Origin of the sequence: Kitasatospora sp. NPDC101176 (genome assembly GCF_044768035.1) — a bacterium.
GTDB lineage: Bacteria > Actinomycetota > Actinomycetes > Streptomycetales > Streptomycetaceae > Kitasatospora.
Window position 1 is genome coordinate 57,114 of record NZ_JBIWPA010000001.1, and the last position, 57,671, is coordinate 114,784.

46 protein-coding genes, 1 tRNA gene and 2 riboswitches (2 of these 49 cut by a window edge) are annotated in these 57,671 nt (G+C 73.7%); of the genes, 20 read left to right on the forward strand and 27 right to left on the reverse strand.

The genetic code is table 11. From position 1 onward, the window contains the following. Both fabG and ACIRS1_RS00245 read left to right on the forward strand, forming a co-directional pair. Positions 1-145: the final stretch of a 3-oxoacyl-ACP reductase FabG gene (gene fabG, locus ACIRS1_RS00240; RefSeq protein ID WP_360210732.1), read on the forward strand. Its footprint begins 623 nt before the window's first position; 145 of the gene's 768 nt are visible here — the last part of the coding sequence; its start codon lies beyond the left edge, outside the window; the stop codon is at positions 143-145. Positions 146-378: 233 nt separating this feature from the next. Then, the gene (locus ACIRS1_RS00245) at positions 379-1,200 is read left to right on the forward strand and encodes a phosphatase PAP2 family protein (protein WP_402835613.1); all 822 of its coding nucleotides are present in this window, start codon (positions 379-381) and stop codon (positions 1,198-1,200) included. Here the strand turns inward: ACIRS1_RS00245 and ACIRS1_RS00250 are convergent. Further along, on the reverse strand, positions 1,151-1,354 hold the full coding sequence (locus ACIRS1_RS00250) for an I78 family peptidase inhibitor (RefSeq protein WP_360210730.1): 204 nt from the start codon (positions 1,352-1,354) through the stop codon (positions 1,151-1,153). The two genes, ACIRS1_RS00245 and ACIRS1_RS00250, sit on opposite strands and share 50 nt — an antisense overlap. Positions 1,355-1,429: 75 nt before the next feature. On the opposite strand from ACIRS1_RS00250, the gene ACIRS1_RS00255 reads away from it, so the two are divergent. Further along, a complete protein-coding gene (locus tag ACIRS1_RS00255; protein ID WP_360210728.1) occupies positions 1,430-1,711 on the forward strand; it encodes a DUF6343 family protein in 282 nt (93 codons plus the stop codon). Between the two features lie 117 nt (positions 1,712-1,828). Here the strand turns inward: ACIRS1_RS00255 and ACIRS1_RS00260 are convergent, their stop codons facing one another. The 15 genes from ACIRS1_RS00260 to ACIRS1_RS00330 all read right to left on the reverse strand — a co-directional run bounded on the left by ACIRS1_RS00260 (position 1,829) and on the right by ACIRS1_RS00330 (position 19,518). After that, on the reverse strand, positions 1,829-3,244 hold the full coding sequence (locus ACIRS1_RS00260) for an aspartate aminotransferase family protein (RefSeq protein ID WP_387897401.1): 1,416 nt from the start codon (positions 3,242-3,244) through the stop codon (positions 1,829-1,831). Then, entirely contained in the window at positions 3,234-5,144 is a 1,911-nt protein-coding gene (dxs, locus tag ACIRS1_RS00265; RefSeq protein ID WP_402835616.1) for a 1-deoxy-D-xylulose-5-phosphate synthase, read from the reverse strand. Before dxs ends, ACIRS1_RS00260 begins: the two co-directional genes overlap by 11 nt. A gap of 116 nt (positions 5,145-5,260) precedes the next feature. Further along, a complete protein-coding gene (gene hpnH, locus ACIRS1_RS00270; RefSeq protein WP_360210722.1) occupies positions 5,261-6,289 on the reverse strand; it encodes an adenosyl-hopene transferase HpnH in 1,029 nt (342 codons plus the stop codon). Positions 6,290-6,291: 2 nt separating this feature from the next. Then, entirely contained in the window at positions 6,292-6,972 is a 681-nt protein-coding gene (locus ACIRS1_RS00275; RefSeq protein WP_360210720.1) for a 1-hydroxy-2-methyl-2-butenyl 4-diphosphate reductase, read from the reverse strand. Beyond that, positions 6,969-9,053, reverse strand: a complete 2,085-nt coding sequence (gene shc / locus ACIRS1_RS00280) for a squalene--hopene cyclase (protein WP_360210718.1) — start codon at positions 9,051-9,053, stop codon at positions 6,969-6,971. Before shc ends, ACIRS1_RS00275 begins: the two co-directional genes overlap by 4 nt. 7 nt (positions 9,054-9,060) lie before the next feature. After that, positions 9,061-10,149: a polyprenyl synthetase family protein gene (locus tag ACIRS1_RS00285; protein WP_387897395.1), complete on the reverse strand. Its 1,089-nt coding sequence runs from the start codon at positions 10,147-10,149 to the stop codon at positions 9,061-9,063. Positions 10,150-10,346: 197 nt separating this feature from the next. Beyond that, positions 10,347-11,780, reverse strand: a complete 1,434-nt coding sequence (gene hpnE, locus ACIRS1_RS00290) for a hydroxysqualene dehydroxylase HpnE (protein WP_402835619.1) — start codon at positions 11,778-11,780, stop codon at positions 10,347-10,349. A gap of 127 nt (positions 11,781-11,907) precedes the next feature. Beyond that, complete coding sequence (gene hpnD / locus ACIRS1_RS00295; protein ID WP_402836272.1) at positions 11,908-12,765, reverse strand: presqualene diphosphate synthase HpnD; 858 nt, start codon at positions 12,763-12,765, stop codon at positions 11,908-11,910. A 41-nt stretch (positions 12,766-12,806) separates the two neighbouring features. Continuing rightward, positions 12,807-13,787 (reverse strand): squalene synthase HpnC, encoded by a 981-nt coding sequence (hpnC, locus tag ACIRS1_RS00300; RefSeq protein WP_402836273.1) that lies wholly within the window; start codon positions 13,785-13,787, stop codon positions 12,807-12,809. 257 nt (positions 13,788-14,044) lie between these two features. Then, positions 14,045-14,854 (reverse strand): ABC transporter ATP-binding protein, encoded by an 810-nt coding sequence (locus ACIRS1_RS00305; RefSeq protein ID WP_360210712.1) that lies wholly within the window; start codon positions 14,852-14,854, stop codon positions 14,045-14,047. Next, on the reverse strand, positions 14,847-15,788 hold the full coding sequence (locus tag ACIRS1_RS00310) for an ABC transporter permease (protein ID WP_360210710.1): 942 nt from the start codon (positions 15,786-15,788) through the stop codon (positions 14,847-14,849). The genes ACIRS1_RS00305 and ACIRS1_RS00310 overlap by 8 nt, the downstream gene beginning before the upstream one ends. Positions 15,789-15,925: 137 nt before the next feature. After that, positions 15,926-16,771: a glycosyltransferase family 2 protein gene (locus ACIRS1_RS00315; protein ID WP_402836275.1), complete on the reverse strand. Its 846-nt coding sequence runs from the start codon at positions 16,769-16,771 to the stop codon at positions 15,926-15,928. A 113-nt stretch (positions 16,772-16,884) separates the two neighbouring features. After that, positions 16,885-17,622 carry a CDP-alcohol phosphatidyltransferase family protein gene (locus ACIRS1_RS00320; RefSeq protein ID WP_360210780.1) on the reverse strand — a complete coding sequence of 246 codons (738 nt, stop codon included), beginning with the start codon at positions 17,620-17,622 and terminating at the stop codon, positions 16,885-16,887. Positions 17,623-17,713: 91 nt separating this feature from the next. Continuing rightward, positions 17,714-18,775 (reverse strand): iron-containing alcohol dehydrogenase family protein, encoded by a 1,062-nt coding sequence (locus tag ACIRS1_RS00325; RefSeq protein ID WP_360210708.1) that lies wholly within the window; start codon positions 18,773-18,775, stop codon positions 17,714-17,716. Further along, positions 18,763-19,518, reverse strand: a complete 756-nt coding sequence (locus ACIRS1_RS00330) for a phosphocholine cytidylyltransferase family protein (protein WP_360210706.1) — start codon at positions 19,516-19,518, stop codon at positions 18,763-18,765. Before ACIRS1_RS00330 ends, ACIRS1_RS00325 begins: the two co-directional genes overlap by 13 nt. 540 nt (positions 19,519-20,058) lie before the next feature. Between ACIRS1_RS00330 and idi the strand changes: the two genes are divergently transcribed. Then, the gene (idi, locus tag ACIRS1_RS00335; RefSeq protein ID WP_402836277.1) at positions 20,059-20,715 is read left to right on the forward strand and encodes an isopentenyl-diphosphate Delta-isomerase; all 657 of its coding nucleotides are present in this window, start codon (positions 20,059-20,061) and stop codon (positions 20,713-20,715) included. Positions 20,716-20,873: 158 nt separating this feature from the next. On the opposite strand, the gene ACIRS1_RS00340 is transcribed toward idi, so the two are convergent. Next, positions 20,874-21,368 carry an ATP-binding protein gene (locus ACIRS1_RS00340; protein ID WP_360210778.1) on the reverse strand — a complete coding sequence of 165 codons (495 nt, stop codon included), beginning with the start codon at positions 21,366-21,368 and terminating at the stop codon, positions 20,874-20,876. A gap of 394 nt (positions 21,369-21,762) precedes the next feature. Between ACIRS1_RS00340 and ACIRS1_RS00345 the strand changes: the two genes are divergently transcribed. Both ACIRS1_RS00345 and ACIRS1_RS00350 read left to right on the forward strand, forming a co-directional pair. Beyond that, positions 21,763-21,847 (forward strand) — tRNA-Leu (locus tag ACIRS1_RS00345). Between the two features lie 343 nt (positions 21,848-22,190). Beyond that, a complete protein-coding gene (locus ACIRS1_RS00350) occupies positions 22,191-23,879 on the forward strand; it encodes an APC family permease (protein WP_402835622.1) in 1,689 nt (562 codons plus the stop codon). Positions 23,880-24,162: 283 nt separating this feature from the next. Here the strand turns inward: ACIRS1_RS00350 and ACIRS1_RS00355 are convergent, their stop codons facing one another. Continuing rightward, the gene (locus tag ACIRS1_RS00355) at positions 24,163-25,152 is read right to left on the reverse strand and encodes a class I SAM-dependent methyltransferase (protein ID WP_360210700.1); all 990 of its coding nucleotides are present in this window, start codon (positions 25,150-25,152) and stop codon (positions 24,163-24,165) included. A gap of 610 nt (positions 25,153-25,762) precedes the next feature. On the opposite strand from ACIRS1_RS00355, the gene ACIRS1_RS00360 reads away from it, so the two are divergent. Then, on the forward strand, positions 25,763-27,208 hold the full coding sequence (locus ACIRS1_RS00360; protein WP_402835624.1) for an aldehyde dehydrogenase family protein: 1,446 nt from the start codon (positions 25,763-25,765) through the stop codon (positions 27,206-27,208). A 164-nt stretch (positions 27,209-27,372) separates the two neighbouring features. Here the strand turns inward: ACIRS1_RS00360 and ACIRS1_RS00365 are convergent, their stop codons facing one another. Next, entirely contained in the window at positions 27,373-28,842 is a 1,470-nt protein-coding gene (locus tag ACIRS1_RS00365; protein ID WP_360210696.1) for a glycine hydroxymethyltransferase, read from the reverse strand. Positions 28,843-28,862: 20 nt separating this feature from the next. Beyond that, positions 28,863-28,959: riboswitch (ZMP/ZTP riboswitch) on the reverse strand. Between the two features lie 295 nt (positions 28,960-29,254). On the opposite strand from ACIRS1_RS00365, the gene ACIRS1_RS00370 reads away from it, so the two are divergent. The 5 genes from ACIRS1_RS00370 (at position 29,255) to ACIRS1_RS00390 (ending at position 36,050) form a co-directional block, all read left to right on the forward strand. Next, a complete protein-coding gene (locus ACIRS1_RS00370; protein WP_402835626.1) occupies positions 29,255-30,220 on the forward strand; it encodes an ABC transporter permease in 966 nt (321 codons plus the stop codon). 251 nt (positions 30,221-30,471) lie between these two features. Continuing rightward, positions 30,472-32,223: an ABC transporter substrate-binding protein gene (locus tag ACIRS1_RS00375; protein ID WP_402835627.1), complete on the forward strand. Its 1,752-nt coding sequence runs from the start codon at positions 30,472-30,474 to the stop codon at positions 32,221-32,223. A gap of 239 nt (positions 32,224-32,462) precedes the next feature. Continuing rightward, positions 32,463-33,455: an ABC transporter permease gene (locus tag ACIRS1_RS00380; RefSeq protein ID WP_402835629.1), complete on the forward strand. Its 993-nt coding sequence runs from the start codon at positions 32,463-32,465 to the stop codon at positions 33,453-33,455. A 195-nt stretch (positions 33,456-33,650) separates the two neighbouring features. Continuing rightward, positions 33,651-35,327: a dipeptide ABC transporter ATP-binding protein gene (locus ACIRS1_RS00385; RefSeq protein WP_402835631.1), complete on the forward strand. Its 1,677-nt coding sequence runs from the start codon at positions 33,651-33,653 to the stop codon at positions 35,325-35,327. A gap of 159 nt (positions 35,328-35,486) precedes the next feature. Then, positions 35,487-36,050, forward strand: coding sequence for an EF-hand domain-containing protein (locus ACIRS1_RS00390; protein ID WP_402835633.1), 564 nt, complete (start codon positions 35,487-35,489; stop codon positions 36,048-36,050). Positions 36,051-36,207: 157 nt separating this feature from the next. Here the strand turns inward: ACIRS1_RS00390 and ACIRS1_RS00395 are convergent, their stop codons facing one another. Then, on the reverse strand, positions 36,208-36,843 hold the full coding sequence (locus ACIRS1_RS00395; RefSeq protein ID WP_402835635.1) for a TetR/AcrR family transcriptional regulator: 636 nt from the start codon (positions 36,841-36,843) through the stop codon (positions 36,208-36,210). A 225-nt stretch (positions 36,844-37,068) separates the two neighbouring features. Between ACIRS1_RS00395 and ACIRS1_RS00400 the strand changes: the two genes are divergently transcribed. Beyond that, entirely contained in the window at positions 37,069-37,662 is a 594-nt protein-coding gene (locus tag ACIRS1_RS00400; protein WP_402835637.1) for a dihydrofolate reductase family protein, read from the forward strand. Here ACIRS1_RS00400 and ACIRS1_RS00405 read toward each other — a convergent pair. Next, positions 37,628-38,677: an EamA family transporter gene (locus ACIRS1_RS00405; RefSeq protein ID WP_402835639.1), complete on the reverse strand. Its 1,050-nt coding sequence runs from the start codon at positions 38,675-38,677 to the stop codon at positions 37,628-37,630. The two genes, ACIRS1_RS00400 and ACIRS1_RS00405, sit on opposite strands and share 35 nt — an antisense overlap. 132 nt (positions 38,678-38,809) lie before the next feature. Between ACIRS1_RS00405 and ACIRS1_RS00410 the strand changes: the two genes are divergently transcribed. From ACIRS1_RS00410 to ACIRS1_RS00425, 4 genes are all read left to right on the forward strand, one after another. Continuing rightward, a complete protein-coding gene (locus tag ACIRS1_RS00410; RefSeq protein WP_402835641.1) occupies positions 38,810-39,331 on the forward strand; it encodes a gamma-glutamylcyclotransferase family protein in 522 nt (173 codons plus the stop codon). 250 nt (positions 39,332-39,581) lie between these two features. Beyond that, positions 39,582-40,820, forward strand: a complete 1,239-nt coding sequence (cbiE, locus tag ACIRS1_RS00415) for a precorrin-6y C5,15-methyltransferase (decarboxylating) subunit CbiE (protein ID WP_387897359.1) — start codon at positions 39,582-39,584, stop codon at positions 40,818-40,820. Next, positions 40,817-41,578, forward strand: a complete 762-nt coding sequence (gene cobM / locus ACIRS1_RS00420; RefSeq protein WP_402835643.1) for a precorrin-4 C(11)-methyltransferase — start codon at positions 40,817-40,819, stop codon at positions 41,576-41,578. Before cbiE ends, cobM begins: the two co-directional genes overlap by 4 nt. Continuing rightward, entirely contained in the window at positions 41,578-42,318 is a 741-nt protein-coding gene (locus ACIRS1_RS00425) for a cobalt-precorrin-6A reductase (protein ID WP_402835644.1), read from the forward strand. Before cobM ends, ACIRS1_RS00425 begins: the two co-directional genes overlap by 1 nt. A gap of 197 nt (positions 42,319-42,515) precedes the next feature. Here the strand turns inward: ACIRS1_RS00425 and ACIRS1_RS00430 are convergent, their stop codons facing one another. Together ACIRS1_RS00430 and ACIRS1_RS00435 are read right to left on the reverse strand one after the other, a co-directional pair. Beyond that, entirely contained in the window at positions 42,516-44,045 is a 1,530-nt protein-coding gene (locus tag ACIRS1_RS00430) for a UDP-N-acetylglucosamine 1-carboxyvinyltransferase (protein ID WP_360210670.1), read from the reverse strand. 137 nt (positions 44,046-44,182) lie between these two features. Beyond that, positions 44,183-45,433: a cobalt-precorrin-5B (C(1))-methyltransferase gene (locus ACIRS1_RS00435; RefSeq protein ID WP_402835646.1), complete on the reverse strand. Its 1,251-nt coding sequence runs from the start codon at positions 45,431-45,433 to the stop codon at positions 44,183-44,185. Positions 45,434-45,843: 410 nt separating this feature from the next. On the opposite strand from ACIRS1_RS00435, the gene ACIRS1_RS00440 reads away from it, so the two are divergent. After that, a complete protein-coding gene (locus ACIRS1_RS00440) occupies positions 45,844-47,583 on the forward strand; it encodes a TIGR03767 family metallophosphoesterase (RefSeq protein WP_402835647.1) in 1,740 nt (579 codons plus the stop codon). A gap of 188 nt (positions 47,584-47,771) precedes the next feature. On the opposite strand, the gene ACIRS1_RS00445 is transcribed toward ACIRS1_RS00440, so the two are convergent. Genes ACIRS1_RS00445 through ACIRS1_RS00455 form a run of 3 tightly spaced genes read right to left on the reverse strand, consistent with a single transcriptional unit; the run spans position 47,772 to position 51,327 of the window. Then, positions 47,772-49,373 carry a precorrin-2 C(20)-methyltransferase gene (locus ACIRS1_RS00445; RefSeq protein WP_402835649.1) on the reverse strand — a complete coding sequence of 534 codons (1,602 nt, stop codon included), beginning with the start codon at positions 49,371-49,373 and terminating at the stop codon, positions 47,772-47,774. Beyond that, positions 49,370-49,996, reverse strand: coding sequence for a precorrin-8X methylmutase (locus ACIRS1_RS00450; RefSeq protein ID WP_402835651.1), 627 nt, complete (start codon positions 49,994-49,996; stop codon positions 49,370-49,372). The genes ACIRS1_RS00445 and ACIRS1_RS00450 overlap by 4 nt, the downstream gene beginning before the upstream one ends. Continuing rightward, the gene (locus tag ACIRS1_RS00455) at positions 49,993-51,327 is read right to left on the reverse strand and encodes a hypothetical protein (protein ID WP_402835653.1); all 1,335 of its coding nucleotides are present in this window, start codon (positions 51,325-51,327) and stop codon (positions 49,993-49,995) included. The genes ACIRS1_RS00450 and ACIRS1_RS00455 overlap by 4 nt, the downstream gene beginning before the upstream one ends. A gap of 167 nt (positions 51,328-51,494) precedes the next feature. Further along, positions 51,495-51,580: riboswitch (cobalamin riboswitch) on the forward strand. Positions 51,581-51,983: 403 nt separating this feature from the next. Here ACIRS1_RS00455 and cobN point away from each other — a divergent pair. Together cobN and lnt are read left to right on the forward strand one after the other, a co-directional pair. After that, a complete protein-coding gene (cobN, locus tag ACIRS1_RS00460) occupies positions 51,984-55,598 on the forward strand; it encodes a cobaltochelatase subunit CobN (RefSeq protein WP_402835654.1) in 3,615 nt (1,204 codons plus the stop codon). 247 nt (positions 55,599-55,845) lie between these two features. Beyond that, complete coding sequence (gene lnt, locus ACIRS1_RS00465) at positions 55,846-57,432, forward strand: apolipoprotein N-acyltransferase (RefSeq protein WP_387897333.1); 1,587 nt, start codon at positions 55,846-55,848, stop codon at positions 57,430-57,432. A gap of 172 nt (positions 57,433-57,604) precedes the next feature. On the opposite strand, the gene ACIRS1_RS00470 is transcribed toward lnt, so the two are convergent. Then, a protein-coding gene (locus ACIRS1_RS00470; protein WP_402835657.1) for a VOC family protein crosses the window boundary here: on the reverse strand, positions 57,605-57,671 show its 3' portion. The gene runs 698 nt beyond the window's last position; 67 of the gene's 765 nt are visible here — the last part of the coding sequence; its start codon lies beyond the right edge, outside the window; the stop codon is at positions 57,605-57,607.

Genomic DNA, 57,671 nt, shown 5'->3' on the forward strand with positions numbered 1-57,671 from the left:
CAAGCGGGCCGCGGCCTCGCAGATCCCGGTCCAGCGGGTCGGTCTGCCTGAGGACGTGGCCCACACCATCTCGTTCCTGGCGAGCGAGGGCGCCGGCTTCGTCTCCGGCCAGGTCGTCTACGTCGCCGGCGGCCCCCTCGACTGAGCACTGAACCTACACAGGGTTACCACGGAGTGGGAAGCCGGACCGGCCGGCCTCCCGCTCCGCTTTTCTTTACCGGGGCTTTTGCTGAATCATTCGAACACCACACGGACATTCGATATGAGAATCATTGAAATCACTCCCCGGGTGCGATCGCGGACCTCCGATTGTCGATTTCTCGGGTAAATGACAATAACCCCCGGAATGGGCTCGGCCGGCTGGGTAAGGTCACCCCCGTGCAAGCCCCGAGTACCCCCGCGCCCCGTCCGGACCAGGGGCCGGAGCAGCTCACCACCCACCCGGACCTGCGCCGCCGGACGGACCGCGACGAGCCCGGCTGGCCGCCGATGGGCCGCCGGCAGGCCGCCCTCCTGGCCGCCACCTGCGGCGCCTACCTGCTGGTCCTGGCCGGTGTCCTGCTCAACACCGCCCTGGTCGACCTCGACTGGGACGTGCGCCTGTTCCGCCCCTACGCGCACTGGCCCAGCCTGGAACCGCTGCTCGACACCTGGGTGGTCGCCGGCCAGCGCGGCCCCTCCGCCGTCGCCGCCTTCGCCTGGCTCGCCTGGCGCGCCCACCGGCTGGGACGGCTGCGCCCGCTGCTGGTGATGGCCGTCGCCCTGCTCCTGCTGAACGTCACGGTCGGCGCGGTCAAGATCGTCACCGGCCGGCTGGGCCCGCACTACGCCCAGTACGTCGGCTCGCCCGAGCTGTTCTCCGGCGGCACCATCTTCCCGTCCGGTCACACCGCGAACGCCGTCGTCACCTGGGGCGTGCTCGCCTACCTCGCGGTCCGCTGGCGGCGCACCGGCGCCGTGCTCGCCGCGGCCACCGCCTGCTCGATCGGCCTGACCACGGTCTACCTCGGCACCCACTGGGTCACCGACGTCCTGGCCGGCTGGGCCGCCGGACTACTGGTGCTGCTCTCGCTGCCCCTGGCGGAACCCCTGGTGACCGCCGCCGAACGACGGCTGGCCCGGCGCCGGGGCGGCCGGCCCCACCCGGCGGTCAGCCTTCCCAGCTGCGCTCGACCAGACCGTCGCGCACCGCGAGGTTGAGCCGCCCCTCGCGGTGGTCCATGGTCGTCATCGCCCCGGGTTCGAGCACCCGGACCGACGCCCAGCCGTGCCGCCGGGCCAGTTCCCTGGCCCGCTCGATCCGCAGGCCCGCGTAGCCCTCGGCGTCCGTGCCCGCCGTGTCCGACCCCGTCATCACGCCTCCCCGTTCCCCCCTCGGACGTACGCTGGAATCGTAGCCCGCACCCACGCGGTCCGGAGGTGAAAGGGCATGCGCACCACCATCACCACGCCCCGGCGGCGCTGGCGCAGCGGCACCGAACCGTCCACCGCCCGCAGCGACCTCAAGCTCCGCTACCTGCTCTCGCTCACCTTCACTCCGCTGTTCGCGCTGGCCACGGTGGGCTTCGCGGTCTGGGCGGCGGCCTCCCCCGCCTACGGGGCCCCCAGCCGGGGGACGCTCACCGGCTTCGCCATCGCCTGCGGGCTGCTCACCCTGTTCGCCGCCGTCGATCTCGTGGTGGTCATCCGGCGACGCCGGACCGAGCTCTGACGCGGTGTCTCCCACGGAGTGGGAAGTCGGCCCGCCCGACTTCCCACTCCGCGTACTTCGCCCGCCGATCCCGGTGTCCCGTTCCGCGCACCTCGCTCGCCGGTCCAGGCGTCGTGCTCAGCGGTTGCCGACCGCCTGCTTGACCAGGGTCCGCCCGAAGTCCCACATCAGGCCGGTCCCCCGGTGCGCGTCGTCCATGACGTCGGTGAACGCGGCCACGAACCGGTCCACGTCCCGGTCGGTGATGATCAGCGGCGGGATCAGCTTGATCACCTCCAGGTGGTCGCCGGACACCTGGGTGAGGATCCGGTGGCGCTGGAGCAGCGGGACGACCACCATCTGGGCGAACAACCCCTTGCGCGCGGCCTGCAGGGCGGTCCACCCGGTGCGCAGCTTGAGCGACCTGGGCCGGCCGAACTCGATGCCGATCATCAGCCCGCGGCCGCGGACCTCGGCGAGCAGCTCGTACCGGTCGACCAGCTCGGCCAGCCGCTCCCGGAAGCGGTCGCCGACCTGGCGGGCGTTCTCCACCACCTTCTCCTCGCGCATCACCTCCAGGGTCGCCAGTCCGGCCGCCATCGCCTGGGCGTTGGCGCCGAAGCTGGCCGAGTGCACCAGCACCCGGTCCATCGAGGAGTACACCTTCTCGAAGATCCAGCCCTTGCCGAGCGTCGCGCCCACCGGCACGTACCCGCCGGACAGCGCCTTGGCCGCGCAGACCAGGTCGGGCAGCACGCCCTCCTCGTGCTGGTAGGCGAAGAACGCGCCGGTGCGGCCGATGCCGGTCTGCACCTCGTCGCAGATCAGCAGCGCCTTGTGCTCGTGCAGCAGGGCCTGCGCGGCGCCCAGCCAGCCGGGCGGCGGAGCCTGGACGCCCTTGCCCTGGATCGGTTCGACGATCAGCGCCGCGACGTCCCCGCGCTTCAGCTCCTTGGCCAGCGCGCCGAGGTCGCCGAGCGGGATGGCGGTGTCCGGCAGCAGCGGGTCGAAGCCCTTGCGGAACCCGCTCTCGCCGTTGACCGAGAGCGAACCGGCGGTCAGACCGTGGAAGGCGTGGTCAGCGTAGAGGATCCGGCGCCGGCCGGTGGCGTACCGGGCGAACTTGAGCGCGGTCTCCACCGCCTCGGTGCCGCTGTTCCCGAAGAACACCCGGTCCAGTCCGGGCGCGTGCGAGAGGAGCCGCTCGGCGAGCAGCCCGGGCAGCGGCGAGCAGTCGAACCGGACCAGGTCGGGCAGGTCGAGGTCCATCACCTGCTGCACCGCCGAGCGCACCACCGGGTGGTGGCGGCCGAGCGCGAAGATGCCGAAGCCGGCCAGCATGTCGAGGTACTCGTTGCCCTCGGCGTCGTAGAAGTACGGGCCCTCGGCGCGCTCGTAGTACTTGTCGAAGCCGATGGTGTGCAGCATCCGCGGCAGCTGCGGGTTGAGGTAGCGGCCGTGCAGCTCGTAGCGCTCGGCGCCGCGTTCGGCGATCAGGGCGGCGAGGTCGAAGGCGGGGCGGTCGAAGGCGGGGCGGTCGGGTTCAGCCGGCATGGCGCTGGTTCGCTCCTCGGTTCGGCAGCAGGGTCTTCGCGAAGACGGCGGTCTGGGCGGCGACCCCGGTGCCGGTCAGGCCGGCCTCCTCCAGGATCTCCCCGCGGGCGGCGTGGCCGAGGAACTCCTGCGGCAGGCCGAGCACCCGCACCGGCACGTCCACGTCGGCGTCGCGCAGCGCCTGGGCGGTGGCGGCCCCGACGCCGCCGGTGCGTCCGTTGTCCTCGACGGTGACGACCAGCCGGTGGGCGGCGGCGAGCCGCGCCAGTGCCGGGTCGACCGGCTTGACCCAGCGCGGGTCGACCACCGTCGCGGTGAACCCCTCGGCGAGCAGCAGCCGGGCGGCGTCCAGGCAGGCGGCGGCCGTGGTGCCGACGGCGACGAGCAGGATCTCCGGTGCCGGCCCGGTGCGCAGCAGGACGTCGACGCCGCCGATCCGCTCGACCGCGGGGACGCCGGGGCCGATGTTCCCCTTGGGGAAGCGGATGACCGTGGGGGCGTCGGCCACGTCGACGGCCTCGCGCAGCTGGGCGCGCAGCTGGTCGGCGTCGCGCGGGGCGGCCAGCCGCAGTCCGGGGACGACCTGCAGGACGGACATGTCCCACATGCCGTTGTGGGAGGCGCCGTCGCTGCCGGTGACCCCGGCCCGGTCCAGGACGAAGGTCACGCCGAGCCGGTGCAGGGCGACGTCCATCAGGACCTGGTCGAAGGCCCGGTTGAGGAAGGTCGCGTAGACCGCGACCACCGGGTGCAGGCCGCCGGTGGCCAGGCCGGCGGCGCTGGTGACGGCGTGCTGCTCGGCGATGCCGACGTCGAAGGTGCGCTCGGGGTGGGCCTTGGCGAAGCGCGCGAGGCCGACCGGCTGGAGCATCGCGGCGGTGATCGCGACGAGGTCCGGCCGCTCGGCGCCGAGCGCGACCAGCTCGTCGCCGAAGACCGAGGTCCAGGAGACGCCGCTGCTGGGGTTGATCGGCAGGCAGGTGTAGGGGTCGATCGGGTTGACGGCGTGGAAGCGGTCGGCCTCGTCCTGTTCGGCGGGCTGGTAGCCGCGCCCCTTGACGGTCAGGCAGTGCACGATGACGGGCCCGCCGAAGCCGCGCGCCTGGCGCAGCGCCTGTTCGACGGCGCCGACGTCGTGGCCGTCGATCGGGCCGAGGTACTTCAGCCCGAGGTCCTCGAACATGCCCTGCGGGGCGAAGGCGTCCTTGAAGCCCTTCTTGGCGCCGTGCAGGGCGTCGAAGATCGGCTGGCCGACCAGCGGGGTGCGCTGCAGCGCCCCCTTGCCGAGGGCGAGGAAGCGCTCGTAGCCCTGGGTGGTGCGCAGGGTGGCCAGGTGGTTGGCGAGGCCGCCGATGGTGCGGGCGTAGGAGCGTTCGTTGTCGTTGACGACGATGACCAGCGGCCGGTCCCTGGCCTCGGCGATGTTGTTGAGCGCCTCCCAGGCGAGCCCGCCGGTGAGCGCGCCGTCGCCGATCACCGCGACGGTGTGCCGGTCGTGCTGGCCGAGCAGTCGGGCGGCCTTGGCGAGGCCGTCGGCGTAGGACAGCGCGGTGGAGGCGTGCGAGTTCTCGACCAGGTCGTGTTCGGACTCGCGGCGCGAGGGGTAACCGGACAGGCCGCCCTTCATCCGCAGCCGGGAGAAGTCCTGGCGGCCGGTGAGCAGCTTGTGGACGTAGCTCTGGTGGCCGGTGTCGAAGACGATCCGGTCGTAGGGGGAGTCGAAGACCCGGTGCAGGGCGATGGTCAGCTCCACCACGCCGAGGTTGGGTCCGAGGTGTCCGCCGGTGCGGGTGACGGCGTCGATCAGGAAGGCGCGGATCTCGTCGGCGAGCAGCGGGAGTTCGGCCGCCGGAAGCTTCCGCAGCTCGGCCGGGGACGTGACGCTGGAGAGCAGTGACATGGGTACACCTCACGACTCGGAGTGGTGCGGTGGTGCCGCCGCCCGGCGGGGGCGGGGCCGGCCCGGGCGGCGGGCCCGGGCCGGGTGGCGGTCCGCGGGGTGCGCGGACCGCCCGTTCAGCGGCCTCGGTCGGCGCCGACGGTCTCGGTGATGGCGCGCAGCGACTCCTTGAGCGAGCCCATGGTGGCGAGGACGGCGGTCGGCTCGTAGCCGCAGTGCGCCATGCAGTTGGCGCAGCGCGGGTCCTTGCCGCGGCCGTACTTGGTCCAGTCGGTCTTCTCGACGAGTTCGCGGTAGGTGGGCACGTAGCCGTCGGCCATCAGGTAGCAGGGCCGCTGCCAGCCGAACAACGAGTAGTTGGGGATGCCCCAGGGAGTGCACTCGAAGTCGGCCTTGCCCTCCAGGAAGTCGAGGAAGAGCGGGCTGTGGTTGAGCCGCCAGCGGCGCCGGTTGCCGCCGGCGAAGGCCTTGCGGAAGAGGTCCCTGGTCTGGTCGACGCCGAGGAAGTGCTCCTGGTCGGGGGCCTTCTCGTAGGCGTAGGCCGGGGAGATCATCATCTCGTCGACCTTGAGCTCGTCGTTGAGGAAGTCCAGCACCTCGATGATGGTCTGCGGGGTGTCGGTGTTGAAGAAGGTGCTGTTGGTGGTGACCCGGAAGCCGCGCCGCTTGGCCTCCTTGATGGCCGCCACCGCCTCGTCGAAGGTGCCCTCCTTGGCGACCGACTCGTCGTGCCGCTCGCGCAGGCCGTCGATGTGCACGGCCCAGGTGAAATACGGCGAGGGCCGGAACTTGTCGATCTTCTTGCGCAGCAGCAGCGCATTGGTGCAGAGGAAGACGTACTTGCGGCGCTCCACCAGCTGTCGGACGATCTCGTCGATCTGCGGGTGCATCAGCGGCTCGCCGCCGGCGATCGAGACCATCGGCGCGCCCGACTCGAGGACCGCGCCGACGGCCTGGGCGACCGGCATCCGCTGCTTCAGGACGCCCGCCGGGTGCTGGATCTTGCCGCAGCCCTCGCAGGCGAGGTTGCAGGCGAACAGCGGCTCCAGCTCGACGATCAGCGGGAACTTCTCCCGCCGTTTGAGCAGCCTCTGCTGCATGAGGTAGGTGCCGACCCGCACGGTCTGGCGCAACGGCATGGCCATGGCTAGCTCGCCTCCTGGGGGAGCGTCGAGGATGTGGGGTGGTTCGGTTCGGCGGGGGCCGGCCGGGCCTCCTGCCGGTACCAGTCGACGAGGGCGGGGACGGTCGCCCGCAGGGTCCGCCAGGCGCGCGCCCCGGCCGGGAGGGTGCCGGGCCGCAGCAGCTCGCGCTCGGGGGTGTCCACCACGACCCGCAGGACGGCTGCGGGCAGGGCCGGCCGCCGCTCGCGCAGCGCGGCGAGCACCGCGGCCGCCTCCATGTCGACGGCGAGCGCGCCCTGCAGGTGCAGGGCCCGGCGTTCCAGGCCGCGGACCACGTGGTCGGCGGTGTGGTGCACCCCGGTGTGCACGGCCAGGCCCTGCTCCTTGAGGGCCCGGGCGAGCTCCGGACCGGAGTCGACCGGGTACAGGTGCCCCTCCGCGTCGCGCACGCCGTCGGCGACCACGACGTCCCCCGGCAGCACGCCGGGGCCGACCGCGGCGCCGAAGCCGGCCACCACGAGCGCGCCGTACCCGCCCGGGGCGGAGTCGAGCAGCCCGCGCACGGCGAGCGCGGCGCGGCGCCGGCCCATGCCGGTGCGCACCAGCACCGGCGGCCCGCCCGCCGCTCCGCGCCAGTCCCCGCCGCGCAGGGCCCAGACCTCGGGGCCCAGCGCGCAGAGGACCAGCAGGGGTGCGGTGGTCACCGCGTCGCCCCGATCGCCGGGGCCCCGCCGTCGCCCCGGCCGATCACCGGGTTGCCGTGCAGGTAGCGGCCGAGTGCGGTGACCGGGAAGACCAGTCGGTAGAGGTGGTAGTTGATGGAGAAGTCCCAGGGGAAGCCGGTGCCGGTGAACTGCGGTTCGTCCCAGGTGCCCTCGGGCAGCTGGGTGCGAACGAGCCAGTCCACGCCGCGCTCCACCGCCGGGTTGGCCCGGCCGTCCGGCCCCTCGCCGGCCGCGAGCAGCGCCATCAGCGCCCACGCGGTCTGCGAGGCGGTGGAGTCGCCGCGCCCGGCCCAGCGGGCCGGGTCCTCGTAGGAGCGCATGTCCTCGCCCCAGCCGCCGTCGGTGTTCTGCCGGTCCTCCAGCCAGCGGACGGCCCGGCGGACGGCGGGGTGCTCGTCCGGGACGCCGGCCGAGGCCAGCGCGGGCAGCACCGAGCCGGTGCCGTAGATGTAGTTGGTGCCCCAGCGGCCGAACCAGGAGCCGTCCGCCTCCTGGTTGCGCAGCAGCCACTCGACGCCGCGCCGGGTGCGGGGGTCGCGGGCCCGGCCCGTCTCGGCGAGCATCTCCACCACGTGGGCGGTGACGTCGGCCGAGGGCGGGTCGACCACCTCGCCGAAGTCGCAGAACGGCAGCTTGTTGGGCAGCGTGCTGGTGTTGTCGACGTCGAAGGCACCCCAGGCGCCGTTCTTGGACTGCATCCCGAGGTTCCACAGCACGCCGCGCTCCGCGGCGGCCTCGACCTTGGCCGGGTCGGGGTGGGCGACCCGGCGCAGCGCGAGGACCACCTCGGCGGTGTCGTCGATGTCGGGGTAGGTGTCGTTCTCGAACTCGAAGGCCCAGCCGCCGGGGGCCAGCGAGGGCCGCTGGACGGACCAGTCGCCGTTCTTGCGGATCTCCTCCTGGAGCATCCAGTCGACGGCCGAGACCAGCGCCGGGTGGTCGGCCGGCAGTCCGGCGTCGACCAGGGCGATGGTGGCCAGGCAGGTGTCCCAGACCGGGGACTGGCAGGCCTCCAGCCAGCGCCGGCCGTCCTCGGTGTGCACGGTGAAGCGGTCGAAGGAGGAGAGTCCGGCCTGCATCACCGGGTGTTCCAGCTCGTAGCCCTCGAGGTGCAGGGCGATCAGCGAGTAGACGGCGGGCGGCTGGATCCCGCCCCAGCAGCCGTCGGCCTCCTGCCGTTCGATGATCCAGCGGCAGGCCTGCGAGACGGCGAGCCGGCGCAGCGGGCGCACGGCCCGCCGGTGGTAGGCGTGCAGGACCTTGTCGAGGCGTTCGAAGAGGCCGTCCCAGCTGGTGGCGGGGGCGAGCGGCCGGTGGGGGTAAGGGTCGTCCGGGTCGGTGTGCAGCTCGGTCAGCGGGAAGGGCGCCGGTCGGACGGGGCGGTGGGCCGAGACGATGGTGAGCGGGACGATGGTCTGGCGGGCCCAGCAGCCGAAGGCGTAGATGTTCAGCGGCAGCCACCTGGGCAGGAAGATGATCTCGGGCGGCATCTCGGGCAGCCGTTCCCACGGCCACCAGCCGAAGAGCGCGAGCCAGATCCGGGTGAAGACCCGGGCGGCCGCGATGCCGCCGGCGGAGCGCACGTACCGCGCGGCGGCCTGCATGTGCGGGGCGCCCGGGTCGTCGCCGGCCAGTTTGAGGGCGACGTACGCCTCGACGGTGGTGGACAGTTCGGGCGGCCCGCCGTGGAAGGTGGCCCAGGTGCCGTCCTCCCGCTGCTGGGAACGGATCCACTCGGCGGTGGCCTTGGTCTGGTCCTCGGTCCGGATCCCGAGGAACTGCCGGAGCAGTAAGTCCTCGGCGTCCATGGTGACGTTGGTCTCCAGGTCCCCCTTCCACCAGCCCTCGGAGCTCTGCAGCGAGAGCAGGTGGGTGGTGGCGCGGGCCAGGGCCTCCCGCGCGTCGGCCGGTACGGGGCCGGCCCCGTCGGCCGGCCCGGATTGCTCGCCGTCCTCGGGCCGCCACCGCCCGGCGCCCGACAGCGCCGGGGGGCGGTCGCCCACCGCGACCGGCTCGGGATCGTACTCAGGGTCGAGCCGGCCGTCCGCGGTTGCTGTCAACGTAACGTCACCTCTCTCGTACCACCACGAATTCGGCGAGTGCGACGAAGTGCTCGCGCACCTCGTCGGACATGGGCACCTCGTCCAGGGCGGCGAGGGCAGTCGTGTGCTGGCGGCGGGCCTCCTCCTGGGTCCAGGCCCGGCCGCCGGCCTCCTCGATCAGGGCCGCCCGGGCGGCGAGCTCGGGCTCGCTCTCCTCACCGCGGCCCTTCGGATCGGCCAGCTGCCCGGCGAGCCGGCGCGAGGCGGCCCCGCCCTCGGCCAGCGCGGCGGCGACCGGCAGGGACTTCTTGCGCTGGCGCAGGTCCCCCCAGTGCGGCTTGCCGGTGACCTCGGTGGCGCCCCAGATGCCGAGCAGGTCGTCCACCGCCTGGAAGGCCAGGCCCAGGTGGTGGCCGTAGCGCTGGAGGGCGTCGGCGACCTTGTCGTCGGCGCCGGCGAGGACGGCGCCGATCGCCGAGGCGGCGGCCAGCAGGGCCGCGGTCTTGCCGCCCTCCATCTCCAGGCACTCGGCGACGGTCACGCTGTCGCGCTGTTCGAAGGCGACGTCCATGGCCTGGCCGTCGATCAGCCGGCGGGTCGCCGTGGTGAGCAGCCGGACGGCGCGCGCGGCGTCGGCGGGGCTCGCGCCACCGGTCACCGCGGCGTCGAGCAGCACCTCCGTGCCGAGCGTCGCCAGGGCGTCGCCGACCAGGATCGCCTGGGACGGGCCGAAGACCGTCCACGCGGTGGCCCGGTGCCGCCGGGTCTCGTCACCGTCCATCAGATCATCATGGAGCAGCGAGAAGTTGTGCACCAGTTCAACGGCTACGCCCCCCGGCACGCCGGCCTCGGCCGGGGCTCCGGTGGCCTGGGCGGACAGCAGGGCCAGGGCCGGGCGCACGGCCTTGCCGCCGTCCCCCTTGACGGCGGTGCCGTCGCGGTCGATCCAGCCGAAGTGGTAGGCCGCGACGGTGTCCATCGGTGCGGCCAAACGGGCGACGGCGGCCCGCAGCGGCGGGGTGCAGAGCGTACGGCTGCGGGCGAGCAGCTCCGGCACCGAGACCGGTTCGGCGTGCGCCGTGCCTCCGACGGCGATGCCGGTGCGTGACTCCACGTGCGTTCCCTCTCCCTCGTGGTGCCGGACCGCACGGGGCGGCCGGGTCTGTGCGCTGTCGGTGCGGGTGGTGTCGGTGGGGCCGGTGTCGGTGGGGCTGGTCCCAGTGTCGCCGTTGTCGCCACGGCCGGGGCGGCCGGTACCGCCGACGGTGGAGCGAACGGCTCTGGCGGGCTCTCCGGCGGCGGGGCCCGCCGTCACCGGGGCCACCTCCCGTCGCCCCGGTCGGCCGGGATCCGGCCGCCGGCCTCGGCGAGGGCGGCGTCGGCGGCGGCGTGGCCGCTGCGCACGGCGCCCTCCATGGTCGCGGGCCACCCGGTGGCGGTCCACGCACCGGCCAGCAGCACGCCGGGGACACCCGTCGCCGCCGACGGGCGCAGCGCCGCGCTCCCGGGTGCCGGGTCGAAGGTGGCGGTGCGCTCGCGGGTGACGAAGAAGTCCAGCACCCCGGCGCCCGCGGCGGCCGGGAGCAGCCGGCCCAGTTCCGGCAGGTAGCGGCGGCGCAGTTCGGCCACCGGCAGGTCGATCTCGTCCTGGACGGCGGACTGCGAGAGCGCCAGGTACTGGGCTCCGGGGTGGCTGCGCCCCAGCTCCGTGCCGGCCAGGCCGGAGTGGGTGGTGCGGTCGAAGACCCACTGCACCGGGGAGCCGAGCGCGGCGAAGAACGGCCGGCGCAGCACCTTGCGGTCGTAGACCACGTGCACGTTGAGGATCGGCGCGGTGCCGAACCCGTCCAGCCGGTCCTGGCCGGGGATCGCGTTCGGCGGCAGCAGGGCCGCCGCGGTGTCCTGGGCGCCGGCCAGCACCACCGTCTCGGCGGCCAGCGGCTCGCCGTCCTCCAGGAGGACGGCGTGCTGGGGCGCGGCCGGCTTGAGCCCGGCGACACGGGTGCGCAGCAGCACCTTCACGCCGGCGCGTTCCAGTTCGGCGAGCGCCCGGTCGTGGTGGATCACGCCGAGCGGAACGGCGGCCATGCCGATGTCGGAGGCGCCGGGGTCGGAGAGCAGGCCGGTCTTGAACACCATCGCCGCCAGCGCCAGCGAAACCTGGTCGGCGCGGGCGTTCAGGGTGGCCACCCCGACGAGGTCCCAGAGCGCGGCGAGGGTGGCGGTGTTCTGCCCGTTCCCGCGCAGCCACTCGCCGAAGGAGATCCGGTCCAGCGCGGGGTCGGCGAGGTCCAGGCCCTGCAGGGCGAGCGCGCCGCGGACGACCCGGGCGCGGTCGGCCGGCCCGAGGTGCGGGTATCGGGCGAGGCTGCCGGCCAGGTGCAGCGGCACGGGCAGGCCGGAGCGGCGCAGCCGGCCGAGGGTGCGCACCGGGGCCGACTCGGACCCGGAGACGGAGAGCACCGGGACGTCCAGCCTTTCCTGCAGGTGGACCAACCGGGTCGCCCCGAGCCGGTCCAGCAGGCCGCGGTAGGCGGTGCAGCAGCGCAGGTACACGTGCTGGCCGTTGTCGACGGTCAGCTCCCCGCGCTGGAAGGAGAAGGCGAGGCCGCCGAGCCGGGGGCGGCCCTCCGCGAGGGTGACCCGGTGACCGGCCTCGGCCAGCCGCAGCGCGGCGGTGATCCCGGCCAGGCCGCCGCCGACCACGACGGCGGCCGGGCGCGCGGCATCGGCTCGCCCGGTCATCGGCCCTCCCCCTCGACGTCGCTGGACCGCACCGCGGCGGTCACCGCGGCCGGCCAGGTCGCGGTCGACACGGCTCGGCCCGCATGTGATTCCCCGCTGACACAGCGTGACAGAACTGGGACGAGAATCAAGAACGCCCCCCGGCGAGCCCGGAAAGCGCCACGTACGCCTTCTCCCAGCCCGGCAGCGAGACCCGGCCGCGCAGCACCGACTCGGGGTCGGTGGCGATCCGGCCGAGCAGCCGGTGGTAGATCCCGGCCATCGCGGCGGTGCAGGCCCGGCTGCGGCGGTCGAGCAGGGGCAGCAGCCGCAGGCCCTCCTCGAAGGCGGCCTGGGCGCGGGCGGCCTCGAAGGCCACCAGACCGGCGAAGTCGGCGCCCGCGGCCGGCCGGGGCAGCGCGAAGCCGTCCTCGCAGCCGTACCGGGCGAGGTCCTCACTCGGCAGGTAGGTGCGGCCGTTCAGGGCGTCCTCGCGCAGGTCGCGCAGGATGTTGGTGAGCTGCAGGGCCAGGCCCAGGGTGTCCGCGTACTGCGCCCCGCGCTCGGGGTCCTCGCAGCCGTAGACGCCGAGGGAGAGCCGGCCGATCGCGCCGGCCACGCAGCGGCAGTAGACCTTCAGCTCCTCGTACGTCTGGTACTCGGCGCCCTTGAGGTCCATCTCGACGCCGTCGATCAGCTCGTCGAAGCCGCCCAGCGGGATCGGGAAGCGCCGGGCCGCGTCGGCCAGGGCGACCTTGATCGGGTCGGTGTCGTCGTCGGCCACCACCCCGGCGCGGACCTCGTCCACCAGCTCCCGGGTGCGCAGCAGCGCCTCCGCCTTGCGGTCGGCCGGCAGCTCCCCGTCGCCGATGTCGTCCACCCGGCGGGCCAGGGCGTACAGGGCCGACATGGCCAGCCGCTTGGACTCCGGCAGCAGCCGGATGCCGTAGCTGAAGTTGCGCGCCTGCAGTCCGGTGACTGCCTCGCAGTACCGGTACGCCGCCATGACCTGGGCCGACGCCAGTGGTGATGCCGCCACGCGGGCGTTCACCTTCCCTTCGCGAAGATGGCCGCCGCCTTCGCTGCGAGGCGGCGCTTGTCCGGCTTCGCCTGTCGCGCGAGCACGTCGTACCCGGCGTCCTCGACGGCCGCCAGGGCCGCGTAACCGCCGGCGGTGAATCCCGCCAGGAGCAGTCGAAGCCTCCCCCGAACCGTACCCACCAACGGCGCGCCGCGGTCGAGCAGGGTGCGGGCCCGGTGCACCTCGAAGGCGATCAGCTCGCGCACCGGGCCGGAGGCGGTGGGGGCGGCGAGGTCGGCCTCGGTGACGCCGAAGCGGTCGAGGTCCTCGGTCGGGAGGTAGATCCGGCCGCGGGCGAGGTCCTCGGCGACGTCCTGCAGGTGCTCGACCACCTGGAGGGCACTGCAGACCGCGTCGGAGAGCTCGATCCGCTCGGGGGTGGAGACGCCGGCGATGGCCAGCACCAGGCGGCCGACCGGGTCGGCGGACAGCGTGCAGTAGCCGATCAGGTCGTCGTAGCTCGCGTAGCGGGCGGTGGTCTGGTCCACCCGGTTGGCCTCGATCAGACGGCGGAACGGCTCCGGGGTGAGCCCGTGCCGGTCGACCAGCGGGACGAGGCCGCGCATCAGCGGGTGGCGGGGCCCGTCGGCCGTCCCCGGGTGGAGGGCCGTCTCGAACACCCGGTCGAGGTCGCGCTCCAGCCCGTCCAGCAGGGCGAGGCGGAAGGCGGTCTCCTGCGCGGTCGGCGGGCCGGACTGGTCCGAAGGGGTGGTGCCGGGCCCGCCGTCGACCCCGAGCAGGGCCGCGGTGGCCGTCGGATCGGCCAGGTCGCCGTCGCCGGCGTCGTCGACCAGCCGGGCGAAGCCGTAGACGGCCATCAGGTCGCCCCGCCACGCCGCGGGCAGGAAGAACGGCGCGACCGGGAAGTTCTCCGCGGCCGCCTTGTCCAGGGTCCGGCCCGCGGACCGGTTCACCGACGTATCTCTGGGCTGGGCCGAAGCCGACACTGCTGTCACTCCCCCGTTCTACACCGCTCGGCACCACCGGCCCGACTCGGACACGCGTCCGAGCAGGGGCGTCACGTCCGGCACACCGCCCCCGCGCCTACAGCCTGACACCACGGGCCGCGCCGGAGAAGGGCGCCCCGCCCGGCGCACGGGGCGCTCACCCCGCCGGCGGCGGGCCACCCGGGTTACCGGCGGCGGGCACGACGCGGGGGCCGGCCCCGGGAACCCCCGGAACCGGCCCCCCGGACCGTTCGGTGCTACGGGCGCTCGCCGCGCTCGTAGCGGCCCACGACCTCCTCGGTCGGGCCGTCCATCACCAGCTCGCCGTGCTCGATCCAGATCGTCCGCTCGCAGACCTCGCGGATCGAGCTGTTGTCGTGGCTGACCAGGAAGACCGTACCGGCCGACTGGCGCAGCTCCTCGATCCGCTTCTTGCTGCGCTGCTGGAACGCCTGGTCGCCGGTGGCCAGCGCCTCGTCGATCAGCAGCACGTCATGGGTCTTCGCGGCGGCGATGGAGAACCGCAGCCGGGCGCCCATGCCGGAGGAGTACGTGCGCATCGGCAGCGAGATGAAGTCGCCCTTCTCGTTGATGCCCGAGAAGTCGACGATGTCCTGGTAGCGGCGCCGGACCTCGGCCGGCGGCATGCCCATCGCCAGGCAGCCGAGGATGACGTTGCGCTCACCCGTGAGCTCGTTCATCAGCGCCGCGTTCACGCCCAGCAGCGAGGGCTGGCCGTTGGTGTAGATGCCGCCCTTCTCGGTCGGCAGCAGGCCGGCGATGGCCGCCAGCATCGTCGACTTGCCGGACCCGTTGGACCCGATCAGGCCGACCGCCTCGCCCTTGTAGGCGGTGAAGCTGATGCCGCGCACCGCGTGCACCTCGCGCACGCCCGAGCCGCGCTTGCGGCTGACGATGCGGCTGAGCGCCGAGGTGGCGCTGCCCTTGCCGGAACCGGCGCCGTGCACCCGGTAGACGATGTGCACGTCGTCGACGACGACGGTGGGCTCACGGGCGACGTCGGTGTCGCGGACGGTCGCCGTCTTGCTCAGGTCGATGTCAGCCACGGCCGTACTCCTCCTCGGCCTTCCAGAAGAAGACGTATCCGATCACGAACATCACGACCGCCCAGCCGATGCCGTAGGCCCACTGGTGCGGCGGGAGGTCCTGGTGCTGGGGCTGGTGCTTGTTGTAGATGATCGGCGCGAAGGCGTGCCGGAGCAGGTCCATGTAGACCGACGCCGGGTTCACCTGCATCAGCACCTGGATGGAGTGCGGCCAGGTGCTGATCTTGTCCTGGATGCTGAACATCACGCCGGACAGGAACATCCAGGCCCGCATCACGAACGGGATGAGCTGGGAGATGTCGCTGGTCTTGGCGCCGATCCGGGCCATCACCAGGGCGATGCCGGTGTTGAACATCATCTGCAGCAGCAGCGCCGGGACGATCAGCAGCCAGGTCCGGCCCGGCTCGATGCCGCTGATCAGCACGGTGGCGACCAGCACCACCATCGAGATCAGCAGCTGCTGGAGCTGGATCACCGTGAAGGCGATCGGCAGCGAGGCGCGCGGGAAGTGCAGCGCCCGGATCAGCCCGAGGTTGTCCGAGATCGCCCGGGTGCCGGACTGCACGGCGTTCTGGGTGAACTGGAAGACGAAGACGCCGATGCAGAGCCAGGCGATGTAGGTGTCCGGCGGGAAGTTGTCCTTGCTCGCCAGGATGACACCGAACACCAGGTAGAACACCGCGCAGTTCAGCAGCGGGGTCACGACCTGCCACAGCTGGCCCAGCTTGGCGTCGGTGTACTGCGCCACCAGGCGGGCGGTGGCGAAGGCCCAGATGAAGTGGCGCCGGGCCCAGAGCTGCTTGGTGTAGGCGATCAGGCCGGGCCGTCTGCCGCTGACCGACAGGCCGTACTTGTCCGCAAGCTGCTTGGGGGTCAGGCCCGCGTCCGCCCCCCTGGGGGCTGAGAGGCTGACGGGTTCACTCACTGTCGACACATTCGTCCTTCACGCGGGATCGGTCGGGGCGGCCGGTCGACGGGGGTCCGCCGGCCTTGCGCCGATGGGGATCCACTGGGATCACGGGGGAAGTCCGGCCGGTGTGTGACCACCGACCGCAGCGATCGATCATTCGATCAGATGACCGGTGGCCGGCCCAGCCTGGTCAGTCGCCAAACGGTACGCCATCGCATCGGCCGCCGCGGACCGCAGGGTTCGCGCCAGCCTGCCCGGAACCCGCCCCACCAGGCCTTCAGCGCCTCCGAGGAGGGGCGGCGGGCCAGGGTCAGCAGGAACCAGGTTCCCAGATAGAGAGGCACCAACAGGCCCGGAAGGTTCCGCCTCGCGAGCCAGACCCTGTTCCGGGCGATGTTGTGGAAGTAGGCGGCGTGCCGGGCGGGCGACGTCGCGGGGTGGTGCAGCACCACGTCGGCCCGGTAGTCGATGCCCCAGCCCGCGTCCGCCGCACGCCACGCGAGGTCGGTCTCCTCGTGCGCGTAGAAGAACTCCGCGGGCAGCTGCCCGGCCTGCTCGAACACCGTGCAGCGCACGGCGCTCGCGCCGCCCAGGAAGGTCGTCACCGGGGAGGAGCGCAGCGGGTCGCGCGCGCGCAGCCGGGGGACGTGACGGCGCTGGGTGACGCCGGTGTCGGGGTCGGCGATCCGGAAGGACACGATGCCCAGCCCCGGATCGGCCGTGAAGGCCTCCCGCAGCAGCCGGGCTGAGTCGGTGCGCGGCAGGTGCCCGTCGTCGTCCAAGAAGAGGACGGCGTCGACGTCCTTCCCGTCCCGGCCGAACAGCTCGATGCCGACGTTGCGCCCGCCCGGGATGCCCAGGTTCTCCGGCAGCTCCACGCTGCGCACGCCCTCGGGCAGCGGCGGCAGCTTGGCGCCCTGGCCCACCACCGCCAGCTCGACGGCCGGGCCCTCCTGGGCGCGGACCGACTCGATCAGGGCGGCCAGCTCCTCGGGGCGGTTGCCCATGGTGATGATCACGGCGCCGAGGCGGAACCCCTGGGCACCCGTCCCGGCGTTCACCCGGTCACCTCGTTCTGCACGCTCATGCGCCCCCTCCAGGACGGACTCGCCGGGCCCGCTCATCGCAGCCTGCTGGACAGGACGATGCTCAGCAGGTGCAGCACGGTCTGCAGCATGGCGATCGCGGCCAGCACCACGACCGCGACCCGGGTGAAGAACAGCCCCCCGTGGACGGCGTCGGCGACCCCGGCCGCGAGGATGAACAGCGAGGCCTCGACCGCGCCGACCAGGCGGTGGAACTTCAGGAAGGAGGCCGCCCGGCGGGCCCTGGCCACCGAGGACGAGCGCGGCACCGAGGCGCTGTCCTCGACCGCCGTCAGACCGCTGCGGGCCCGGGCCACGTCCACCAGGTCCGTCTCGGACTTGATCAGGATCGCGCCGAGCGCGGCCAGCGTGCCGAGGAACGCCCACTCCCAGTGCGAGCCGCCGCCCTCGCGGTGCAGCAGGTCGGTGGCGCGCAGGCCCAGACCGGTCAGCAGGGCCGCCTCGGACATGTAGTGGCCGACCCGGTCCAGGTAGACGCCGGTGAGCGAGGTCTGCCTGCGCCAGCGGGCCACCTCGCCGTCCACGCAGTCCAGCAGCAGGTAGACCTGGATCAGCAGGGCGCCCAGGACGGCGCCCACGATGCCCGGGACCACCAGCGCGGCACCGGCCAGGATGCCGGTGAACATCATCAGGTAGGTCAGGCCGTTGGGCGTGATCGCCGTCACCGTGGACAGCACGCGGGTGATCCGCAGCGAGATCTTCCGCATGTACAGGCGCCCGGCCCAGTGCTCGGCGCTGCGGCGCTGGAGCATGCCCTCCGGGTGGATCACCGCGCGCAGCTCCTCGATCGAGGGCCGGCGGCTCAGGTCCACCGGGGGCCGCTCGGCGCCCGCGGTGGAGGGGTCAGCTGTTGAGGGCTTGGACATAGTCGGCGTACGCGTCCCTGATTGCGGAAGGGGAGAGGTCGAGGTGCTCAAGGATGGTGAAGCGCCCCGGGCGGGTGTTCGGAGCGTAGTGCACCGCATCGGTGAACTCCGCCTCGGTGAAGCCGATCTGAGCCGCGGTCACCGGCAGTCCGTGCCGCGCCAGGCGCTCCACGATCAGACCGGTCAGCTCGCGCTCGCCCCGCAGGAAGCTGGCGAACGCGGCGCCGAGGCCGACCTGTTCGCCGTGCTGGGCGGAACGCTTGGGGTACAGCACGTCCAGGGCATGCGAGATCTCGTGGCAGGCGCCCGAGGAGGGCCGGGTGCTGCCAGCGATGTTCATCGCGATGCCGGACAGTACCAGGGCTTCCGCGAGGGCTGTCAGCAGGTCCTGATCCTGAATGTTTCCTGGGTGCCGCAGCAGGTTCTCGCCCGCCGAACGGGCCATCGCCACCGCCAGTCCGTCCACCGGCTCGCCGGTGACCGCGTGGGACAGCTCCCAGTCCGCGCAGGCCGAGATGTTGGAGACCACGTCGCCGATCCCGGCCGCCACGAAGCGCGGCGGCGCCTGCCGGATCACGTCCAGGTCGACGACGATGCCGATCGGGCTGGGCACCCCGTAGGAGCCGCGCCCGGCGTCGTTGTCGAGCGTGGACACAGGCGAGCAGATGCCGTCGTGCGCCAGGTTGGTGGCGACCGCGACCAGCGGCAGCCCGACCCGGGCGGCCGCGTACTTGGCAGCGTCGATGATCTTGCCGCCACCGAGCCCGACCATCGCGTCGTAGTGCCCGCCGCGCATCGCCTCGGCCAGCCGCACCGCGCTGTCAAGGCTGCCGTCGTCCACGTTGTACCAGTCGGCGCCGGGCAGGGCCGGCTCCAGGCGGCGGCGCATCGCGGCGCCCGAGCCGTTGCTGATCGCCACGGCGATCCGGCCCGAGGCCGACAGCCGCTGGTCGGCGAGGATGCCGCCGAGCGCGTCCAGCGCGCCCGGGCGGACCTCGACGAACAGCGGCGACGGGACCAGCCGGGTCAGTACTGGCACGCGATCTCCCGCGCCTTCGCCAGGTCCTCGTGGTTGTCGACCTCGACCCAGGACACCTCGCCGATCGGCTGCACGTCGATCCGCAGGCCCCGGTCGACCATCTCCTGGTAGCCGTCCTCGTAGTACAGCTGCGGGTCGCGCTCGTAGGTGGCGCGCAGCGCGTCGGTGAGGTCGGCGGCGGCGGCCGGGTTGATCACGGTCACGCCGATGTACTCGCCGGTGGCCTCGGCCGGGTCCATCAGCTTGGTGATGCGGCGCATCCCGGCGGCCGGGTCGACGACCACCTTCATCTCCTCGTCGGCGAGCTTCTTCACCGTGTCGAGGGCGAGCAGGATGCCGGGCTCCCGGCCGGCCTCGACGAGGCGGGCGTTGCCCTCCAGCATCGTGCGCTGGACCGAGGCCGGGTGCACGGTGTCGCCGTTGGCCAGCAGCAGGCCCTCGGTGAAGAGCTCGCGGGCGCACCAGAGCGAGTAGGCGTTGTTCCACTCCTCGGCCTTGTCGTTCTCGACCAGGTGGAGCTTGACGCCGTAACGGGACTCCAGGGCGTCCTTGCGGTCGTACACCGCCTCCTTGCGGTAGCCGACGACGATCGCCGCGTCACGCAGCCCGACCTCGGCGAAGTTCGCGAGGGTGAGGTCCAGCACGGTCCGCTCCCCGTCGACCGGCACCAGCGCCTTGGGGAGGGTGTCGGTGTACGGGCGCAGCCGCCGGCCGGCGCCGGCTGCCAGAACGAGGCCGATCATGCGGGGTCTCCTGATCCGTCGTGCGGTGCGCGGGCGTGCCGGGGCACCGGCTTGCGTCCGGGGCCCTCCGACCGGGACCGGCGCGCCGGTCCCGTCCGGCTCCCGGGCCCGTCCCCGTCCGGGTCTCCCCGTCCGGCCGGGCCGCGAGTCGGCGCGCCGGTGCCGTCGCAGATGCGGGCACCGTGTCGTTAGTGATGGTAGGCGACCGGGGCGACCAGCCCGAACGCGGCCGGGGGGCCGGCAGGTGACGGGAGGATGGCGGAGCGTCGATCGAACGCAATTCGAACGCTTACCGAACAGTCCTGCTATTCCAAGGCCCCCTCCGGGGCCGTCCCGTGCCCGTCTCCGCCCGGATTCGGCCTCCCTGCGGTCATGATCCGCCCGGTTGTGCGTGGGACCCCTACCGACCGCCACCCATACGGCAGACTGGAGCCCGACGCCGGCGCCGGTGCCCCCGCTGCGTCCGATGCAACCGGTGTACCGGACGCACCCGATGCCCCCGTTGCTCCCGCTCCCGAAAGAGGCCTCATGCCCCAGAGTCTGCCGACCGACCCGACCAACCCGACCCACTTCGACTCCGAGATCGACACCGGTCTGGACGTCGAGACCGACGTGGCGGTCGCCCGGGGGATCTCGGCCGGGACCGGCGAGGCCACCGGCACCGAGATCCTGCTGGAGCTCGTGGACGACGAGGGCAACACCATCGGCACCGCCGAGAAGCACTGGGCGCACCAGCAGCCGGGCCGGCTGCACCGCGCCTTCTCCGTCTTCCTCTTCGACCGCCAGGGGCGGCTGCTGCTCCAGCGGCGGGCACTCGGCAAGTACCACTCCCCCGGCGTCTGGTCGAACACCTGCTGCGGCCACCCCTACCCCGACGAACCGCCGTTCGTCGCCGCGGCCCGCCGCACCGCGGAGGAGCTCGGCGTCGCACCGGCGCTGCTCTGCGAGGCCGGGACCGTCCGCTACGACCTCCCGGACGAGGCCTCCGGGCTGATCGAGCGGGAGTGGAACCACCTGTTCGTGGGGCTGGTCACCGCTCCGGTCACGCCCAACCCGGACGAGGTCGAGGACTTCGCCTTCGTGACCGCGCAGGAGCTGCGGGAGCTGCGGGCCGAGCGGCCCTTCTCGGTCTGGTTCGACACCGTCCTCGAGGGGGCGCTGCCGGGGATCCGGGAGATCGCCGGTCGGGACTGGTAGCCGGTCGGGGCTGGTGGCCGGCCGGGACCCGCTCGTCGGGGCTCCGGTCCGTTGTGGGGGCGGGCCCCTGGTCCGTTGTGGGGCGGGTCCGGTGCGTCGTTGCGGGGCGGGTCCGGTCGGTTGCGGGGCGGGGCCCGGGGCCGGGCCGTCGCCTCGGTTCAGTCCTCGTCGAGCTCCGGGGGGATGGGCAGCGAGGCCCAGATGACCTTGCCGCCCTCCCCGGTCCGTTCCACGTCGCACACCCCGCCGGCCTGCAGCGTCACGCTCTTCACCAGCAGCAGGCCCCGGCCCCCGGTACGGCCGGTGTCGCTCTCCAGGGCCTTCGGCCGGTACGGGTCGCCGTCCTCGACCGACACCCGCACCCAGCCCCGGCGGACCGAGAGCTCCGTGGTCACCTCCGGGGACAGCTCGGCGGCGTGCGTCACCGCGTTGCCCACCAGCTCCGAGACGATCAGCAGCAGGTCGTCCACCAGCTCCTGGTAGCGCACCCCGGCCATCCCCTGCGCCAGCAGGCGGTCGCGCACCGCGTGCCGGGTGAGCGGCACCGAGGACTCGGCCGCCGGCACCGGGAAGCGCCACACGCCCTCCACGGGGGCCACCGGAGCGCGGCCCGGGGCGCCGCGTCTCGGACCTGCCTTCGCCGCCCCGCTCATCTGCTCCACGTCCAGCCGCCCTTCGTCCGCTACCCGGGGATGTCCGCGACCCGGGAATCAGGCGTTCCGCTCATGGCGCCCTCGGTCCACAGAGGCTAGGAGAGGCGTCGGCGGCACCACGGCACCGTCGACAACTTGCCCGTGTCGGACCGCTTCCGGCCGGATCCGACCGCGCCAGCCGCCGGGGTCGACCGTTTCCTTCGCGCTCGGCACCGAGTCGGCCGGGGTTCGCGCGCCCTGGCGACCCGTCCCAGCCAGTCGGACCTCCCGACCGGCCCGGGCGCCCCGGGCGCGCGACCGGCACCGGGGAAACGCAGGTGAGAAGCACTCCAGAACCCTGGTAATGTTCTCTCTGTCGCCGAGGGGGCGAGAAAAACCCCGAAGCACACACCCTGTCCGGGTGGCGGAATGGCAGACGCGCTAGCTTGAGGTGCTAGTGCCCTTTATCGGGCGTGGGGGTTCAAGTCCCCCCTCGGACACAGCCGAATTCCCTGTGGGATCCGAAAGGAACCCACAGGGAATTTTTGTTTTCCCCGGGGATCTTCGGGGCTGTTCGGGCTGCGTGGGCCGATGAGGCCTGGGCGGGCCGCTCGGGCCGCGTCGGCCGGTGGGGGCTGGGCGGGCCGGTTCGCAGAGCCTCCGAGGTGTCCGGCACAACCGAAAACCGGACACGAGATGGCAACGATCGGACGGTTTGAGCTTCCCCTGAGGTATTCGCCCGATTTCGGCCCATAGGCTGCTTTCCGTTTGTCCGGAATACCGAGGCAAAGCCGCACATACGCCGACACCACCCGATGAACCCCGAGCGAGAGGACCGATACGTTGAGTGAGCCAGAGTCGCCGACGGCATCACACCACAACTACCGCCGATCGCTCGGCACCATCAGCCTGACCGCCGTCGGGCTCGGGTCGATCATCGGATCCGGCTGGCTGTTCGGCGCCGAGCGCGCCGCCCGGCTGGCGGGCCCGGCGTCGATCCTGGCCTGGGTGATCGGGGCCGCGGTCGCGCTGACCATCGCCCTGACCTACAGCGAGCTGGGCTCGATGTTCCCCAAGGCCGGCGGCATGGTCCGGTACGGCCAGTACTCGCACGGCTCGCTCGCCGGGTACCTCGCCGCCTGGGCCAACTGGATCGCCATCGTCTCGGTCATCCCCGGCGAGGCCACCGCCTCCGTCCAGTACATGAGCTCCTGGCACTTCGGCTGGGCGAAGGGGCTGTACGACGGCAAGGAGCTCACCCTCAGCGGGGTGGCGCTGGCCAGCGTGCTGCTGGTGGGCTACTTCGTCCTGAACTGGTTCGCGATCACGCTGTTCGCCAAGACCAACACCGCGATCACCGTCTTCAAGGTCGTCGTGCCGACGCTGACCGCCGGCGCCCTGCTGTTCGCCCACTTCGACACCGCCCACTTCACCGACCACGGCGGGTTCGCGCCGAACGGCTGGAGTGCGGTGTTCACCGCCGTCGCGGTGTCCGGCATCGTCTGGGCCTTCAACGGCTTCCAGTCGCCGCTCAACCTCGCCGGCGAGGCCCGCGACCCCGGCAAGTCGCTGCCGAAGGCCGTCATCGGCTCGATCCTGATCGCGCTGGTGATCTACGTCGCGCTGCAGGTCGCCTTCCTCGGCGCCATCCCGGCCGCCGACCTCTCGAACGGCTGGAGCGGCCTCGGCTACACCTCGCCGCTGGCCGACCTCTCGATCGCCTGGGGCCTCAACTGGCTCGCCCTGCTGCTGTACGCGGACGCGTTCATCTCCCCCAGCGGCACCGGCATGATCTACGCCGCCACCACCTCGCGCATGATCCACGGCGTGCAGGAGAACGGCCACCTGCCGAAGGTCTTCGGCAAGGTCGACGCGCGCACCGGCATCCCGCGCCCCGCGCTGGTCCTCAACCTGGTGGTCGCGTTCCTCTTCCTCGCCGTCTTCCGCGGCTGGGGCTCGCTGGCCGAGATCGTCTCGGTGGCCACCGTGATCTCCTACATCACCGGCCCGGTCGCCGTGATGGCGCTGCGCCGCCTCGCCCCCGACCTGCCCCGGCCGGTCCGGCTGCGGGCCATGCCCGTCATCGCCCCGGTCGCGATGGTCTTCGGCTCGCTGGTCCTCTACTGGGCCCGCTGGCCGCTCACCGGCAAGGTCATCCTGCTGATGGCTGCCGGCCTGCCGATCTGGGCCTGGTACGAGCTGCGCAAGCCGTGGGCCGAGCTGCGGCCGAACCTGAAGGCGGGCGCCTGGATGGTCGCCTACCTGTTCGTGATGGCGGGCATCTCCTGGGCCGGCAGCACCGACTTCGGCGGCCAGGGCTACCTGCCCGAGGGCTGGGACCTCCTGGTCGTCGCCGCCATCGGCCTCGCCTTCTACTACTGGGGCGTCGCCAGCGCCTGGGCCAACCCGTCGCTGGACGCCGTCCTGCAGGAGCTGGACGCGGAGGCCGCGACCGCGGCCACCGCGGAGGGCACGGCCGGCACCGGCGCCGTGGAGCGCGCCGGAAGCGGCCGGGAGCCGTCGAAGGTCTGATCCCTGATCCCTGCAGGAGTCGAGGGGCCGGTCGGATTGTCCGACCGGCCCCTCGGCGTTGGCGGGGCCCGGGCTCGGGGGCGGCCTGGGAGGGTGGGGGCAGGGAGGTGGGGAGTAACAGATGACAGGTTTCAGCGAACAGATTTCAGATGACAGATTTCATATTCTGTTCGCTGACATCTGTCAGTTGAATTCTGTCAGCTGCCGGCTGTCGGCCGTCCACCATCGGCCGCCGTCGGCGCTCCGGGCGTTCCGGCTGCTCCGCTCGCCCTGACCGACGCGGTCAGCCCCGGCGGGCGCGGCGGATGGCCGAGGTGAGGACCGGGGGCAGCAGGTCCCGGGCGGCGCGCTTGGCGACGTTGGCGGGGCGGCGCTGGTCGGCGGCACGGGCGCGGCGGGCGGCGAGGTCGCGGGCCGCCTCCTCCTGCGCCTCCTGGACAGCGCGGCGGGACTCCTCGGCCTCGCGGCGGGCGGCCTCCGCGGCCAGCCGGTGCTGGTGCCGCGACGGACGGAAGGACTCGATGCCCTCCGAGCTGCCGGTCATCCGGAGCACCTGCTGCCCGTTCAGGGTCTCGGTGCTCAGGTAGCAGCCCGCGGCCAGGTCCACCCGGTCGAGCAGGTCCCGCTGGAACGGCTCCGGGTCCCCCCAGGTGCCGTAGAACTTGCACTCGGTGAGCATGATCGGCTTCAGCCCGTGGTTGAAGACCGCTCCCCAGGTGGCCGCGGCCACGCCCGGGGTGTGCTGCGAGCGGTAGTCGTCCAGCACCACGACGCCCTGGTCCTGCAGCGCGACGCGCGCGACCTGGAGGTCGCCGACGACGTGCTCGTACAGGTGCGAGGCGTCGATGTGGATGAACCGGAACGCGCCCGCGGGGATCCGTCCGCCGGCCAGGACCGAGGTCGGGGCCTGGATGATCTCCGGGAGCCGCTCGTGGAAGGAGAGGTAGTTGGACTCGAAGGCGGAGCGGGTCAGCGACTTGCGGTAGGAGATGTCCATCTCGGCGGCGTTCTCGTCGTCCGGCGCGTCCGAGTCGAAGAGGTCACAGACGGTGAACGTCTCACCGGGCTGGAGGTGCTCGCCGATCACGATCGCACTGCGGCCCAGGTACGCACCCATCTCCAGCAGGTCGCCGGTGACCCCGGCCTTCTCCTGCCGCGCCATGAACCAGTCGAACGAGTGCCGGTCGTGGTCCCAGAACCAGCCCGGGACGTCGTCCAGAACAGCCGGCTCGACAGGCCGCTGAGACTCGTCCTTCAACGCGGCATCGGTCACGGGATGCTCCTTATGCGGTACGGATGACCTGCGGATTTGAGCCAGACCTCAGCCCGGTGGCAGCATCCCGGCGGCTCCCCCGGACACGCGTGTCCCGGCCATGCACACCACTGCGAACCACTGGCAACAGTAGTGCCCCGTGGCTGAGTTCGCTGCAATCTACAGTGACGCCCGCCACCGTGAGGAGCTTTTCGCGCGATGAGTTTCGTGATCGGTCGCTTCGCTTCCGGAGGGTGAGCACGGAGCCTTCGGGAGGCTTCGGCCACCGCGCCACGCGACCCCTCCGGCCCCGTCCGCGCGGCGCGGTCCCGGCCGGTCGGCGCGGGCGCCGGGCCCCGGTCCGATCAGCCGGCGGTGCAGCAGCCCGCCCGTCAACTCCGTTCCGGGCCAGGGGCGGTGGGCCCGACGGCGGAGGGTCTGACCGCAGGCGACCGGGGCGGTCCCGCGATGGCGCGCCCCGGGCGCGGGGCGAGCCGTCCGGGGAGTGCAGCACGGGGTTCGCACCGAGGTAACCGGCTGGTCCACCGGACCGGATTGACTCTTGCGCGCGGCCGCTCCGGCCGCCTTGACTGGCCTACCTACTAGCACTGTTAGTTAATCGGCTGATCGGATGAGAGGACACTCGGTGCAGCAGTACGCGGAGTACCGCGACCAGTACATCGACGGCGCCTGGCGGCCCTGCGGGGACGGCGCCGGGACGATCACGGTGCTGAACCCGGCGACCGAGCAGGTGCTCGCCACCGTCCCGGCCGGCGGCACCGCCGACGTCGACGCCGCGGTCACCGCGGCCCGCCGGGCCGTCCCCGCCTGGGCGGCGACCACCCGCGAGGACCGGCTCGTCCTGCTCACCGCACTGCGGGACGGGATCGCCGCCGCCCAGGAGGAGATCACCGCGACGGTGGTCGCCGAGCTCGGTGCCCCGGTCGGCTTCGCCGCCGCCGTGCACGCCGGGCTGCCCCTGACCGTCGCGACCTCCTACCTGGCACTGCTCGCCGAGCACCCCTTCGAGGAGCGGATCGGCAACTCGCTGGTGCTCGCCGAACCCGCCGGGGTGGTCGCCGCGATCACGCCGTGGAACTACCCGCTGCACCAGATCGTCGCCAAGGTCGTCCCGGCGCTCGCGGCCGGCTGTCCGGTCGTCCTCAAGCCGGCCGAGGACACCCCGCTGGTGGCCCGGCTGTTCGCCCGCCTGGTGCACGAAGCGGGCCTGCCTGCAGGCGTGTTCAACCTGGTGACCGGTACCGGAGCGGTGGCCGGCGCGGCGCTCGCCGCCCACCCCGGAGTGGACGTGGTCTCGTTCACCGGTTCCACCGCCGTCGGCCGGCAGGTCGCCGAGACGGCCGGCCGGGGGCTCAAGAGGGTCGCCTTGGAGCTCGGCGGCAAGTCCGCCAACGTGGTGCTGCCCGGGGCGGACCTCGCCCGGGCGGTCAACGTGAACATCGCCAACGTCTTCGCCAACTCCGGCCAGACGTGCAGCGCGTGGACCCGTCTGCTGGTGCACCGGGACCACTACGAGGAGGCGGTCGCGACGGCCGCCAAGGCCGCCGCCAAGTACCTCCCGGGCGATCCGGCCGACCCGCGGACCCGGATCGGCCCGCTCGTCAGCGCCGCCCAGCTCGCCCGGGTGCGCCGCCACGTCGAGGGGGCGCTCTCCGAGGGCGCCCGGCTGGTCGCCGGCGGCGCGGAGCCCGTCCCCGGACTTCCCACCGGCTTCTACGTCCTGCCGACCGTACTCGCTGACGTCACACCGGACATGACGATCGCTCAGGAGGAGGTCTTCGGGCCCGTTCTGGTGATCCTGCCCTACCGGGACGAGGACCACGCGGTCGAACTCGCCAACGGTACCGAGTACGGCCTGGCCGGGGGTGTCTGGGCAGCGGACACCGCCACCGCCGCCGCGTTCGCCCGCCGCCTCGACACCGGCCAGGTCGACCTCAACGGCGGCCGGTTCAACCCGCTCGCCCCGTTCGGCGGCTACAAGAGCTCGGGGCTCGGCCGCGAGCTCGGCCGCCACGGCCTGGAGGAGTTCCTGCAGTACAAGTCGCTTCAGTTCTAGGCCGGACGGGCCCCCGGCGGGGATCCTCCCGGGCCCGCCCGCGGTTGCGCGGGCGGGCCCGGGAGCGGCTGCAGCTGCAGCTGCAGCTGCAGCTGCACGGACGGACTGGCGGGCCCGGGATCAGGCCTGGGTCCGGGCCTGGTCCCGGGCCCGCGGCGGTCCGGTCAGACCAGGTCGACGCCCGGGTAGAGGGGGAAGGGGGCGAGGAGGTCCGCGGCGCGCTTGGCGATCCCGTCGCGCACCGCGTCGTCGAGCCGGTACTGGGCCTTGGAGGCGGCGCCGCCGGCGCCGGTGGCCGGGGTGGTGGCACGCAGGACGGTGTCGATCAGCGCGGCGATCTCGTCCATCTCGGCGGTGCCGAGGCCGCGGGTGGTCAGTGCCGGGGTGCCCAGGCGCACGCCGGAGGTGTACCAGGCACCGTTCGGGTCCTGCGGGACGGAGTTGCGGTTGGTGACGACGCCCGAGTCCAGCAGCGCCGCCTCGGCCTGGCGGCCGGTCAGGCCGTAGCCCGTCACGTCGGCGAGCACGAGGTGGTTGTCGGTGCCGCCGGTGACCAGCTTGCCGCCGCGGCGCAGCAGGCCCTCGGCGAGCGCCCTGGCGTTGTCGACGACGGCCCGGGCGTAGGCCTGGAACTCCGGGCGGCGGGCCTCGGCGAAGGCGACGGCCTTGGCGGCCATGACGTGCGAGAGCGGGCCGCCGAGCACCAGCGGGCAGCCGCGGTCGACGTGCTCGGCCAGCTCGGCGGTGGAGAGCACCATGCCACCGCGCGGGCCGCGCAGCGACTTGTGGGTGGTGGTGGTGACGATGTGGGCGTGCCGGACGGGGTCGTGGTCGCCGGTCAGCACCTTGCCCGCGACCAGGCCGGCGAAGTGCGCCATGTCGACCATGAGGGTCGCGCCGACCTCGTCCGCGATCTCGCGCATCCGGCGGAAGTCGACCAGCCGCGGGTACGCGGAGTAGCCGGCCACCAGGATCAGCGGGCGGAACTCGCGGGCGGTCTCGCGCAGCGCGTCGTAGTCGATCAGGCCGGTCACCGGGTCGGTGCCGTAGCTGCGCTGGTCGAACATCTTGCCCGAGATGTTGGGGCGGAAGCCGTGGGTGAGGTGGCCGCCGGTGTCCAGGGACATGCCGAGCATCCGCTGGTTGCCGAGCGCCTGGCGCAGTTCGGCCCAGTCCTGCTCGGTGAGGTCGTTGACGTTGCGGACCTTCGCCCGCTCCAGCGCCGGGCTCTCGACGCGCTGGGAGAGGACCGCCCAGAAGGCGGTGAGGTTGGCGTCGATGCCGGAGTGCGGCTGGACGTAGGCGTGGTCGGCGCCGAACAGGGCGCGCGCGTGCTCGGCGGCGATGGTCTCGACGGTGTCGACGTTGCGGCAGCCCGCGTAGAAGCGGCGGCCGGCGGTGCCCTCGGCGTACTTGTCACTGAGCCAGTTGCCCATGGCGAGCAGGACGGCCGGGGAGGCGTAGTTCTCGCTGGCGATCAGCTTGAGCGAGGCGCGCTGGTCCTCGAGCTCCTGCCCGATCGCGGCGGCGATCCGGGGCTCGACGCCGGCGACGACGTCGAGGGCGCTGCGGAAGGCGGTGTCGGCCGCGGCGTCGGCGGTGGTGTGGGGGCGGGCTGCGTGCGGAGTGGCCAAGGCTGTCTCCTCAAGGGGATGCGGACGGCCCAGGCGCTCGGCAACTTGACGTGACACTCCACGGAGCCGCTTCCCGATGGTTGATTCCATCCCTACGCGCCAGTCGCAGCCCACCGGGATCGTATCAACATCGGACGGACTGTGGCGGAGGTCTCAGAATGCGGAACGGGCCGCCCGCTTTGGCAGGCTATGTCCTTTCTCGTGCAACGCCCGTGTTGCGGCGAAATGAAGCCGCCATATTTCCCGTAACAGTGCCCGGGAATTTCCGTCCGGGTGATTTGCGGAGCGCCCGCGGCATCCGATCTGATGTCTTTTCGAAGGCCGACGGGAAACCCCCGGAGGCCCCTTCGGAAATGCACACCAGCGCACCCTCACCCACAGGGCGGCGGAGAATTCGGGGAGTACGCCTCTCATGGCCGTGGTCGAAACACCCGCGGGGCCCCGCCCCGCACCCGCCGCGCCGGGGCTGCTCGGCCGCCTCCGCCGGGACCGGGTCGGCGCCGCCGCGCTCGCCGTCGTCCTGCTGTTCCTGCTGCTCGCGCTCGCCGCCCCGCTGATCGCCGCCCTCTACGGGAGGAACCCGGTCGAGCACTACGGCCAGAACACTCCTGGCCTGCTCAGCGACGGCGGCCTGCCGGTACTGCCGAACGGCGGCATCTCCGGCGACTTCTGGTTCGGCCTGGAGCCCGGCCTGGGCCGGGACGTGCTGACCCAGCTGCTCTACGGCATCCGCACCTCGCTCCTGATCGCCTTCGCCTCCGCCGCCGTGACCACCGCGCTCGGCGTCCTGGCCGGGGTCGCGGTCGGCTACCTGGGCGGGGCTGCCGACCGGATGTTCGGTTTCCTGGCCAATGTGCTGCTCGCTTTCCCGACCCTGCTCCTGCTACTCGCGCTCAGCCCGGTCATTCAGTCCCGACTGGTCGACCCGGGCTCCGCGGAACCGGAGTGGATGCAGTTCCTGGTCCTGATCCTGGTCTTCTCCGCGTTCGGCTGGATTCCGCTGGCACTTTCCCTCCGGGCCACCGTCCGTTCGCTCCGGGAAAGGGATTTCGTGCAGTCCGCACGGGCCCAGGGCGCGAGCCGCTTCCACGTCGTCGTCCACGAACTTCTGCCGAACGTCCGCTCGCAACTCCTGGTGCACGCCACCATGGCGGTGCCGGCCTTCGTCGCCTCCGAGGCGGTGCTGTCCTTCCTCGGCGTCGGCATCACCGAACCCGTTCCCGACTGGGGGCGGATGATCTCGCGCGGCTCCGAGGTCTTCCAGGCCGACCCGACCTACATGGTCTTCCCCGGTGTGGCGCTGCTGGTCTTCGTGCTCGCCTTCAACCTGCTCGGCGACGCCGTCCGCGACGCGCTGGACCCGCGCTCCGGGCGCTGAGTCCGGACGACCCACGGCGGGGCCGCGAGGCCACGAGGCCGCCCGGTCCGCCGGGTCCGCCGGGTCCGCCTGACCGGGCAGGTCCGCCAGGCCGGGCAGGTCGACACATCAGGCCACCGTCCTGCCGTCATTCCCTCAGCCCCTCGGCCCGCCTTCCCCTCAGCCCGCCTTCCCACCATCCCCCGTCGGACACCCGTGTCCGACGTCCACCCCGCGTCCACCCCCGGTCAGGGGGCAAGGAGAGATTCGCCATGCGCTGGACCAAACCGTCCCTCGCCGTCGTCGCCACCGCCCTGCTGGCGAGCGCCTGCTCGGCCGGTGCGGGCACCGGCCCGGCCCCCGCCGGCGCGGCCGCCAAGGAGACCGCCCCGCTGACCGCCGCCCTCGGCAGCGAGAAGGACAGCGCGGGCCCGGCCCCCGCCGTCTCCGGCGCCCGGGCCGGCGGCACCGTCAACGTCTACAACGCCACCGACTTCCGCCACCTCGACCCGCAGAAGGTCTACGCGGGCGCCGCCTACAACGCCTCGCTGCTCTGGGGCCGGCAGCTGACGCAGTACCAGGTCGTCGACGGAAAGGCCAAGCTGGTCGGCGACCTGGCCACCGACACCGGCACCTCTACCGACGGAGGCCGCACCTGGACGTACCGGCTCAAGCCGGGCGTGGCCTGGGAGGACGGTCAGCCGATCACCTCCCAGCAGGTCAAGTACGGCATCGAGCGCAGCTTCGGCAAGGGCTACGAGGTCGGCCCGCCCTACTGGCCGCAGTGGCTCACCGGCGAGGCCAGCTACGAGGACGCCCGCAAGAAGTACGCCGGGCCGCAGGACGGCGACCTCGCCGCCGTCGAGACCCCCGACGACCGCACCCTCGTCCTCCACTTCCCGCAGCCGCAGGCCGACGTGCCCTACATGGCCGCGCAGTCCTCCTCCTCCCCGGTCCGCAAGGACAAGGACACCGGGACGGACTACGACCGCCAGCCCTTCGCCAGCGGCCCGTACCGGATCGTCGAGCACGTCCAGAACACCCGGCTGGTGCTGGAGCGCAACCCGTACTGGAAGGCCGAGACCGACCCGATCCGCAGCCAGTACCCGGAGAAGTTCGTCTTCACCTTCGGCAAGGAGGCGCTCAACATCAACCAGGAGATCCTCTCCGGCCGGGACGGCGGCGCCGACGCCACCACCGTCTCCACCACCCTCTCCCCCGAGCTGTACCAGACCGCTGATACCGACCCGAAGGCCAGGGAGCTGGTCGTCTCCGGCCGCCAGGGCGCCTTCGTCACCCAGCTGGTGATCAACAACGAGCGGGTACCGGACGTCGCCGTCCGCAGGGCCCTGCACCTCGCCTACCCGCGCCAGCAGGCGCGGCAGGTCCAGGGCGGCTCCCGGGTCGGCGAGCTCGCCACCACCCTGAGCTCGCCCGCCCTCCTCGACTGGGAGAAGTACGACCTCGACCCCGTGAAGCCCGAGGGCGACCCGGAGGCCGCCAAGTCCGCCCTCGCCGCGGCCAAGCAGCCGCCCGCGCCGCTCACCTACGGCTACGCCAACACGCCCGTCGGGCAGCGCGTCGCCCAGGTGCTGGTGGACGGCTTCGCCAAGGCCGGCATCACCGTCGTGCCCAAGCCGATCGACCCCAAGGCGCTACTGGACGAGGTGCACCGCGCCGACTCCCCCTACGACCTGTTCGAGGAGACCAGCTCCGTCGACTGGCCGACCCCGTCCACGCTGATCCCGTTCTCCTTCGACGGGCGCGCCGGCAGCGACCTCAACTCCGCGCGCTACCGCAACCCGGCCGTCGACCAGGAGATCGACCGGATCAACCAGATCGGCGAGCCGCGCGCCAAGGCCAAGGAGCTGTACGCGCTGGAGCGGACCGTCATGAAGAACGTGCCGGTGCTGCCGTTCGCCTACCCGACGGTCAACCAGCTGCACGGCTCCAACGTCGGCGGGGCGTTCATCCACCCGATCTACGGCACGGTCAGCCTGGCCTGGCTGTACCTGAAGTCCTGATCCGACCGCCGGCCCGTCCCCGCTGCCGTCGCGAGAGGTGGCTGGGACGGGACGGCGGGCCGCACCTCCTCCCGGCGGTCCCCCGCCGTTCCCTCCTGCCCGGCCTCCTGCCCGGCCGCCGTTCCCGACGGCCCCGTTTCCGACCGCCGCTCTCTCCGACGGCCGCTGTTCCCGACGGCCGCTGTTCCCGACGCCCGCTGTTCCCGACGCCCGCTGTTCCCGACGACCCCGGACCGGTCATGCTCTCCTTCGCCCTGCGACGGGCCCTCCAGGCGCTCGCCGTCCTGGTCGCGGTCTCCGCCGCCGCCTTCGCCCTCTTCTACGCCGCCCCCGCCGACCCGGCCCGCGCCGCCTGCGGGCCGCGCTGCGACAGCGGCCAGGTCACGGCGGTCCGCCAGAGCATGGGCCTCGACCAGCCCCTGCTCACCCAGTACGGCGACTACCTGTCCGGGATCGTCGCCGGGCGGGACATCAGCGACGTGGACGGCTCGGTCATCCACTGCACCGCGCCCTGCCTCGGCTACTCCTACCGGCTGCACCAGCCCGTCACCGAGGCGCTGCTCGACCACCTGCCGGTCACCTTCTCGCTCACCGCGGGCGCGCTCGCCGTCCTGCTGGTGCTCGGCCTGGGCACCGGGTTCGTCTCCGCGCTGCGCCACGGCGGCCGCACGGACCGGCTGCTCTCCGGGTTCACCCTCGTCGGCGCCAGCGTGCAGATCTACTTCCTCGGGTACGTCGCACAGTGGGCGCTGGTCTACTCCACCGGGCTGCTGCCGTTGCCCTCCTACACCCCGCCGGCCGCGGACCCGGCCGCCTGGGCGGGCGGCATGCTGCTGCCCTGGCTCGTCCTCGGCTTCGTCAACTCCGCGGTGTTCGCCCGGCTCTCGCGCTCCCAGCTGCTGGAGACGATGAACGAGGAGTACGTCCGCACGGCCCGCGGCAAGGGCCTCGGCCGGCTGCGCGCCCACCTCAAGTACACCGCGCGCGGCGCCGCCGGACCGCTGGTGCAGCTGATCGGCCTGGAGGCCGGAGTGCTGCTCGGCGGGGCGGTGATCACCGAGACGGTCTTCGGACTGAACGGCGTCGGGCGGTTCGCCGCCGAGGCGGTCTCGGGCCAGGACCTGCCCGCCGTGGTCGGGGCGGTGCTGCTGGCCGCCTGCTTCGTGGTGCTGTTCGTCGCCCTGGCCGACCTGGTGGTCGCCTGGCTCGACCCGCGTATCCGCCTGAGCTGACTGGAGCCGATTCCGATGACGTCCGCCCTTGAACCCCTTGAACCCCTGGGGCCTGTTGAACCCCTTGGGCCTGTTCAGCCCCTTGAGGCCGTCCGCTCCCTTGAGGCCGAACGGCCCCGCGAGGCTGGCCGGCCGCCCGGGGCCGTCCCGTCCCGTGGGTCCGCCGGGCCCGGCACGCCGCCCGCGGCGGAGCCGGTGCTGAGCGTCCGCGACCTGACCGTCACCTTCGCCGATCCGCGCGGCGGTGCCCCGGTGGCCGCCGTTCGGGGGCTGTCCTTCGACCTCGCCCCCGGTGAAGTCCTCGGCCTGGTCGGGGAGTCGGGCTCCGGCAAGTCCGCCACCGGACTGGCCGTGCTCGGCCTGCACGACCCGCGCACCACCACCGTCACCGGCTCGATCCGGCTGGGCGGAGCGGAACTGGTGGGCGCGCCGGAGTCCGTGCTGCGCGGCGTCCGGGGCGGCCGGGCCGCGCTGGTCTTCCAGGACGCGCTCACCTCGCTCAGCCCCTTCCACGGCGTGGGCGCCCAACTCGCCGAGATGTACCGGCTGCACCACCCGGGCGCGGGCCGTGCCGGGGCCCGCCGCCGGGCCGCCGAGATGCTCGACCGGGTCGGCATCCCGGCCGCCCGGGTGCGCGACTACCCGCACCAGTTCTCCGGCGGGATGCGCCAGCGCGTGATGATCGCCATGGCCCTGATGAACGATCCTCAGGTGCTGATCGCCGACGAGCCGACCACCGCCCTCGACGCCCGCGTCCAGCGGCAGGTCCTCGACCTGCTCGGCGAGTTGCAGCGCGAGCACGGGACGGCGGTGCTGCTGGTCAGCCACGACCTCGGTGTCGTCGCGGGCACCACGGACCGCACCCTGGTGATGCGCGGCGGCGCCGAGGTCGAGTCCGCGCCGACCGCCGCACTGCTGGCCGCGCCGCGCGAACCGTACACCCGCGCCCTGGTGGGCGCCGCACTGACCCTGGACTCCGTACCGGGTTCACCGCTTCCGACAGTTGACGATCCGTCAGCGGTCGGGCGGCGCTTCGCCCCCCGCACGGCCGAGCACCCCGCACAAACCGCGCACCCGCTGATCGAGGTGACGGACCTCGCCGTCCGCTTCCCCGGCCGGCGCCGCCTCGGCTCGCTGCGCGCCGAGCCCGTCCGGGCGGTCGAGGGCGTCGGTCTGCGCATCGCCCCCGGTGAGACGCTCGGACTGGTGGGCGAGTCCGGATCCGGCAAGTCCACGACCGCACGGGTCCTGGCCGGCCTCCAGCGGCCCACCGGGGGCCGGGTCCGCTACGACGGCCAGGACGCCACCCGCCCGGACCGGGAGCTGCGGCGCAGGCTCAGCCGGGAGGTCCAGCTCGTCTTCCAGGACCCGTACGCCTCGCTCAACCCGCGGCGCACCGTCGCCCGGACCCTGGACACCCCGCTGCGCCTGCACACCGAGCTCGACGCGGCGCAGCGGCGGGAGCGCTCGGCCGAACTGCTGGAGCAGGTCGGACTGTCCGCCGCGCACCTGGACCGCTACCCGCACGAGTTCTCCGGCGGCCAGCGCCAGCGGATCGGCATCGCCCGGGCCCTCGCCCCGCGGCCGCGCCTGATCATCGCCGACGAGCCGGTGTCGGCGCTCGACGTCTCGGTGCAGGCCCAGGTGCTCAACCTGCTCATGGAGCTGCGCGAACGCCTGGGCGTGGCCTTCCTGTTCGTCTCCCACGACCTCGCGGTCGTGCGGCACTTCTGCGACCGCGTGGCCGTGATGCACCGCGGCCGGCTGGTCGAGTCCACCGACCGCGACCGGCTGTTCGACTCCCCGTACACGGACTACACCAGGGAGCTGCTGGCCGCGGTGCACCAGGGGCCGCCCGGGTACCGGTGCTAGCGGGTGCGACCAGGGAGGACGGGGCGTGCGGTCGGCCTGCGGCCGGCGTCCGGCCGTTCGCCGGTCGTTCGGCTGCGCGAGCGCGGCTCAAGGGGTTAGCGTGCTGGCGTCGCGTGGTGGGGATCGCCGGCCACCGACCTCGCCAATCAAGGGGGCACATTGTCGGACGACCTGCTCATCGCAAAGATCAACCACGGATTCGACCACCTCGACGCCGACGGCGACGGCCTCCTCACCGAGCGGGACCACGTCCTCATGGGCCACTCGGTGGCGCGGTCGCTCGGACACCAGGAGGGCTCGGAAGCGGAGGCCGTCATCGTCCGCGCCTATCTGACGATCTGGCACGACCTGCACCTCGCCGGGCTGCCCACCGGCACCGAGGCGATCACCCGGGCCCAGTTCGTCGCCTCCACCGGCTCGCTCGCCGACGACCCGGAGGCCGCGCGGGCCAGCATCGGCGCGCTCGCCGAGGCCTTCCTCGCCGTCGCCGACGCCGACCGCAGCGGGACCGTCGACGCCGGCGAGTTCTTCGTCTTCCAACGCGGCCACTTCGTCGGCCTCTCCCGCGACGACTCCGACGAGGCCTTCCGCCACCTCGACCGGGACCGCGACGGCACGCTGTCCGCGGCCGAGTTCACCAGCGCGATCATCGAGTTCTGGACCAGCCGCGACCCGGGCGCCCCGGGCAACTGGTGGACGGGCAAGCCGCCGCACGCCTTCTGAGGCACCGGCCCGGACCGGGCGGCCACACCCCTCACGCGCCGGAACCGCTAGGGCGGCGGCCGCCCGGACCGGCCCGTCCCGCCAGGGGTCGGTCGTGCGGCGGCGGCCCGGCCAGCCCCGGTCACCCCGGTCACCCCGGTCACCCCGGCCGGCCCGGTCACCCCGCCGGGACGATGCGCTCGACGATGGTGTCGATCAGCGCGGCGAGCGCGTCGGCGCCCGCCGTTCCCAAGTCCAACGTCTCCGAGTCCGCCGTCTCCGAGTCCGCCGCCTTGGCGCCCAACACCCCCGGAAGGGTGAGGTGTTCGACGATCAGCCCGGTCATCGCCAGGTAGAGGACCAGCACCGTCTGGCGGTCCCCGGGGAACCCGCCGTCGAGGTGGTAGGCGATGTTGGCCTCCAGCTCCTCCCGGACGGTGCCGGTGAGCTGGGCGCGCAACTCGGGCCGACGGGTGGCCTCCAGGCGCAGTTCGAGCATGGCGAGGTAGCCCGCGCGGTCGGCGGAGATGCGGCGGATCAGGTCGCGCATCAGGGCCGTCACCAGAGCGCGGTCACGCGGGGCGCGCAGCAGGTCGGCGACGGCCTCCGGGTCGGGGGTGAGCCGGTGGTGGATGTGCCGGGCGGTCTGGTGGAGCAGGTGGTCGCGGTTGGCGAAGTAGTTGGAGGCCGTGCCGTTCGGGACGCCGGCCTGCACGTCGACCGCACGGAAGGTGAGGCCGCGGGCGCCCTCCCGGGCGAGGACCTCGATGGCGGCGTCGGCGAGGGCGGTACGGCGGGCGGGATTCTGGACCATGCGGCGATTGTGCCCCTCGGGCGCTGCGCGGCGCCGGGCGGGTGCGGGCGGACAGGTCGGCAGGTCGGCGGGCGGGCGACCAGGCCGGCAAACAGGCAGGCAGGCCCGGGCGCCGGGAGGGAGGTGCAATACCCCTTGCCAACCACTACGGCCGGAGTACTATATCCGCAGTGGTTAACCCGGACGGGCCACCCGACCCGCCGATCCCCTATCCCGAGGACCTGAATGCGCAAGCTCAGCTACTTCGTCGGCGCCAGCATCGACGGCTTCATCGCCGACCCGGACGGCGGCTTCGACTTCCTCATGGCGCACGTCACCGAGGACTTCGCACCGACGCTCTTCTCCGAGTACCCGGAGACCATCCCCACCCCCGGCCGCGCCGGGAACGGCATCGCCGACGCGCCCAACAAGCGCTTCGACACCGTGCTCATGGGCCGCAGCACCTACGGCCTGGGGGCGGACATCGGCCTCACCGACCCCTACGCCCACCTGCGGCAGATCGTCTTCTCCCGCACCCTCGGCACCAGCCCCGACCCGGCCGTCGAGGTCACCGCGGAGGACCCGCTGGCCCTCGTCCGCCGCCTCAAGCAGGAGGACGGTCTCGGCATCTGGCTCTGCGGCGGCGGCGAACTGGCCGGCCGGCTGCTGCCCGAGATCGACGAGCTGATCGTCAAGCAGTACCCGGTGGTGGCCGGATCCGGCGTTCCGCTGTTCGGCGCGGACTTCGCCCCGCACGCCTTCGCGCTCACCGACTGCCGCGTCTTCGAACGCGGCAACCTCATCCTCACCTACGCCCGGACCGCCCCGGGCTCCGACTGACGCTCACCACCAGGCAGACCCCCGCCACCACGATCGCCCCGCCCGCGAGCGTCGACCAGGTCAGCGGCTCGGCCAGGATCATCCAGCCCAGCAGCACCGCCACCACCGGGTTCACGTACGCGTAGGTGGCGACCAGGGTCAGCGGCGCAGAGCGCAACAGCCACGCGTACGCGGTGAAGGCGAGCAGCGAACCGAACAGCACCAGGTAGGCGAGGGACAGCCAGGACCGGCCCGAGACGGCCCCGAGGTCCAGCCCCTGGTGCTCCCCGCGCACCAGTCCGATCAGCAGGTCGGCGAGCCCGCCCGCGAGCATCTGGTAGGCGCTCGCGGCGAGCACGTTGCGCGGCATGGTGATCCGTTTGCTGGCGAACGAGCCGGACGCCCAGCACAGCGTGGCGCAGACGATCAGGACCACGCCGGCGGGCGCGACGTCCCCGCCGATCGCGGGGGCGGAGAGAACCCCCAGGCCGACCAGGCCGAGCAGCACCCCGGCGAGCTCGGCGCGCCGGGGGCGCTCGCCGCCGGCCGCCGTCAGGAGGACCATCCACAGCGGGACCGCCGCCACCAGCAGGGCGGCCAGGCCGGACGGGACGGAGGTCTCCCCCAGCACCACCAGCCCGTTGCCCCCGGTCAGCAGCAGCACGCCCACCAGGGCGGCGGAGCCGAACTCGCGCGGGCTCACCCGCAGCGCGGACGGGCCCTGGCGCACCAGCAGGTAGCCCGCCAGCAGGAGACCCGCGGTGAGGAAGCGTGCGGACGCGGAGAGGAAGGAGGGCATCGTCTCGACGGTGATCCTGATCGCCAGGTAGGTCGAACCCCACACGACGTACACCACGGCGAGCGCCAGCCAGACCGCACCGCTGCTCGGCCGGGAGGCCGGACGGGCGTCCTCGACGGGGGCGACCGCGCCGCCCGCCGGGCTCTTGGTGAGCGAGGTCCCGGACCCGGAGGCCTCGACCCCGGAAGCCTCGATCCCGGAGGCCTCGGCCGGCCTGGGCTCGGTGGGTGCTGTCATGTGTCTCCCCCTAGAACGGTACTGGCCGAACCTTGCCATGAGAGCGCATCAGCGGCCAGTCCGCCAGTGGGTATCACGAGGTGGGCGCAAGGACGTACGGTGGGCGCTCCCCGCAGCCAGGAGGTCGAACCCGTGTCCGCGTCCGACGAGGCCCTGCCGTTCTTCGTCTACGGCACCCTGCGCAGCGGCGGCTGCAACCACGCCGCCCACCTCGCGGGCCGCTGCGCCGACATCCGGCCGGCGGTCCTGGACGGAGCCGCGCTGCACGACGGACCCGGCTACCCGTACGCGGTGCCGGACGCGACACCCGGACGCCGCGTCGTGGGTGAGCTGGTCACGATCCGCCCGGGCGCGTACGCCGGTGCGCTCATCGCCCTCGACCTGCTGGAGGGGTGCCGGGCGGACGGGACGGGCCTCTACGTGCGGCGACGGCTCACGGTGCGGACGGAGGCCGGGGCCGGGGCGGCGACGGCCGGCGCGGTGGGAGAAGTCGGCGGGGCGGGCGCAGTCGGCCGGGTGGGGACGGGCTCGGGTGAGCTGCGGGAGGCCTGGGTGTACCTCGCCGGGCCGGCCGTCGCGGCCAGGCTGCGGACACGGCCGGCGGTGATCGACTCGGGCGACTGGACGGAGCGGGGGGACGGGGCGGGCGGCTGACGGGTGACAGCTGACAACTTTCAGATTTCAGAGTCTGTCATCTGTCTTCTGTCATCTGTTCTCTGTCGGCGGTCGACTGTCACCTGCCGGCGGGCCACGGCCGCCGGCCGCCAGCCGTGGCCCGCCAGCGGTCCTCCGGCCGTCGGACGGCCGGATACCGCCAGGTAGGCTGCCCCGGCCGCGTGCTTTCCGGCCCGTCGGCGCGCACACGACCAGACGTCCGCCCCCGCCGAACGACGAGGAGCCCCCGGTGCCCGAGCTGCCACCCCCGATCACCGTCGTCGGGATCGGGGCCGACGGCTGGCCCGGCCTCGCCACCGCCTCCCGGGCCGCACTCGCGGCGGCCGAGGTGATCGTCGGCGGCCCCCGTCAGCTCGACCTCCTCCCCCCGGACGAGGTCACCGCCCGGCGCGTCCCCTGGCCGTCCCCGCTGCGCCCCGCCGTACCCGGCCTGCTCGCGGACCACGCCGACCGCCGGGTGGCCGTCCTGGCCAGCGGCGACCCGATGTTCTACGGCATCGGCCGCACCCTCGCCGAGACGGTCGGCGCCGACCGGCTGCGCATCCTGCCGCACCCCTCCTCCGTCTCCTACGCCTGCGCCCGGCTCGGCTGGCCGCTGGAGTCCACCGAGGTGGTCAGCCTGGTCGGGCGCCCCCTGGAAACCCTCTCCCTCGCCCTGCACCCGGGACGCCGCCTGCTGGTGCTCAGCGCCGACGCCGCGACCCCGGCCGCCGTCGCCGCCCTGCTCACCGCCCGCGGCCACGGCAGCGCCCGGCTCCACGTCCTCGAACAGCTGGGCGGCGCAGCCGAGCGCCGCCTCGACGGCCCCGCGGACGGCTGGCCGCACCCGCCCGGCGATCCGCTGAACGTCATCGCGGTCGAGCTCGGCGACGGACCCCGCGGCTCGCTCGTCCCCGGACTGCCCGACGCGGCGTACGAGAGCGACGGCCAGCTCACCAAGCGGCACGTCCGAGCGGCCACCCTCGCCACGCTCGCCCCCACCCCCGGTGAACTGCTGTGGGACGTCGGCGGCGGCTCCGGCTCGATCGCCGTCGAATGGCTGCGCGCCCACCGCGACTGCCAGGCGATCAGCATCGAGCGCGACCCGGTGCGGGCCGAGCGGATCAGCCGCAACGCCGGCACGCTGGGCGTCCCCCGACTGCGCGTGGTGACCGGCCCGGCCCCGGCCGCCCTCGCCGGACTCCCCACCCCCGACGCCGTGTTCATCGGCGGCGGGCTCACCGCCCCCGGCCTGCTGGACAGTTGCTGGGCGGCGCTGCGCCCGGGCGGCCGACTGGTCGCCAACACCGTGACCCTGGAGTCCGAGGCGCTGCTCACCGACCGGTACCGGCGCCACGGCGGCGAACTGCTGCGGCTCGCCGTCGCGCACGCCGTCCCGGTGGGTGGCTTCACCGGGTGGCGGCAGGCCATGCCGGTCACCCAGTGGTCCGCTGTCAAGCCCAACACCCCTCAGGAGGAAGCCTCGTGACCGTCTACTTCATCGGAGCCGGCCCGGGCGCCGCCGACCTGATCACCCTGCGCGGGCAGCGCCTGCTGGCCCGCGCCGAGGTCTGCCTCTACGCCGGCAGCCTGGTCCCGCGCGAGCTGCTCGACGAGTGCCCGCCGGGCGCCCGCCTGATCGACACCGCGCAGCTCAACCTGGACCAGATCGTCGCCGAGCTGGTCCGCGCGCACCGGGCCGGACAGGACGTGGCCCGCCTCCACTCCGGCGACCCGTCCGTGTTCTCCGCCGTCGCCGAACAGATGCGGCGCCTCGACGCGGAGGGCGTGCCGTACGAGGTGGTCCCCGGGGTGCCGGCGTTCGCCGCCGCGGCCGCCGCGCTGAAGCGGGAACTCACCGTGCCCACCGTCGGCCAGACCGTCATCCTCACCCGGATCTCCAAGCGGGCCACCCCGATGCCCGAGGGCGAGGACCTGGCCACCCTCGGCCGCAGCGGCGCCCTGCTGGTGCTGCACCTGGCCGCCGGCTACGTGGACGACGTCGTCGAGCAGCTGCTCCCGCACTACGGCGCCGACTGCCCGGCCGCCGTCGTCGCGATGGCCAGCCGGCCGGACGAGCTGGTGCTGCGCGGCACCCTCGCCGACATCGCGGAGCAGGTCAAGGCCGCGGGTGTGGTCCGCACCGCGGTGATCATCGTCGGACGGACCCTGGCCGCCGAGCAGTTCCGCGACAGCCACCTCTACTCGGCGGACCGCGAGCGCCCGCACGAGCCCTGCGGGGCCTGATGCGACACGTCCTGGTCCTCGGCGGCACCACGGAGGGCCGGGCCCTGGCGGCCGCGCTGGCCGAGCTGCCGTCCCTGCGGGTGACCAGTTCGCTGGCCGGCCGCGTCGCCGAACCCCGGCTGCCCGCCGGGGAGGTGAGGATCGGCGGCTTCGGCGGTCCGGACGGCCTGGCCGCCTGGCTGCGCACCGAGCGGGTCGCCGCGGTCGTCGACGCCACCCACCCCTTCGCCGCCGGGATGTCCCGCAACGCGGCCCTCGCGGCCGCCGCCACCGGCGTACCGCTGCTGGTCCTGCGGCGGCCCGGCTGGGCCGCCGTCGACGGGGACCGCTGGCACCCCGTCCCGTCGCTGGCCGCGGCGGCCGAGCTGCTGCCGGCGCTCGGGCGGCGGGTCTTCCTCACCACCGGACGGCAGGGCATCGGCACCTTCGCCCACCTCAACGGCCTGCACTTCCTGGCCCGCTCGGTCGACCCGCCCGAGCCGCCGCTGCCGACCGCGCTCGAAGTCCTCCTGGACCGGGGCCCGTTCACCCTCGACGGCGAACGGGCGCTGCTGCGCGGGCACCGGATCGACGTCCTGGTCACCAAGGACAGCGGTGGCGCCGCCACCGCCCCCAAGCTCACCGCGGCCCGCGAACTCGGCCTGCCGGTGGTCGTGGTGGAACGCCCACCGCTGCCCGCCGACGTCCCCGTCGCCCCGGACGTCCCGACCGCGACTCACTGGCTGCAGCAGCTCCCCTAGGCTGGCCCCACCGCGCCCGGCACCCACCGCGGACGCCGGGCGCCGTGGGGCGGTTCGGGTGGTGCGGGGGCGGCGGTCGGCGTGGGCGCTGAACAACGCGGTGTTCGTCGAGTACCTGGGCACCGGGCTGGACGTGGCGATGCTGCTGGCCGGCCTCGAGGGGTGAGGCCGGCCGACAGCGGTGATGCGACGATCCGTCAGATGTCGCGGAAGGTCTCGATCTGGGCGCCGATGGAGTTGAGGCGCTCGGCGAGGTCCTCGTAGCCGCGGTTGATGACGTACACGTTGCGCAGGACGGAGGTGCCCTGGGCGGCGAGCATGGCGAGGAGGATGACCACGGCCGGGCGCAGGGCCGGCGGGCACATCATCTCGGCGGCGCGCCAGCGGGTGGGGCCCTGGACCAGGACCCGGTGCGGGTCGAGGAGCTTGACGTCCGCGCCGAGGCGGGTCAGCTCGGTCAGGTAGATCGCGCGGTTGTCGTACACCCAGTCGTGGATCATCGTGGTGCCGTGGGCGGCCGCGGCGATGGCGGCGAAGAACGGCACGTTGTCGATGTTGATGCCGGGGAACGGCATCGGGTGGATGGTGTCGATCGGCGCGGTCAGCTTGGACGGGCGCACGGTGAGGTCGACCAGACGGGTGTGACCGTTGTGGGCCCGGTACTCGGCGGTGCGGTCGTAGTCGAGGCCCATGCCCTCCAGCACCGCGAGTTCGATCTCCAGGAACTCGATCGGCACCCGGCGGATCGTCAGCTCGGAGGAGGTGACGACGGCGGCGGCGAGCAGGCTCATCGCCTCCACCGGGTCCTCGGCCGGGGTGTAGTCGACGTCGCAGGTGATCTCCGGGACGCCGTGGACGGTGAGCGTGGTGGTGCCGACGCCCTCGATCCGCACGCCCAGCTTCTCCAGGAAGAAGCAGAGGTCCTGGACCATGTAGTTGGGCGAGGCGTTGCGGATGACGCTGACGCCGTCGTGCCGGGCGGCGGCCAGCAGGGCGTTCTCGGTGACGGTGTCCCCGCGCTCGGTCAGCACGATCGGGCGGTCCAGCGGGACGCCGGGCTCGACCGAAGCGTGGTAGGCGCCGCCGGTGGTGGCGACCTCCAGGCCGAAGCGGCGCAGCGCGGTCAGGTGCGGCTCGACGGTGCGGGTGCCCAGGTCGCAGCCGCCCGCGTAGGGGATGGCGAAGCGGCTCGCGCGGTGCATCAGCGGGCCGAGGAACATCAGCACGCTGCGGGTGCGGCGGGCCGCCTCGACGTCCATCGCGGCGAGGTCGAGCTCGGCGGGCGGGGTGAGCTCGAGGTCGCGGCCCTCGTTGATCCAGCGGCTCTTGACGCCGATGCTCGTGAGCACCTCGAGGATGCGGTAGACCTCTTCGATCCGGGCGACGCTGCGCAGGGTGGTGCGGCCGGTCGTCAGCAGCGAGGCGCACAGGATCGCGACGCAGGCGTTCTTGCTGCTGCGGACGTCGATGGCGCCGGAGAGGCGGGTGCCGCCGGCGACCCGCAGGTGCATCGGGCCGGAGTAGCCGAGGGAGACGATCTCGCTGTCGAGGGCTTCGCCGATGCGGGCGATCATCTCAAGGCTGACGTTCTGCTTGCCCTGCTCGATGCGGTTGACGGCGCTCTGGCTGGTGCCGAGGGCTTCGCCGAGCTGCGCCTGAGACCAGCCGCGGTGCTGACGCGCGGTGCGGATGAGGGTGCCGATGCGGGTGAGGTAGTCGCCTGTCACTCGCCAGACCATATCTCATGGTTGAGATGGCACCAGCGCCAGGGCGGGGCGTGACGCTCCTTTTGTCCATTTCTTTCCTCGTATGGACGTCAGATCTTCACATCACCAGGTGATGTTGTCGCATCTCTGTGACAGTGTCACGGGCCGAGCGGCTCCGCCCGGCCGACGATGGTGCCGGCCCGGTCGATGCAGATGACGTCCACCGCCACCGGCGAGCCGACCAGCACGCCGAGCGCCGTCGCCCGCGCCGCCTCGGCGACCAGGTCGCCGAGCGGCACGCCTGCCGCCCGGCACAACTGCACCGCCTCCAGGCCCGTGTTGGCCGCCGCCACCGCCCCGGCCAGCTCCTCGTCCGCCCCACCGCGCCGGGCCAGGTCGGCCAGGTAGCCCTTGTCGACCTGGGAGCGCGCCGAGTGCAGGTCGAGGTGGCCCGCCGCCAGCTTGGACAGCTTGGCGAAGCCCCCCGCGATGGTCAGCCTGGGCACCGGGTGGCGCTTGAGGTACTTGAGGACGGCGCCGGCGAAGTCGCCCATGTCGAGCAGGGCGTCCTCCGACAGCCCGTGCACGGCGACCGCGACCTTCTCGGAGGTCGAGCCGGTGCACCCGGCCACGTGGGTGCGCCCCGCCGCCCGGGCGACGTCCACGCCGCGGCGGATCGAGTCGATCCACGCGGAGCAGGAGTAGGGGACGACGATGCCGGTGGTGCCGAGGATGGACAGGCCGCCGAGGATGCCGAGCCGGGGGTTCCAGGTGGAGCGGGCGATCTCCTCGCCGTGGTCCACCGAGATCTCCACCACGACGTCCCCGCTGCCGCCGTGCTCGGCGGCCACCTCCGCCACGGCGTCGCGGATCATCTGCCGGGGCACCGGGTTGATCGCGGGCTCGCCGACGGGCAGCGGCAGACCGGCCTTGGTGACGGTGCCGACGCCGGGGCCAGCCCGGAACACCACTCCGGCACCGGGCTCGCCGGGGCGGACCGTCGCACGGATCAGCGCCCCGTGGGTGACGTCGGGGTCGTCCCCCGCGTCCTTGACCACCCCGGCCATGGCGCCGACGGTCGAGCGAGCCGCCGCCGGGGGCCGGGGCGGCGTGCCGACCGCCCGGGAGCCCGTCGCCGGCTCGGTCAGCAGCGACTCGGCCGCCAGGGCGAAGGCGGGCTGCTGGCCCTTGGGGAGGGTGATGACGACCGGGTCGGGGAACTCGCCGGTGAGCAGCGCGGTGTAGGCGGCCTTGGTCGCGGCGGTGGCGCAGGCCCCCGTCGTCCAGCCGTGGCGCAGACCGCTGCTCTTCAGCTGGCCGGCCCGCCCGCCCGCCCCGGCGCCGGATCCGGCCCCCGATCCGGCTCCGTTTCCCGGTCCGGACCCGCTACCGGCTCCCGTTGTGGCCACCTGCGTCTCGCTTCCGGCTGGGTCGACGTGCGGCCGCACCGGCCGTCGGTGCCGATTTTCCCCCATTCGCCTGGTCACGCCCCGACCGGGGCCGGGGGGCGGTGTCCGCGGCGCCTCCGCCCGGTCGGCGGGGCGGGCGGGCGCCGGGAGGCGGCAGGCGGGTCGCGGGGCGCCGGACGGTGGGTCGCGGGCGCCCGGCGACGGGAGGGCCGGGGCGGGTCCGGGCGGGTTGCGGGGGGCGCCGGGGAGGAACACCGCCGCGCGTTCCCGAAGAGTTCGCCGCACGGCCCTCGCCCCCCGCCCCTACCAGTGAGTAATCTGGCGGTCCGCCAGAGGCGGGTTCATGACACGGGGGCCGACGGCCGGAAGTCCGGCCGGGCCATCAGAATGTGGGGGTTTTTGTGGCAGGGATGAATCGGCGTACGTTCCTCACCGGTACGTCGGTGGCCGCCGCCTGGACGGCCTTGTCGCTGGGCGGCGCGCAGTTCGCCTCGGCGGCGGAGCGGGAGCGCGCACTGGCGACCACCGCCGCGCGGGCCGTCAAGGTCACCGGGACCACGCTCGACCAGGTGGCCACGCCGAGCGGCACCGGCGCGTACAGAAGACTGACGGCGGGCCCGGGCTGGCCCCTGATGGTGCGCGGCGACCTGGCGGCGCCGGGCGGCGGCCGCGACGACCGCCGGACCGGCCTGGCCAGCTTCGTCCAGTTCAGCGACCTGCACCTGGTGGACACCGAGTCCCCGTTCCGCTTCGAGTACCTGGCCCGCTGGAACGGCAGCGCGTACCGGCCCCAGGAGACCCTCAACGCCCGCGGCGTCTCCGCGCTCGTCGAGCGGGTCAACGCGCTCGACGGCGGCCCCTACACCGGGATGCCGTTCAGCATGGTGATGGCCACCGGCGACAACACCGACAACCACGAGCACGCCGAACTCGACTGGTACCTCACCGTCATGGGCGGCGGACGGATGGCCCAGAGCACCGGTGACCCCAACCGCTACGAGGGCGTGCAGAACTCCGGCAACGCGGCCTACTGGAACCCCGAACTGGCCTACAGCGACGGCTACAAGGCGAAGGGGTTCCCGCAGATTCCCGGCTTCCTCGACGCCGCCGGGCGCCCCTTCGACGCGCCGGGCCTGCGGACGCCCTGGTACACGACGGTGGGCAACCACGACGACAGCCTCGAGGGCACGCTGCCCGACCTCGGACTGCTGAACGACGTCTACACCGGCCAGTACAAGCTGGAGGGCTGCAACGACGCCGACGCCGCCCAGCTGATGGACTCGCTGCGGCGCGACCCGGCGGGTGCCGCGCTGCTGCTCGCCAAGCTGATCGCGAGCGGCGACGCCGTGCGCCGGATCACCCCGGACGAGCGCCGACGGCCGTTCACGCTCAAGGAGTTCGCCAAGGCCCACCTGGACCCGGCGCGCACCGGCGCCGGCCCGTACGGCCACGGCTTCACCTCGGACATGGTGGGCAGCGGCAAGCTCTACTACACCTTCCGGATCTCCGAGAAGGTGGTCGGCATCAGCCTGGACACCACCAACCAGGCCGGGTTCGCCGACGGCTCCCTCGGCACTGCGCAACTGCGCTGGCTGGAGCAGCAGTTGAAGGCGCACAGCGGTCACTGGTACGACGCCGACGGCCGCCGGGTGGCGGGCGGCAGCACGGACGACGTGATCCTGCTCTTCAGCCACCACACCAGCACCACCATGGGGAACCTGCTGCCCGACCCGCGCAACATCTTCGAGCGGCGGCACGACGGCAACGAGCTGGTGGCGCTGATCCAGCGGTACCCGAACGTGGTCGCGTGGGTGAACGGGCACACCCACATGAACAAGATCACTCCGCACGGCCACGCCGTGCCGGAGCGGGCGTTCTGGGAGATCAACACCGCCTCGCACATCGACTACCCGCAGCACGGCCGCATCATCGAGATCGCGGACAACGGGGACGGCACGCTCTCGCTGTTCACGACGCTGATCGAGTCGTCCGCACCGTACGGGACGGACTTCGGCAGCACCTCGGACGGCAACCTCGCCGCCCTGTATCGCGAGCTGTCCTACAACGACCCGAACGGGCGGGTCACCTCGCTGCTGGGCTCGGGCGAGGACCACAACACCGAGCTGCTGATCACCAAGCCGACCCGGTGACGACCGTCGGCGGGCGGCCGGCCGAACGGCCGAGGCCGCCCGCCGACTGCCGACTGCCGACTGCCGACTGCCGACTGCCGACTGCCGACGTGTGATCGGCGACCGGTGACCGGTGACGGAAGACGGCGAACAGATGACAGCTGACAGATTTCATCATCTGTCAGCTGTCACCTGTCATTCGTTCGCCGTCACCCCTCCGCGGCGTCCGCGCCCTCCGCGGCGTCCGCGCCCTCCGAGGCCTCCGCGCTCTCCGGATAGCGCCGGGGCGTCCAGACGACCTCCACACCGCCGCCCCGCTCGACCGCCCGGGTCTGCGAGGAGCCGATCAGCAGGATGGTCCGCATGTCGACCAGGGCCGGGTCCAGCTCGCCGAGCCGGACGATCCGGACCCGCTCGGTCGGGCCGCCGACGTCGCGCGCCATCACCACCGGCGTCCCCGGCTCGCGGTACTCCAGCAGCAGGTCCCGGGCGAGGCCGACCTGCGTGGTCCGCGACTTCGAGCCCGGGTTGTAGAGCGCGAGCACCAGGTCCGCCGCCGCGGCGGCGCGCAGCCGGTCGGCCACCACCCCCCAGGGCTTGAGCCGGTCCGACAGCGAGACGACCGCGTAGTCGTGCCCGAGCGGGGCGCCCGCCCGGGAGGCCGCCGCGTGGGCCGCGGTCATGCCGGGGACGATGCGCACCGGGACGTCCCGGTAGGCCTCCTCGCAGGCGACCTCGAGCACGGCGGTGGCCATCGCGAACACCCCCGGGTCACCCGAGGAGACCACCGCGACCCGGTGCCCGCGCCGGGCCAGTTCGAGGGCGTACTCGGCGCGCTCGGACTCCACCTTGTTGTCCGAGCCGTGCCGCCGCTGCCCCGGGCGCTCGGGCACCCGGTCCAGGTAGGTGGTGTAGCCGACCAGGTCGGTGGCCTCGGCGAGGGCGCCGCGCGCCTCGGGGGTGAGCCAGAGCGGTCCGGCCGGCCCGGTGCCGATGACGGTCACCGCGCCCGGGCCGTCCGCCCGCCGGGCCTCCGGCTCGAGCGGCTCGGGCGCCGCGGACGTCCCGAGCGGCGCGACCTTGCTGGGCAGCACGGCCACCGAGAAGTACGGGACGGTCTCGCCCTCGACCTCGGCCAGCGGCGCGATGCGCTCCCCCTCCATGAAGGCGCGCTCGACGTACTGGGCGTCCGCCAGTCGCCCGGCCCGCTCCAGCGCACGGCGGACGGCGGGGAAGGTGCGGCCCAGCTTCATGATCACTGCGGAGTCGGCGGCGGCGATCCGGGCCGTCAGCTCCTCCTCGGGCAGGGTCCCGGGGATGACGGTGAGCGTCTCCTCGGCCTCGGTGAGGGGCTGCCCGAGGCGGGCGGCCGCGGCACTGACGGAGGTGACGCCGGGCACCACCTCGGTCGGGTAGCGGTGCGCGAGGCGCTTGTGCATGTGCTGGTAGGAGCCGTAGAACAGCGGGTCGCCCTCGGCGAGGACGACGACGTCGCGTCCGGCGTCGAGGTGGGCGGCCAGCCGCGCGGCGGCCTCCTCGTAGAAGTCGTCCAGCGCGCCCCGGTAGCCGCCGGGGTGGTCGGTGGTCTCGACCGTGATCGGGTAGACCAGCTTCTCCTCGATCTGACCACCCGTCAGGTACCGCTCGGCGATGGAGCGGGCGATGGAGCGGCCGTGCCGAGCGCTGTGGTAGGCCACCACGTCGGCCTTGCCGATGAGTTCGGCGGCGCGGACGGTGACCAGCGACGGGTCCCCCGGGCCGAGCCCGACGCCGTAGAGCCGCCCGCTGCCGGTGGTCTGACGATCCGTCACTCTTCTTCGCTCGCAATCGCGTTGATGGCGGCGGCGGCCATCGCGCTGCCGCCGCGCCGGCCGCGCACCACCAGGTGCTCCAGCCCGGACGGGTGCTCGGCCAGGGCCTGCTTGGACTCGGCGGCGCCGATGAAGCCGACCGGGACGCCGATCACCGCGGCCGGGCGGGGGGCGCCCGCCTCGATCAGCTCCAGCAGCCGGAAGAGCGAGGTCGGCGCGTTGCCGACGGCCACCACCGCGCCCTCCAGCCGGGGCAGCCACAGCTCCATGGCGGCGGCGCTGCGGGTGTTGCCCGTCTTCCGGGCGAGTTCGGGCACCGAGGGGTCGGTGAGGGTGCAGACCACCTCGTTGTCGGCGGGCAGGCGCTTGCGCGTGACGCCGCTGGCGACCATGTTGACGTCGCACAGGATCGGCGCCCCGGCGTTCAGCGCGGCGCGCGCGGAGGCGACCACGCCGGGCGAGTACACCAGGTCCTCGACCAGGTCGACCATGCCGCAGGCGTGGATCATCCGCACCGCGACCCGGGAGACGTCCGCCGGGAGGGCGGCCAGATCGGCCTCCGCGCGGATGGTGGCAAAGGACTGGCGGTAGATGGACGCGCCGTCCTTCTCGTACTCGATCACTTCGTGGTCCTCCTGGCCTCGGCGACCGCCTCGGCCATCTCCTCGTTCGTCACGTCCACGGCCGCCCCGGTGGCTGCCGGACCGTTCACCGTCACCCGGTAGCCCTGCCCGGTGGCGAGCACGTCCACCCACCGCCCGGCCGGATGGCCGCAGCGCCGTGCACACCCCGACCAGTGCACCGGAAGCACCGGAAGTCCTGCGTCGGCACCTTCGGCACCGTCGGCACCGTCGGCCGCGTCCAGCGCCCGGGCCGCCTCGGCCCGGACGTCGGCGAGCGACCTGGCGCAGCCCGGCAGCCCGGTGCAGGCGGTGGCCCGCTCCCAGGCCGAGCCGGGCGCGGTCCTGAACCCGGCCGAGGCCAGGGCGGACAGCCGGTCGGCGGACGCACCCGGCAGCACCGCGCCGCGCCAGGGGGTCAGCCGGACCTCCCCCGCGCAGGCGGCGGCGAGCGCGCGCCACTGGGCGGCGCCCGCCCGGCCGAAGCGCATCCCCACGGACAGCCCGCCGGGCAGCGCGCCCACGGCGGGCGGAGTCCCGGGGAGGGCGGGCAGCGGCACCGTGCCGGCCGGGAGCAGGTCGGGTGTCTCCCGCAGGTGCCAGGCCCGGCGCCCGTTCGCCCGCAGCGCGTCCAGGAAGGCGCGGGCCGCGTCCAGCACGGCCGTCACCTCCTGCCCCCGCGGTACCGGGTGTCCGTGGTCGGCCCGTCCGAGGCGCAGCAGTGCCGGCGCAGCCGAGGCCGGGCCCGCGCCGCCGGCGGCGCCGGGCCCGCCTGCGATCAATGTCACATCGGCGTCGAGCGCGGCGACGTCGCCCCGCCCGTCGTCCAGCGCGAAGAGGAACTTGCCGGAGAGCCCGGCCGCCCAGTCGCTCGCGCACAGCCGCGCGTCCAGCTCCCGCACCCAGGCCTGCACGTCGGTGCCGGGGGCGGCGCCCGAGGCGGCACCGACGCCGGTGCCGGTGCCGTCCGCGGCGGGGCCGGTGAGCCCGGCCAGCGGCGAGGCGACGATGTTGCGCACCCGCTCGTGGGTGTCCGAGGGCAGCAGTCCGACCGCGCGCAGCCGGTCGGCGAGCTCCGCCCCGCAGTGCGAAGCGAGGCCGCGGAGTTGGACGTTGCCGCGGGAGGTGGTCTCCAGTTCGCCGTCGCCGAGCGCCTCGGCCGCCTCGGCCAGCGCCAGCACCTGACGATCCGTCAGCAGGCCCCCGGGCAGACGGACCCGGGCCAGGGCGCCGTCGTCGGCCTGGTGCAGACGAAGGGCCCCTGGGCAGGCGTCCGCGCGCCCCCGGTCGGGCACCGCGGCGCCCGGCGCGATGGCGTCGGGTGTCGGTGGCATGGCCGCGAGCATACAGATGATCCGATCGCTTGCCTCCGTCCGCTGCATCACACCCCGGCCGCTCCGGACGGCCGCCGCCGATCGCCCCTCCCCCAGGTCAGCCGCACCCCGTACGATGCTCGCGGGCGGTCCCAGCGGGCCGTCCGAACGCCAGCGACGGCGCAGGGGAGGAAACCGGTGCAAGCCCGGTGCGGTCCCGCCACTGTGACCGCGGTTCACCGGGACACCGGGCGGCCGCGGGAGCCAGGAACTCCTGCCGTCCTCCACCGGCCCGGGGCGCGGACCCCGAGGAAGGCAGAAATGCACCAGCGCTGTCGCATGCCCGCGCACGCGTCGGCAGGCGGACCACGCCCGCACGCGTCCCCGGGCGGCCTCCGTCGCCCCGGCCCGCGGCCGGCCCCCGGGCACCCGCACCCGCACCCGCACCCGCGGTCGACGCCCGCCGCCGGCCCGCCCGCCGGGCGGTGCCCCCGCACTCCGGTACCCGCCACGGCACCCGCCGCCCGTCACCCCGGGCGCGCCCACCGGGCCGGCCCGGCCCACCGCACCCTCCGTGACGGCCGAGCCCGTCACGTCAGCCACGCCTGTCACTCGTCACTTTCAACGCCGGCGCGCCCTTCGGCTCGGGGCGGCTCCGAGGCCGGGAGGGCCTTCGCATGATCCTGCTGCTGTCGACCTCCGACACCGACCTGCTCAGCGCCCGCGCCAGCGAGGGCCCCGTTCCGTTCCGGCTCGGCAACCCGGCCCGGCTCACCCCCGAGGAGCTGCCCGCCCTGCTGGAGGGCACCGACCTCGTGGTGGTCCGCCTGCTCGGCGGCCGCCGCGCCTGGCAGGAGGGCCTGGACTCGCTGCTCGCCGGCCCCCGCCCGGTCATCGTGCTGACCGGCGAACAGGCGCCCGACGCCCAGCTGATGGAGCTGTCCACCGTCCCGGCCGGCATCGCCGCCGAGGCGCACGCCTACCTCGCCCACGGCGGCGCCGGCAACCTGGCCGAGCTCGGCGCCTTCCTCTCCGACACCGTGCTGCTCACCGGCCACGGCTTCGCCCCGCCCGCCTCCGCGCCCGCCTGGGGCCCGCTGGAGCGCGAGGCCCGCGACGGCGACGGCCCGACCGTCGCCGTGCTCTACTACCGGGCCCACCACATGAGCGGCAACACCGCCTTCGTCGAGACGCTCTGCCGGGCGATCGAGGACCGCGGCGCCCGGGCGCGCGCCTACTACTGCGCCTCGCTGCGCGGCGCCGAGCCCGAGTTGCTGGCCGCGCTCGGCGAGGCCGACGCGATCGTCACCACCGTGCTCGCCGCCGGCGGCACCCGCCCGGCCGACGCCCAGGCCGGCGGCGACGAGGAGGCCTGGGACGCCGGAGCGCTCGCCGCGCTGGACCGCCCGATCCTGCAGGCGCTCTGCCTGACCTGGTCGCGCGCCCAGTGGGAGGCCAGCGACGACGGCCTCTCCCCGCTGGACACCGCCACCCAGATCGCGGTGCCGGAGTTCGACGGCCGCCTGATCAGCGTCCCCTTCTCCTTCAAGGAGCTGGACGAGGACGGCCTGACCGTCTACGCCGCCGACCCGGAGCGCGCCGCCCGGGTGGCCGGCACCGCCGTCCGGCACGCCGCGCTGCGGCACGTCCCGGCGGCCGAGCGCCGCCTGGCGCTGGTGCTGTCCGCGTACCCGACCAAGCACGCCCGGGTCGGCAACGCCGTCGGCCTGGACACCCCGGCCAGCGCCGTGCGACTGCTGCACCGGCTGCGCGAGGAGGGCATGGACCTCGGGAACGAGCTGCCCGGCCTGGACGACGGCGCCGAGGAGGGGCACGAGGGCGACGCGATCATCCACGCCCTGATCGCGGCCGGCGGCTACGACCAGGACTGGCTCACCGAGGACCAGCTGGCCCGCAACCCGGTGCGCATCCCGGCCGCCGACTACCGCCGCTGGTACGCCACGCTGCCGCAGGCGCTGCGCGAGCAGGTCGAGGAGCACTGGGGCCCCGCCCCCGGCGAGCTGTACGTCGACCGCTCGCAGAACCCGGACGGCGACATCGTGCTGGCCGCGATCCGCTCCGGGAACCTGCTGGTGCTCATCCAGCCGCCGCGCGGCTTCGGCGAGAACCCGGTCGCCATCTACCACGACCCGGACCTGCCGCCGAGCCACCACTACCTGGCCGCCTACCGCTGGATCGAGGCCGCCCAGGCCGACGGCGGCTTCGGCGCGCACGCCGTCATCCACCTCGGCAAGCACGGCAACCTGGAATGGCTGCCCGGCAAGACCGCCGCGCTGTCCGCCGAGTGCGGCCCGGACGCCGTCCTCGGCGACCTGCCGCTGATCTACCCGTTCCTGGTCAACGACCCGGGCGAGGGCACCCAGGCCAAGCGCCGGGCCCACGCCACCCTGGTCGACCACCTGGTGCCGCCGATGGCCCGCGCCGACTCCTACGGCGACATCGCCCGGCTGGAGCAGCTGCTCGACGAGCACTCCAACATCGCCGCCATGGACCCGGCCAAGCTGCCCGCGATCCGCGCCCAGATCTGGACGCTCATCCAGGCCGCCAAGCTGGACCACGACCTCGGCCTGGACGAGCGCCCCGAGGACGACGGCTTCGACGACTTCCTCCTGCACGTCGACGGCTGGCTCTGCGAGATCAAGGACGCCCAGATCCGGGACGGCCTGCACGTCCTCGGCCAGGCGCCGGCCGGCACCGACCGGGTCAACATCGTGCTCGCCATCCTCCGCGCCCGCCAGATCTGGGGCGGTGTCAGCGCGCTGCCCGGTCTGCGCGAGGCGCTGGGCCTGGACGAGGCCGCGCTGACCCTCGGCGCCACCGACGCGGCCGAGGCCAAGGCCCGCGCGCTGGTCGAGGCGATGGAGGAGCAGGACTGGGCGGTCGAGGCGGTGGAGAAGGTCGCCGCCGGGCTGCCGGAGGCCGTCGGCGAGGTGCTGACCTTCGCCGCCACCCAGGTGGTGCCGCGCCTGGCCGCCACCACCGACGAACTGGACGCCGTGCTGCACGCGCTGCAGGGCGGCTTCGTCCCCGCCGGTCCATCCGGCTCCCCGCTGCGCGGCCTGGTCAACGTGCTGCCGACCGGCCGCAACTTCTACTCCGTCGACCCCAAGGCCGTCCCCAGCAAGCTCGCCTGGGAGACCGGGCAGGCGCTCGCCGCCTCGCTGGTCGAGCGGTACACCGCCGACAACGACGGCGCCTACCCGCCCTCCGTCGGCCTCTCGCTCTGGGGCACCAGCGCGATGCGCACCGCCGGCGACGACATCGCCGAGGCCTTCGCCCTGCTCGGCGTCCGGCCGGTCTGGGACGACGCCTCGCGCCGGGTCACCGGTCTGGAGCCGATCTCCCTGGAGGAGCTGGGCCGCCCGCGCATCGACGTGACGCTGCGCATCTCCGGCTTCTTCCGCGACGCCTTCCCGCACGTCGTCGCCCTGCTGGACGACGCCGTGCGCCTGGCCGCCGCCCAGGAGGAGCCCGCGGAGCAGAACTTCGTACGCGCCCACGTCCAGGCGGACGTGGCCGTGCACGGCGACGAGCGCAAGGCCACCGTCCGCGTGTTCGGCTCCCGCCCCGGCACCTACGGCGCCGGCCTGCTCCAGCTGATCGACAGCCGGGACTGGCGCACCGACGCCGACCTCGCCGAGGTGTACACGGTCTGGGGCGGCTACGCGTACGGGCGCGGGCTGGACGGCCGGCCCGCGCGCGAGGAGATGGAGACCGCCTACAAGCGGATCACCGTCGCCGCCAAGAACACCGACACCCGCGAGCACGACATCGCCGACTCGGACGACTACTTCCAGTACCACGGCGGCATGGTGGCCACCGTCCGGGCGCTCACCGGCAAGGCGCCGACCGCCTACATCGGCGACTCGACCCGCCCGGAGACGGTCCGCACCCGGACGCTGACCGAGGAGGCCGCCCGCGTCTTCCGCGCCCGCGTGGTCAACCCGCGCTGGATCGAGGCGATGCGCCGCCACGGGTACAAGGGCGCGTTCGAGATGGCCGCGACCGTGGACTACCTGTTCGGCTACGACGCCACCACCGGCGTGGTCGCGGACTGGATGTACGAGAAGCTCACCCAGGAGTACGTGCTCGACCCGGTCAACCGGGAGTTCCTGGCCGGCGCCAACCCGTGGGCGCTGCACGGGATCAGCGAGCGGCTGCTGGAGGCGGCGAGCCGCGGGCTGTGGGAGCAGCCGGACCCGGAGCTGATCGAGCAGCTGCAGGCCGCGTTCCTGGAGACGGAGGGGGACCTGGAGGGCGACGAGGGCTGAGTCGGCCGGGGCGGGGCGGGCGGCCGCCGGACGGCGGACCTCCGGCGTCCTTCGGCGACCGTCCGCAGGCCTGCCGGCCTGCGGACGGTTGGCGGACAGCCGGCGGACTTCCGACCGGCGTCGCGCCACCGGGCTTCCCCGCCACCGGACTTCGCACGGCAGGAGTCCGCGCCACCGGTGTCCCATTAGCCCGTTCGGGTGACAGGAATACTGGTGGCGCGCTCCGTCCGAGCGGACAATACGGGGCATGTCCCGCCGCCCCGCGCCCCCCAGCCCCGCCCCGCGCACGCCGCACCCCGGGCACAGCGCCCACCGGCACGCCCCGGAGCGGCCTCGCAGACCACACCGCTACCGCGCCCGGTTCGGCGCACTGGCCGCCGGGGCGGTGCCGGTCCTGGCGTTCCCCGCGCCCGGGCAGGCGTGGCTGGCGTGGATCGCGCTCGTCCCCGGGCTGCTGCTGATGCAACGGGCCCCCGACGGACGGGAGGCGGCGGTGCGCGGCTGGTGGTTCGGGGCCGGGTTCATCCTGACGGCCATGTACTGGCTGATCCCCTCCATCGGGCCGGGACTGCCGGTGCTGGCCGTGCTGGTCGGGGCGCTGCAGGGCGCCGTCGGCTACGCCGTGCACCGGCTGCTGCACCCGCCGTTGACCGCCCGTCGGGCGCTGCTCGCCCTCGTCGTCGTCCCTGCGGTGTGGGTGGCCACCGAGTACGCGCGGTCCTGGCACGCCCTCGGCGGGCCGTGGGCGCTGCTCGGCGCGACCCAGTGGCAGCACCCGGCGATCCTCGGACTGGCCTCGGCCGGCGGGATCTGGCTGGTCAGCGCCGCGGTGGCGGCCGTCAACACCGGGGTGCTGATCGTGCTGACCGCCGCGCAGTGGCGCCCGCGCGCGCTGGCGGCGCTGGCCACCGTCCTGGTGCTGGCCGCCGGACCGCTGCTGTTCGCGCTGCGCGACGCCCCCGCCCGGACCGGGGCCGTCACCGTGGCACTGATCCAGCCCGGCGTCGTGGAGGATCCGCAGGCCCGCTTCGAGGCCGGCGCCCGGGACACCGCGGCCCTCGGCGGCCACCCGGTGGACCTCGTCGTCTGGGGCGAGAGCAGCACCACCGCCGACCTCGACCGCGACCCGGCCGCCCTCGACCGGCTGCGCGGCCTCGCCGCCGCCACCGGCGCCCCGGTCATCGCCGGGGAGGACGCCCGCAAGGCGGACGGGCGGATCTCCAAGGACGCGGTGCTGGTCTCCCCGGCGGGTGTGGTGGACCGCTACCGCAAGATCCGGCTGGTGCCGTTCGGCGAGTACATCCCGCTGCGGCCGCTGCTCGGCTGGATCGCCGGGGTCAGTCGCGCGGCCGGCGAGAACCGGGCCCCGGGCACCGCCTTCCACCTGCTGCCCGCCACCGACCGGACGGGCGCCCCACTGCCGGTCGGCGCGCTGATCTGCTTCGAGTCCGCCTTCCCCGACATGGCCCGCACGGCCGCGCGGGACGGCGCCCGGATGCTCGTCTACCAGTCCTCGACCTCGACCTTCCAGGACACCTGGGCACCCGAGCAGCACGTCTCGCTCGCGGCGATCCGGGCCGCCGAGACCGGCCGGCCGGCCGTGCAGGCCTCGCTGACCGGCGTGTCGGCGGCCTTCGACGCCCAGGGGCGGGAACTCGCCCGGCTCGGCACGGACGGCACCGGTGCGCTGACCGTCCGGGTGCCGCTCACCGAGCCCGGGACGCTGACCTGGTACGACCGGGTCGGCGACGTGGTGCCGGCGGCAGCGCTGCTGGTCACGGCGGCCGCCGCGGTGGGCGTGTGGCGCTCCTCTCCCCGGCGGCGGCGCCGGTAGGCCCTGAGCCGCCGGTGAACGGGGCCGCCCCGGTGGGCGCCGGGCCTCCGGCGAGCCCGGCTCCGCCTGGGCGCCCGGCTCGCGGGGCGGTGCGCGGTACGCCGCCCCGCGCGCCGGTCCGGGCCTATGAGCCGAATCGGCCCTCGGGGCCGGATCAGCTCTCGGTGCCGGATCAGCCCTCGGTGCCGGCCAGGTAGACCCCGAACGCCGCGCCCTGCGGATCGCGCAGCACCGCGATC

Bases quoted from the DNA above. Each gene is read 5' to 3' on its own strand.
- lnt (WP_387897333.1), top strand. From the start codon at position 55,846: ATGTCCCGCCGCCCCGCGCCCCCCAGCCCCGCCCCGCGCACGCCGCAC.
- ACIRS1_RS00380 (WP_402835629.1), top strand. From the start codon at position 32,463: ATGCTCTCCTTCGCCCTGCGACGGGCCCTCCAGGCGCTCGCCGTCCTG.
- ACIRS1_RS00320 (WP_360210780.1), bottom strand. From the start codon at position 17,622: ATGCTCCAGCGCCGCAGCGCCGAGCACTGGGCCGGGCGCCTGTACATG.
- dxs (WP_402835616.1), bottom strand. From the start codon at position 5,144: ATGTCACTGCTCTCCAGCGTCACGTCCCCGGCCGAGCTGCGGAAGCTT.
- ACIRS1_RS00250 (WP_360210730.1), bottom strand. From the start codon at position 1,354: ATGACGGGGTCGGACACGGCGGGCACGGACGCCGAGGGCTACGCGGGC.
- ACIRS1_RS00440 (WP_402835647.1), top strand. From the start codon at position 45,844: ATGAATCGGCGTACGTTCCTCACCGGTACGTCGGTGGCCGCCGCCTGG.
- hpnD (WP_402836272.1), bottom strand. From the start codon at position 12,765: ATGGCGGCGTACCGGTACTGCGAGGCAGTCACCGGACTGCAGGCGCGC.
- hpnE (WP_402835619.1), bottom strand. From the start codon at position 11,780: ATGACCGGGCGAGCCGATGCCGCGCGCCCGGCCGCCGTCGTGGTCGGC.
- ACIRS1_RS00425 (WP_402835644.1), top strand. From the start codon at position 41,578: ATGCGACACGTCCTGGTCCTCGGCGGCACCACGGAGGGCCGGGCCCTG.
- ACIRS1_RS00260 (WP_387897401.1), bottom strand. From the start codon at position 3,244: ATGCCGGCTGAACCCGACCGCCCCGCCTTCGACCGCCCCGCCTTCGAC.
- cobN (WP_402835654.1), top strand. From the start codon at position 51,984: ATGATCCTGCTGCTGTCGACCTCCGACACCGACCTGCTCAGCGCCCGC.
- ACIRS1_RS00370 (WP_402835626.1), top strand. From the start codon at position 29,255: ATGGCCGTGGTCGAAACACCCGCGGGGCCCCGCCCCGCACCCGCCGCG.
- ACIRS1_RS00455 (WP_402835653.1), bottom strand. From the start codon at position 51,327: ATGCCACCGACACCCGACGCCATCGCGCCGGGCGCCGCGGTGCCCGAC.
- ACIRS1_RS00360 (WP_402835624.1), top strand. From the start codon at position 25,763: ATGAGAGGACACTCGGTGCAGCAGTACGCGGAGTACCGCGACCAGTAC.
- ACIRS1_RS00315 (WP_402836275.1), bottom strand. From the start codon at position 16,771: ATGGGCAACCGCCCCGAGGAGCTGGCCGCCCTGATCGAGTCGGTCCGC.
- ACIRS1_RS00400 (WP_402835637.1), top strand. From the start codon at position 37,069: ATGCGCAAGCTCAGCTACTTCGTCGGCGCCAGCATCGACGGCTTCATC.
- ACIRS1_RS00330 (WP_360210706.1), bottom strand. From the start codon at position 19,518: ATGATCGGCCTCGTTCTGGCAGCCGGCGCCGGCCGGCGGCTGCGCCCG.
- ACIRS1_RS00395 (WP_402835635.1), bottom strand. From the start codon at position 36,843: ATGGTCCAGAATCCCGCCCGCCGTACCGCCCTCGCCGACGCCGCCATC.
- ACIRS1_RS00255 (WP_360210728.1), top strand. From the start codon at position 1,430: ATGCGCACCACCATCACCACGCCCCGGCGGCGCTGGCGCAGCGGCACC.
- ACIRS1_RS00405 (WP_402835639.1), bottom strand. From the start codon at position 38,677: ATGACAGCACCCACCGAGCCCAGGCCGGCCGAGGCCTCCGGGATCGAG.
- ACIRS1_RS00340 (WP_360210778.1), bottom strand. From the start codon at position 21,368: ATGAGCGGGGCGGCGAAGGCAGGTCCGAGACGCGGCGCCCCGGGCCGC.
- hpnH (WP_360210722.1), bottom strand. From the start codon at position 6,289: ATGGCCATGCCGTTGCGCCAGACCGTGCGGGTCGGCACCTACCTCATG.
- ACIRS1_RS00375 (WP_402835627.1), top strand. From the start codon at position 30,472: ATGCGCTGGACCAAACCGTCCCTCGCCGTCGTCGCCACCGCCCTGCTG.